This is a genomic window from Clostridium sp., assembly GCF_018372875.1.
In the GTDB taxonomy this organism is placed as follows: domain Bacteria; phylum Bacillota; class Clostridia; order Clostridiales; family Clostridiaceae; genus Clostridium.
In genome coordinates, this window is the sequence record NZ_JAHAIF010000003.1 from 1 (window position 1) to 57,671 (window position 57,671).

Consider the following 57,671-nt stretch of genomic DNA (forward strand, 5'->3'; position numbering starts at 1 on the left):
AATATTTTATCATAAATCCTAAACTCGTAGAGTTTGGGATTTATTTTTTTTACAAAAAAAGAGCTACGCACTAATTATTTAGTGCGACAGCCCCTTTTTGACGAAATCCTATTAATAGAGTGTAAATAGGAAGTAAAGAATAGAAATAATTACCAATAAATGTAAAAATATTTATTTATTTTAGATAAAAGTATTTACGAAGATGCAAATATGGTGTATAATTTACAAATAGTGGAAGATATAATTATAATATTTAAAAACAAAGAAGAATATTATATACTAAAGTAATATTAATAAACCGTGTATACTAAGATTAAAAAAATTTATAATTTAGGTAATACATCCTATAGTTAAAAAGGAATTTTTTAAGGAATGTCGAATTTATATTATAATAATGCAATTATGAAGTCTTAGTGAAAACTTTCTTTTTAAAAAAGAATTAATAAATAAATGGCGAATTAATAATTACATTGGTAAAAAACTGGATAAAAGGGGAGAAAAGCATGGAAGATTCAAAAATATCAGTATTAATCGCTGACGATAACAAAGAATTCTGCAGCATACTTAATGATTATTTATTAAACCAAAAGGATATAGTGGTAACAGGTATAGCGAAAGATGGTAGGGAAGCATTGGAGTTAATTCAACAAAAGAAACCTGATTTAGTAGTTTTAGATATTATAATGCCACATCTTGATGGATTAGGAGTTTTAGAAAAATTAAATGGAATGGATTTAGATAAAATGCCAAGAGTAATTGTATTATCTGCAGTTGGACAAGATAAGATTACTCAACAAGCAATAACTTTAGGTGCTGATTATTATGTAGTAAAACCATTTGATATGGATATATTTACAAAGAGAATAAGAGAGATGTTTAATACACAAGATGTTGAAACTAAGAGAAGATCTGTTTCAACTCAAGTTGTTGAAAGAGAAGCTGCTGCAACTAGCAGAGGACCTATTGATCTTGAAACTGAAATTACAAGCATAATTCATGAAATAGGTGTACCAGCACACATTAAAGGATATATGTATTTAAGAGAAGCAATCACTATGGTTGTTAACGATATGGAATTATTATCAGCTGTTACTAAGGAATTATACCCATCAATAGCTAAGAAGTATAACACAACTGCTTCAAGAGTTGAAAGAGCTATAAGACATGCTATCGAAGTAGCTTGGGGTAGAGGACAAGTTGATGCTATAAATAAGTTATTTGGTTACACTGTTCATAATGAAAAGGGAAAACCTACTAATTCAGAATTTATAGCAATTATAGCTGATAAATTAAGATTAAAGAATAAAGTATCTTAATTGCAGTAATAGAGCCAAATTTGAAAAATCCTAAGCCAACCAACATCAATAATGGAGGTATGAAAATGGAGTTTTCAAACCAATAAATATACAACATATATCACTTCTAATTCATAGGTTGGCAATTTATGATTAGGAGTGATTTTTTGTGCCAAAAATTATTAAAACAAAAACTATTAATAGTATAATTGTAGAATATTTAGAGTATTGCAGTTATAAAAATTTAAGATTAAAAACTATAAAATCTTATCATCAAACTTTGATGCTTTTTGCAAAATACCTTGAAGAAGAACTAGAAATAACAGATATAAAAAAGGTCAATAAAAAAGTAGTAGAGGATTATCTAGCCTTTACCAAAGATAGAGGAAAGTATAGTTTTGCATCTAGCGAAGCTGGAATAGAAAAAGCAAATATAGATAAAAGACATGATGTAGGTAAAGAAATATCAGATGTTACTATTAATAGCTATCTAAGAAATATTAAAGCTTTCTTTACATATGCAGAAGAAAACAATTTAGTTAAAAAGACTAATATTCATTCAATAAAATCATTGAAGATAAATAGAAGACCAAAAGAACAATTGACAGATGAAGAATATAAAAAGTTAATTAAAGTATTAGACTTATCAAAGTTTCATGAATTTAGAGATTTCACGATTATCAATTTAATTTTTGATACTGGAATGAGATTAGGGGAAACTTTACAACTAAAACTTGAAAATATAGATTTGTTTAGATGTACAATATTTCTTGATGGAGATATAACAAAGGGAAGAAAAGATAGAGTAGTTTTCTTTAGTTATGAAATGCAGAAACTATTACAAAGATGGATTAAGTTTAAAGATGTAATACAAGAAAGTGATTTATTATTTCCGACTCAAAGAACCAATAGAAAGATTGAACAAGGAAATTTTGAAAGAAATTTTAGAGGTTATCTATCTAGAGCAAAAATAGATAAAAATATAACTCCACATGGATTGAGAAATAACTTTAGTAGAAGATTTTTGCTTAATGGAGGTTCTATTTTCGTTTTATCTAAGATATTAGGTCATAGTAGTGTTTCGGTTACGGAAAAGGCATATTTGGATTTACAAGATGAGGATTTAAGAAAAAAATATATGAACTATTCTCCACTAGAAACTATGAAAAGATAGATATAATAGTTAAGGTAACTTAATGACAACCTAAAAGATAATTGATACAAAGATAAGTTAAAACCAGTTATATCAATAGATATAGCTGGTTTTTATATTAAAGTGCATTGAAAATACTTAGAAGTTCCACTTTTGGGAAATTTGAAAGTCCTATTTTTAGGACTAGATATAATTATTTCATATAATTACTTTTTTTCTTTATTTATATTATTAGCTAATAGAGAAACTAAAGTTTCTATTTGCTAAGTATAAAAAATAGAGTAAGTTATTTTAAAACCTACTCTTTAGTATTCATATATTTTTCTTTAATCAGTAATGCAATTTCATTAGATACAGTTCTCATATTTTCATTAGCTACTTTTTGAATAGCTTCCACAACTTCATTCTCTAATGTTATTACAACTCTTTTTTTACCTTCAGGTATTCGTGCAGTATTACCTTTTTTCTTAGTATTTTCACTCATATATAAACCTCCTAAGGTATTGATTTTATTAACTTTAATGAAATTTATTATAACATTGATTTATGAAAAATGCAATAAGATTGCAAATTGATGTTGCATCAGAAGTAAATCTGTGTTATACTTAGTTCATAAAATAAATCGAAAGGAGGTAAACACAATGGTAAAAGATATTTTTAAATCGCTTAATTCAATTCATAGAGATTCTAACTTAACACTTGAAGAAAAATATTTACTTACAATTCTAATCAAATACCACAATGTAACTTATGGTTATAGTTATCCTACATATGAAGTTCTACTATCAGAGTGTTCTACCTCTAGGAGAAGTAAAATTTCTAAAATGATTAAAGGATTAAAAGAAAAAGGATATATCGAAGTGGTTAAGGTTAAAGGTAATAAGAGCCATTACTACATCAAAAAACATTTATTCTTTATTGAAAAAATTGATTCTGATAAAAAAGAAAATTCAACTGATGAAGATAATTTAGAAATTCCAGTTGAAGAAAAATTTAAAACTAAAGACAATGCTATAAAGCCAATTATAGTAAGTGATTGTAAAGAATCAGGAGTGCAAATTACTATAGATGATGTTGAAGAAGTCAAAGTAAAACAACATCCTAATAATTCAAAGATAGCTAAAGCTTTTGAAAAATCAAAGACTTTTAAATTGTCGAAATGGTTATTAGATAGAGTAGCTTATATAGATGAAACAATAGTTGATATTGTTTTAGAAGAGAAGCCAAAAACTGCTAAGTTATTTTTAATCAAATGTATAGAAAAAACATTATTAGCTGGATTGGAATTAGCACCAATAATAAAGAATACTTTAAATTTTTACTCAAAGAATGATATAGATTACGCTAGTGCAATGGCTACTCAATATAGTAGTAAATTTTATATGATTTATGCAGAGAAGCAATTAGGATTAATTTAAAATAAAAAAAGAAAGAGCATATCAATAAATATACCCAATCCCTAAGCAAGATAAGTATATCAAAAGATAAGCTCCAAGTAAATAAGGAGTTGAAAAGATGAGCATATATATTTTAACCGAATATATTGAGGAATGTAAAATAAAAGGAATAGAACCAACATGGCAAGGACTTCACAAGTGGAAAAAGGAAATGTGGAGAGATTAAGATTTTAAAATAATTCAAATGTATAAAAATATGATTGATAAGTAATTAAAATCTAAAAATATAACAAGGTGATATTATATGATTAGTGAGAAGAATGAATTAGTAAGTATTCAAAATGAATTGGAACAACTTACAAGGCTAGTATCTGAAAATATTAGAAAATTATTAGATGAAAGAGAGAAAGAAGAAATTTTAAATATATTTGAAAACATATTGGACTTAGAGCAACAAATCTTAGTATTAAGAACAAAAAAGGAGTAGTAATCATGAATTTAGAAGAATTTTTAGGGAAGAGATTAACAAAGGAACAAATGGAAGGATTAAATGCCAACAGTAAAATTGAGAGAATAGAAAAAGACAAAGAAGATAATAAGCTGACAATAACATTACCAAATGAGCTTGTTGGCATGATTAATAGTGATGATAGAGGAAAGAAGATATTAAAAAACAATATTGTTAAATTGGTTAGAGAGTTAAAGAAAGGGTTAGAGTTTCAAAAGGATATAGCAAGTATAGATACAATAAGCTACATATAGCAGTTTAGAAGTTGGATTTATTCCAGCTTCTTTTTTATAAATAAAAGATTAGTTTTATAAAATGAAATGTTTGTGGTAAAATATAGTATATATAGTTATAAAGGGGAAATGGGGGATTGTATGGTACAAGAACAAGAATTAATAAAACTAATAGAAGATGAAGGGTTGAATCTTTTTGAGGTGAGACAAAACCCAAAAATAAATGATGATTCTATAGTTATGAAAGAAGTAAATGATTTGATAAAGTTTTGTAAAATAAACGGTATCAAAAATTTATTTTTTAATTACGTCTTTCTTGATAAAGAAGAATTTATAATTAGTGATGAAGCTCAAGAAGAAATAGAAAAAGATGTTTATAAGTTAATCAAGAATGAAATAAAAGAGCACAACAAGAGAGTTGAAACTATAGATTTTACAAGACCAGTAATACTAAATATATCTACCTTTTTTGAAAAAAATTTAGTTTGTGTCTTAGAGAATGATTATTGGCACGAAGAAATTAACCTTTTAGATGCAGAAGATACAATAGAGTATTTACAAGAAAATTATGAGGATATCTTGGAGCAAAAGGAAATTGAACGTCAAGAAAAGTTGGAGTTATTGAAAAGTGAATTGAAAGAATATATACTAAAAGATAAAACATTTTCAATATGTTCAAACAAAAGCTTAAGGAGAAATTACGCTGAAACTCTAATAAAAAATAGAAATATGAAAAAATACGTAGAACCATTTGTAAATGAATATAGTGGACAAGTTGCAATCACATCTTTAGTGATGTTTGTTGAAGTTGTTTGGGCAGAGTTTAGGAATAGAAGAAAATGAGGTGCTTATAATGAAATGTGCAAATAGTAAATGTGAAAAAATAAGCTATTGTGAAAAGGTACATAATATGAATGGTATTAAGTTTGGAGAAGATGAAACTATAATAATCCCTAATCAATTCTATTTTGAATTAAATTTTAGTAATAGACTTGCAAAAAGAGGAATAAAATCAGATGGATTTGAATTTGGTTGTATAAAGTTAGAAGAGGGAGAAAATGAAAGTGGATTACTTTATGTCGATAATGAATTAATAACTAGTTTTCAATTGGGGGAGTTGATAGATAACTGTAATAACGCTCTTAGAGAAATGGTAGCCAGTGGTGAAGTTAAAATAAGATAAAAGATTTGGGGAGTGATGCTTACAGTATAAATCTTCTTTCTGTATAGGAATATAAAAATTGTTTTAAGAGAAGCTCCGTTAGTGGAGCTTTTTTTATGTAATAAAAGATGAAAATTATTGAGTTATAGAAAATCATGGGAAAGTATGTTGATGTAATAGTATAAGATTAAGAGATAAATAGGGCGTTATGGAGGAATAGGATATGGAAGTTAAATTACCATCAAAAGAAGATATGCAAAAGGGATTAGAATTAGTAATGGATTATGTGATATCTACAGACCATATTGCTATAGAATCATATGTTGATAAATTACGTGAGCAAAATAAGGGGATTAGTTGTGATGAATTAGCAAAAAAAATATTACATAGAAAATCTATTAAAAATGGACTTGTTGGAGCAATTACAGGTGTAGGTGGATTAATAACGTTACCAGTATCGGTTCCAGTAGATTTAGTTTCTTCGTGGAGAATTCAAGCTTCAATGGCTTTTTCTATTGCTTATGTCTATGGACATACAAAGGATACAACAGATTTGAAAACTGATTTATATATTATTCTAGCAGGGGATTCAGCTAAAGAGGCACTGAAAAGGATTGGTATTGAAGTATCAAAAAGTGTTACTAAAAAAGCCATTCAAAAGTATATCACTAGAGATGTCATGATAAAAATATGGAAAGTTGTTGGTCAGAAAATTATAACTAAAGCTGGGGAGAAATCATTAACAAGTTTTATGAAAATGGTGCCATTAGTAGGTGCTCCAGTTGGTTTTGCCTTTGATTGGTTTGCAACGCAAACTGTAGGTAGGTTTGCGTTGTCATACTATAAAGGATAATTAAAATTACAGTAAAATAATATAGTTTTATTTATGAAGGATATTGAGGGGAATAGCTATGCCAAAGTATGAAGGATTTTTTGAATTAAGTGAATCACAATTAATTGATGCATTTTGTGAGATTTTTTATCATGAATTAGAGTCTTGGTTTTCAGCAGATATTGCTTGTTGTGAGGATTGTTATAATAATTTTATTAATAAGTGGCCTGCTACATATTCAAGAAACGAAGATTTTCAGAAGGTATGTATAGATATAAAATCTTTCTATGAAGGGTCAATGCTTAAAGATTTTTTTTATGAAGAAGAATATTTACGTTTAATTAAGAATATAGAGTGTCCACGTTGCAAAAATCCAATATGGAATTCTTTTTGGCCATATAACTTTTCTTTTGATTTGCCGGATGGATTTGAAATGGAATTAGAAGAAATAGATAAATTAGCAAGTGAAACGCCATTTTTACTTTTATCTCATCCATTAGCACGAGATGTTTATAGTGAGATAAAGAAGATTTCTGAAAAAGTAGAGTCTGTTCATATTAAAGAGAAGTATTATCGGGGTAGAGTATTAGAACGAGAGAAAGAGTATCACGAAAATGATTTAAAGTGTGCTCCTAAGCATTTGGTTAAAGAAGGTAGATATAATCATGCTGGTAATCCAGTTATATATTTAGCAGATAGTCCACTTACTAGTTTTTATGAAATGAGAAAACCAAGTCAAGGGATAGCTCTTGCAGAAGTAAATATTACTAGTCCACTAAAAGTTTTGGATTTAATTGAGTTAGAGGATGATTGGGGTAGTGTATTGAATATTATTTCGTGGTCATCACTACTTAGTTCGCCAAAAGAAGGGGAGGGATGGTATAAACCACAATATACTTTTACTAGGTTTGTTGCAGATTGTGCTAAACAATTAGGATTTGATGCAATTAAATATCCAAGTATTAGACATGGAAAGCATCATAACATAGTAATTTTAAATGGTATGAATAATTCTAACAAGATAAAAATAGCTAGCATTACTGAGTTCAACAATAATGATAATAAAATTGATTTATAGGTTAGAATATTATTAAAATAAAATATCAATTAGATTCAAAAGAAGTTTCAGTTAATGGAGCTTCTTTTTTTATTAAAATTCAATTTTCATTTTAGTGTAATAAAAATCATTTATAATGGTAAAATATAATTATAAGAAATAGAGTTTTCTCTAGCCTTATAAAAAAAATCTATATTAGGTATTTACTTAATCAATACTTATTGATTCGCTATAGATTTTTTTGACTAAGGAGTGTATCAAATGAATAGAAAATATTATGTGTATGAATGGTTTAATGTATTAACTGGAGAAGTATTTTATGTTGGAAAAGGTATTAGGAATAGGTATTGCCAATTAAGTGGTAGAAATCAATACTTTATGGACTATTTGAATACACATGAATGCAAAAGTAGAATAGTATATGAAAATCTAACTGAGCAAGAAGCATATGAAAAAGAGAAAGAACTAATTAAATACTATAGAGAAAATAGTAGTTTTAGATTGACTAATGTGACTGATGGAGGAGATGGCAATCCTTTTAAATCAGGAGAATTAAATCCTAAGTATGGAAAAGGCGAAGAAATAAGAGGTGAAAAGAATCCCTTTTATGGACAAAAACATACTAAAAGGGTAAAGGAAATACTAAGTCAAAAAGCAAGATTAAGAGTTGGAGAATTAAATCCGTTTTTTGGGAAAGAGCACAATGAAAAAACTAAAAAACTGATTTCAGATAAAGCCAAAATTAGATTAAGTATCAAACAAAATAATGGTATGTATGGAAGAAGTCATTCGGAGGAAGTTAAAAGAAAATTGAGTGAATACAACAAAGGAAAGACTATACCATTAGAGGTAAGAAAGAAAATTAGTAACACAATAAAAGAGAAATATAAACATACTCAACACTTCAATTTAGGAAGAAAGCATAGTGATGAAACTAGGATATTATATAGCTTGACACGAAAAGGAGAAGATAATCCTAATTGGGGAAATGGTGATAAAATAAAGGGAGAAAAGAATCCCATGTATGGTAAAAAACACTCAGAAGAAACTAGAAAAAAGATGAGTGAAAGGGCAAAAAATAAAAGATTTAATTGTATGTGCAAGAAGTGTAAAAGAAACTTTAAGGGAAGAGCTTGGAATAGTTCAACTTGTGATAATTGCAAATAAAATATTAATATGATAAAAAACTAGATGGTAATATAACCTTCTAGTTTTTTATTCTATAAAAGATGAATTTTAGTTATTGTTAGAATTAAATTGTAAAATATGTTAGTATTACATTATTAACCAAGAGATAAATTAGAATTTGAAAGGTAAAGTTAAAATGTCAAATAAAGCTTTTGATTTTGAAAAAGAAGTGAATAAGTGCTATAAAAATGCTATTGTAGATACAAAAAAATTATCTGAAATAGCTAAAACTAAAAGAAAATATACGTTTTGTGCAATTTATGCTTTATATGAAAATAACCAATTAAAGAAAATTGGAAAAGCTATTTATGGTGGAATACATCATAGAATGGTACAATATTATAATGGAAAAAGTGGCTCTAAATTTATAACAGTTTTAAATAGAGATGATATTGTTGTGAAATATTTTACCTTGAAAGATAAAAGTGAATTATGGTACGCAGAAAGAAGACTTCAAGTAATAGCACATGATAGTGGAGAAAAAATGGAGTGGGAAAATACATCAAGGAACTGATAACTTTCAGTTTTACGATTAGATGAAATTGAATTTTTATATTAGGATAATAAAAAAGGAAAATGTAAATTTATTAGTTAGGGGGGAAAGTTAATGTCAGGTTGGAGTCATTATAAAAGGGTAAAATGTGAAGGATGTGGAGAAGAGTATGATATTTATGTTATGAAGATTCCTATGCGAGATAGGGATTCAGAGAAATGTGAAAAGTGTGGAAATACTTTGATATCGTGGAATGAAGCCAAAATGTATGATGTTAGACCAGTAAAAAAGATAAAATAAAAAATCAAATAGTAAAAAAGAGTTACTTAGTTTTATAGTAACTCTTTTTTTAGAATTAAAGTTTAGTTATGTGAATTCCTTTGTTAGCACATAATAGTTCAAATTCAGTGGTATGACTATAGTCGACATTTATAAATAGTCCACCCTTATCATTTGATGTAGCACTAGGTTTAAAAATTAAACCCTTTTTTGCTAATTCTGTTGTAAATTTAGGCATTATATCATAATCTGAATCGCTAATTTTGTATGTTTGCATAGTTACCTCCCAAATAGATTTTGTATCTTTATGATAATATATCGTAAGTTTACTATAAGTAGGATAAAATGTAAAATTGTTTTTGCTTTAAGTATTGGAAAAATTTAAAATTAATAATAAAATTATATTTTTATTTAAGTTGATGAATTTATTTCATCAACTTTTTTACGTTTTGAATGACTATTAACGGATTAATATCATGAAAATATTTTTAACTCCCCGAATTATTGGTGTTTTTTCACAATATATAGTGAAGGGGTAAATATAACTACGGTCAAAAGCCTAAAAAATTTACAATATAAAGTGAGAAGGTATTTTCACAAATATTTTTTTACCCACTATGTATATACAAGTATAAACAATAAAAAAGAAAAAGGAGAAGATTTATTATGAACAAAAATTCAGTAATTACTCTAAGAATTGATGATGCTATAAAGCAAAAATTCAAAGAGCAATGTGAAGCTAATGGACAAAACATGAGCAAAGTCATTGAGCTAATGATTAAAAAAGCTATTCAAGAAAATAGTAAGTAAATTATAAAAATCAAAAGAAAAATTAAGAAAGAAAGAGGTATTTATTATGAAAAAGAAATTAAGATTTGAAATTATGGAGTATTCACTTGCAAGAAATGAGGGTACACAAACAATAATGGTAGATGAATGTCCTTTCTATCATGTATTATCAGCAACAAAGAAAGTAAAATTAATTGATGAAATGCAATTTGGATTTATTGTAAAAGTTACTGATTTATCAATGGAAAGAAAGTACAATATCTTTATCAATGGAGTTGAATATCAATTCTATAAAGCTACACCAGCTCAAATGAAAAAGAATGAAGGATATTACATTATGAAGAGTTTTGCAGATGAAATAAAAAAAGTAGAAGAGATAATGTCAGTTGGTTTAATGAATCCAGCAAATAATTTATTACTACAAAAACCAATATCAATAAATAAAGACATCATTGCTAGATGGGCACTGTGGTTTACTGGAACATATAGAACTGATATAAACTACCTTGAAGATTTGATAGTTGTAAAAGATATTGATTATTCAGTTTTCAAAAATATAAAGATATTTGAAAATAGTAAACTAGTAGATAAAGATAACTTCAAAATAGATGTTACTGCTTTTGATGGTGCTGGAATAGCTGGAAATGGATTCTTTGAGAAGATTAGAAAAAGCTTAGGATTATCTTATGCACCAGCATGGATAACTTTTAGAGGAAGTCTTGCTAGTAAGGGATTATTAACAAATGTAAATATACTTCAGTATCTAGAAGATTATCATCCTGAAGCTAAAGATAAAAATGGTAACTTTGTTATACTAGATAAATGGGGAACGACTAGGATAGTTACTCATAATAGTATAATCATTAATGAATCTTGTATGAAGTGGCACAAATGGGTAAAGTCTTTAGAAGAATATAAAGAGTTAAGAAAACAATATGGCTATTCAGAAGTTTGTGATGTTGTTTATGTAGCAAAGTTTGCTAAAGAAAAATCTAAAGAAATAGCAACTACAAGCTACCAAATGATTAATATGACTTCAATTACTGCTGATGAATATGCAGAACTAGCTGAACCAACTAGAAACTTCTTAGAAAAGGTTGCTAGATTTGAGAAAGAAGCAGTTTTAGAGTTTTTAAAGGTAATAATAGATACAGATAAGCAACCACAATCAGATATTGAAGATGATGATATAGAAGTAGAAGAGTTAGCTGACTTAAGGGGTATCAACAAAGCAGATAAAATACAAAAGTTATTAACTGCAAACTTTGACCATTTTATAAATGTAGCACCAGTTAAAAAATCTCTAGTAGATATGTTGAAAAAGAAAAGAGATTTCATTGCTTCAGGGAAGGTATTTATAAAAGATTCCTCTTTTAAAATAGTAGCACCTGACCAATTACTATTCTTAGATTATTGTGTAGCTCAAACAAAAGCCAAGAATCAATTAAAAAGTTTAAATGAAGTTAAAGGTGGACTAGCTCCAAGTCAATTCTACTGTAAAGGTGAAGTTGGTAAAAGAGCATTAATACGTTATCCATTAGCACATCCACAAGAACTATCAAATGAAACATTAGTTGAAACTCCTATGTATGATAAATATTGTAATTTAAACAATGAGGTATTAGTTTATAATCAAAGAGGTATAGAATCTCTTAGAAAGAGCGGACAAGATTTCGATGGCGACCTAAATTTGGTAACTAGTAATGAGATTATAATGAATGGAATTATTCCACCAAAAGATAACAGATTATTTATTAATACTGATGATGGTAAACAAGGAGAATATTTCTTATTGAATGATGAAAACTTAACATATTGCAATTTAAAAGTTTCAGGAGATTTAATAGGAAACTTAGCAATGACTTCAAGTACAATAGGGGATATATGTCAAACACTAGAATTTTCAGTTTATAACAAAGCTTTAAGTAGAGCTGAAATAATAAAAGAAAAGTTTGGTGTAGATAGTTATTATGCTCTTACTGAAAAGCAAAAAGCTGAACTTAATAGTTATTTAAATACTGTAGCTAGATTAGATTATGCTCCAGTAGAAGTTCAAAAAAAACATATAATTGATAAGTTTTATAGATATGAAGCTAAGTTATGCGAGGGAGTAAGGCTACAGATGGCATCAATAGATTCTCCTAAACTAATGCTTGAAATACCTAAAGAAGAAATGAAAGCATTTACTGATGGATTTGAGAATAGACCTATGTTCTTTAGAGAGCTTCCTGATAAAGATAGTTATACTTATGCAAATACTAGAAATGAATTATCAACTATCAGCAGATATATGATAAGAGAAGCTAATAATCTTAAAGGTTTCTTTGAAAAAAAAATAGGAAAAGCTTACTCAGAAGATAGTCCAACTACAATGGCTAATATATTTGCTAATGCTAAGTTCAAAGTAGACTCTCAAAAGGTTATGTTCTTAAGTAATGAGATAGTCAAGAGCTATGACCAATTCATTAGAGATTTTAATGAATTGAGAAGAAAAGAAGAAGTTGAAATTGATGATGAAGGTAATAAAGAGTGGGTATCAGTTTATGATGATAATGATAAAAAGCAGATGATGGATGAGATAAATCTGAAGCAAAGAAAATTTGTAGATTCAGTTTATAGATTTCATACAGTAGAAGAAGTATGTGTAGCACTTAATTACTTTTTATCATTAGCAGAAAGAAAAAGCTCAAGCAAATACTCAAGATTTATAATTGACTATCACTGGAATGCTTTAAATCATATGTTAAAAGCTAATGATACAATAGAAGTTCTAGTTGAGGATGAAAATGGAGTTGTTAACCTATTTAAACCTCATAAAGTAGTTAAAAGAAAAGTAGATGCAGAAATATTTTTCAATAATGAAATATCAGAGCAAGAGCTACAAAGACTAAATAGAGAAATCAAAGAAAAGGATACTCAAATTAGATTTAGATTTTATGAAGGGGTCAACTATATTCCTGATGTAGTTACAATTAAGCAAACTGCTACTGGAGTATTTGCAATGGATAATGATTTTGCTTTAGGAACTCTATTTGAAGAATATATAAGACCTGAATATCTAGGAAGAACAATAGTTGTTGGTGATAAGATAATAGGGAAAAGAAGTGGAACTATAAAAATTAAAGGAATAGAAGTTTAAAAAATATTTAAGCTGGTGCTAAAAAAGTACCAGCTTTTTTTACGTTTTGAATCATTAAAAACGGATAATATCTCAACAAGGTAATTAACCAATATTTTTTTAATAATAAAGTACACACAAAGGAGAAGAGTATGAAGCTAGAAAGAATTGATTTAAGAGTATCAAAAGAAGAAAAAGATTTTTATAAGAGAGAAGCAGATAAAAGAGGGATAAAACTTTCAGAGCTAATTAGACAAGCTTTAGAGAATGAAATCAATAAAGAAAACAATAAGTAGAAATAAAAACAAAGGAGAAATTATATTATGTTAAAGAATGGACAAGTGTTTAAAAATTACAAAGGATTATGTGAGTTTATTGGGTGGAAAGTTGCTACTGGAAACACTAAGATAGCTCAATTTAAAGAACTAGATACAATATGCAAATGGCATAAAGAAGGTAATAAGATTATTATTGATGAAGTTTATGAAAATCAATTAATAAAGAAAGATGGCAGAAGTGATAATAATGTTTATTCTAGCTTAGTTGAAGCATTAATAATACATTCAATTAACAATTCAGAAGACCATACTTTATATTTTTCATTAGGAAATATAAGTGAAACAGTTGGAATGGTTAATGAAAACTTTAAAGAGCTTAAAGTTAGTAGTGTAGAAATGTCAGTAGATTATTTATTAGCAAGAAGTTTCAAAAGAAGTACAAAAGCTGAAGCAAAAAGAATAATAGACCGTTGTTTAAAATCAATGAAAAGTAAAAGAATCATTGATTATGATTTTGGTAAAATAATAGTTGGTGAAGATAATACTTTAAGAAAACCTACAATAGAAGAGAAAAAAATAATATTAGATATTGAAGAAAGTGTTATGACTTCATTAGGTTGTTCAAATTTTCTTCAAATAGAAAATAGAAATTTAATTCCAGTATTTAATTCAAAGGTAGCAGAATTAATAAAAGATAAAGGAATAGAAAATTTTAAGAGTTCATTTAGTGGGTATGAAATAGTCAGTAGTGATAGGTTAATTAAGAAAGCTATAGATGAATTTGAGAAAAGTGAAAAGATGAAAAGTTTAAATGATTTATTTTTTAATAAAATGAAATTAACTTTTTTATCAAAGCATAATTCAGCAGTAAAGAAAATTGAAGATAATTTAGAGTTTGGAGAAGGAATATATTTAGGGGAAGCCGAACCTAATTTTTTATCTAATATAGATATGTTAATGGAAAGATATATAAAGATTGTCTTGTAAAAAGTTGTACATTTAGGTACTCATATATTATATAAATTGTTAATATTATATGAGTAGTCATATGTACAACTTTTTAGAATCACTATTACTAACCAGCGAAACTTTGGAGCTTTAAACTTGAACGAGCATAGCGAGAGAAAGTTTATAAGTGAAAAGTGAGCTGAGAGGTTGAAAACGCAGTTTTCAAGCTCCAATAATGAAAGATAGAGTTTAAAATAAAGTGGGTAGATATCTATAAATGGATATCTACCCACTATTTTTTTGTCCTTTTTACCATTCAAACAGAAGCAATAGGAAGATGTCGCGCTTCGCACTTTGGCTACAAGGGAGAACACCTTCAATTAATAGCTTCAATAGTCAAATATTTGAAGTAGTGCCGAGCCGAGCTCGGCAACCGTTGTGAGAGGTGAATATCTCTAATTTTAAAGCTTTTAATTTCATGATTAAATTTAGAGGGATTAAGATTAATCCCTCAATCTTTCTTTATATTTGTTTTCAGTCTTGTATTATAACAATTCTTGACAGAAATTCTTTATTTGCCATAAAAATAACTCCAATTATAAGGCTGAAAAGAGATATAAAATATCTATCTTGTGATGGTGCAAGGTTAATCATTGGAACGGAAACACCGAGCTGGTAGAGATACTGGCTCTTTTTCATTTTACAAAAGATAAAGGAAAGGTGACAGAAACAATGATGGATAAAAAGATAATAGAAGAGTTCTTTAATGAAATTTTTTATATACATATAGTTGGTGCTGATGATGTTTATGCAGATATAAACTGTACAATCAGAACTAACAATAAGAAAGTTAAGGGATTAGCTAAGTTAATCGGTAGAAAATTAGTAGGAAATGATTCTATAGTCCAATTTGAAGATGTGGTTCAGGTTGTGGCCTCTATCATTTTAGAAATGATGATTTACTTAAAAGAAAAGAATTTCATGACAGAAGAAGAGTTTATAAGATTATTTTTACATTGTAGTGAAAAGTGTGAAACAAAAACAGATATCGAAAGTGCAAGATTATACAAACTATTAGAAAAGAAATGTAAACAGTGGAAGTATAAAACTGATAAGGTAGAAGATAGAGCTATTTGTGCTAATGTAAATGGAATAAATATTGATATTAAAAACTTCAATGAATTTAATACGATAGAATTTAAAGGTAGAGAAGCTACAATTCTAGATGTAATTGAAGCAGTAGCATTTGATGAAAATGAGTTATTTATTGAAGAAAATTCTAAATTACAAATAGAAAAATGGATAGAAGATAACAAGGTTTCATTAACTGATAATGAAAAGAAGTATCTTAATAATCCATTGGATATATCTTGTGCTACTAGTAGACCAAGGTATCGAAAAAGAATTGAAGATAAATTAAGAAAGAAGGCTATTGAACAATTTGGTACGAGAAATAGTAAAATTATTGAATTGCTATTAGAGAAGCAATCTATCGAACAAATCTTAGATTCTGATGATGTTCAAGGAGCTATAGTAAATTCTATAGATTACATATCTAGTTTCAGTTCTTATTATGATTTACCTCAAGAAGTTAGAGGTGATATAGTTAAGGCTTTTAATTTTCCTACTCATAAGGCTCAGAATAAAAGTTTAATTTTAGTATGTGAGATATTACATGATAGATTAGAAAAGCTAACAGAAACTCTTGGTGATTATAAAATTGATACTCCTGAAAAGGAAGAAGTTATCAAGAAGAAAGCCACAAAATTTATTATGAAGGATATACCAAACATAAACTTAGATGAAAATGAAGAGTTTCCAAAGAGTGTGAATGGGTGTAAACCAGCAAATTATCAAAAATTTTGTAATTTACATAAGAAAGTATTTACCGAAGGATTAAAGCTTGATGTAAAATATTACAATTGGCTTTATTTTGCTAACTATTTAAAGAAAAGTGAAGTAGCTGACACTAGATACTATGTCTACTTAACTAAAGATGGAGAAGTATATTTTATACCTGATGAATTTAATAGAATACTACAAGATGCTAAACCTCAATTTGTGACTTGTTCGCAAAAGTATAAAGGTAACGTTAAATTTGAAGGAAAGAATTACTCAGGGGGTCTAACTGAAGATTATGATAAAGCATATCAAGATTTGATTAGAATTAAAAATGATTTACTTCAGGAAGTTATTATACCTAGATATGGGCATTTAGTTTCTAATGAATGTTTGTTATTTTTGAAATCTTTTAAATTTGAATTAAGATAGCATTAGCTATTTTTAATATATACTATAGTGCAACTAGTAAACGAAAGGAGAAATCCTCAGTTGCACCTAGTCTATTTTTTCTTTTGTTTAAAGTGTTAATTTCAGAACTCCTTTAAAATTAAATATTGTTTAGTTTGCTAATTGCAAAGTATCAGTTAGAGCATCTGATTTATCAAAAGCTCAATTTTAATTTTGTAAGGAGAATTATTTATGGAGAACAATAAAGAAATATTAGAAAGAGCAAAAAGACTTAGAAATATCAGAGGTTGTATTATAGCAGAAGTAGAAAAGGGTAGAAGAGTTGAAATTAATCCTGAGGTTATAACAGATTTCATTGATTACTTAAATAAGAATACACCTAAGAACTTAGGGGTAGCAGATATATCTAAATTTCTACTTAGTAATCAACTTTTAAATTTATTAGCTATAGATGGATATGAGGTAAAGTTAAAGTAATGGCTTATGAAACTAAAACTAATTACTGTTGTAAAAACCTAGAGAACTATAACAATAGAAGAAAAAGAAAAGTTGTTCAAATTTTAGATGGACAAGTGGTTAAGGTTTTCGAATCCTTGGCAAGTGTTGCTGATGATGGATTTGATTATTCTAATGTCGCTAAGTGTTGCAGAGAATTAAGAGCTACTGCTGGTGGATATCAGTGGAAATATATAGATTAAAGAGAGAATGTCGAGAGGATATGCTCTTTTTTTATATTCAAATACTACTATTTTAAGCTAAGATATGCTTTATCCTCAGCAATCTTAGATTAAATTTGATAGGGTTAGGCTTCCAGTTAATGCTGGAATCTTAGCTTAAGATAGTAGAACGAGAAAATACTATCAAATTTAATTATTTTAAATGGAGGACAATATGAACAATTTAATCAATGTAACAAATTATAATGTAGCAACTATTGATAGTAGAGAAGTTGCAGAAATGTTAGGCAAGGAACATTCCACTTTATTAAAAGACATTCAAGGGAGTGGAAAAAACTTAGGTTTAATACCAATTTTACTAAAGGGGAATTTCCACGTCAGTGATTACTTCATGGAAAGTAGTTACAAAGATGCAAGTGGAAAAACAAATAAATGTTACTTAGTTACTAAAATGGGTTGTGAAATGTTAGGTAATAAGCAACAAGGTGAAAAAGGTATATTATTTACTGCAAAATATGTAGAGAGATTCAATAAGATGGAACAAGCTCTAAGAAATCAAGTGCCACAATTATCAGAAAAGCAACAATGTATATTAGCTATATATGATGGGGGACAAGGTGCAATACAAGGAGCAAAGAGATTATCTGAAATAGAAATAGCTGAAGCAGTAGCACCATTAGAAGCTAAGTTAGAGGAACAAGCACCAAGAGTAGCATTTGCTAATAGGGTTAGTGCTTCAGAAGAATCAATAACTTTAGAAGAGTTTGCTAAAGTGATAAGTGATAACAAGTTTAAGATAAGTAAGATTAGATTAATGGAGTTATTGCTTAAGAGAGGTTACTTAAATAAAAGTAAAGGTAAATCAGAAAAATTACCATCTCAATATGCTATTGATAGAGATATGCTAGAACTTATAGAAATACCATATCAAGATGCTTATGGAAGAAATAGACTAAGCAAAAAGACAATGGTTACTTCAAAAGGTCAAGAGCATATATTTAAAAAGATTGATAGATGGATAAAAGAAGAAGAGTTAGAGCTTGAGGAAAGAAGAAAAGTTATAGAACTAGCTCAGCAAGATATGCACAATGAAATTTTAATTGTTAGAGGTATTTAAAGTATCAGTATTTATATATTGATGCTTTTTTTATATTACTGGTAATCACATAGAATGGATTATCACTTAAAGGATAAAAGTTATTTCCTTATCTATTATTCAAAGTTTTATAAGGCTAGATTCATTCTAGTCTTATATTGCTAAGTAGAAAAAGGAGAGAAAAGAAAACATGAAACAATATTTTAAAAATAATCCATTAACAGAAAAAGAAGTATTAATGATTAAGAGTATAGTAGCAATGCTTGTTTTAAATATGTACGTTTAATTTAAGATAGCTATTTAAATTGATGATGGGTATAGAAAACAAGGAGTAGTGATTTTTTATGCTTAGAGTTTGTAAGATATGCAACAAGATTCATCATCATGATTACAAATGTAGGAAGAAAGTTGCAAATACAAATACCACAGAATTACAGAGAAAAGAGAATAAGTTCTACACAAGTTATGAATGGATTAAACTTTCTAATCAGAAAAAGAAAGATGTTCTTTATCAATGTGAGGTGTGTAAATTATTTAGAGTAGTACCTAACTATTCAAATGAGGTGCATCACTTAACAGAGGTAAGAGAGGAGTGGAGCAAGAGGTTAGAGTGGGATAATCTATTGGCAGTGTGTAGTAGTTGTCATCATTCTTTGATTCATAAAAATAAATTAAAATCATTTGAAGAAATTAAAAAATTTATTGAAGAAAATAAAGAAAATTTAATTTGATATAGGGATATATCCCCCCTTAGGTTTGGTTGCAGTAGAAATAGTAGTAAAGCTAAAGGTAATGCCCCCAATAACTTAGACATTTTCAATTTATGAGATTTTTTATAGAACGTGCGATTATCAGGACAAGTTACCAATAATCGGTCAACGTTCTTTTTTATTGCTTAAGAATAGGAAAGGATGTTGATAACAAATGACAAATGAAATTTGGAGAGATGTAGTTGGATTTGAGGGCTTGTATAGAATTAGTAGTTTGGGAAGAGTTATGAATAAAAGAGATAAAATCTTAAAAACTTTTGCTCAAGGTGAGTATGATGGTGTTCATCTAATGAAAAGTGGAAAAAGATATAATAAAAAAATACATAGATTAGTAGCTGAAGCTTTTCTAGACAATCCTGAAGGCAAAAGAGAAGTAGACCATATTAATACTATTAAAAATGATAATAGAGTTGAGAATCTTAGATGGGTTACACCTAAGGAAAATATGAATAATTCATTAACTAGAAAGAATTTAAGTGTTGGAATAGGTAAAAAAGTTATTTGTTTAAATAATAATAAGATTTTTAAATCTATGACAGAAGCTAGTAAATATTACAACACTTCTATCACAAGTATCTCTCAATGTTGTAACAATAAAGCAAAATATGCTGGAGAGTTACATGGAGAAAGATTAAGATGGAGTTTTGCAAGTTAAAAACTAAAGATTGGAGGTAAAGTATGGCTAAAAAATCAAAACCAGTATCAGTTGCAACTCTTGGATTATCAAATGAAGAAATTGAAGCTAGACGAGAAGCTGAGAACAAGTTAAAAGGTTCTGATAACTTAGTATATCAAGCTCCAAGTGATTTAGTTCAAGCTGAGAAGGAAGTTTATTTATTTTTAGTAAATGAGCTTAGAGATACTGGAATATTAAATAATCTCGATATTGAAATGTTAAAGCTATGTGCTAATGCAGTAGTAAACATTAGGGAAGCGAGAAAGAATATCAGGAAGTATGGACAAGTTATTACTAGAGCTAATGGTGATTTGGTTAAGAACCCTTGTATCACAATTCTGAAAGACTTTGAAGGTATATTTGCTAGATGTTGTAGGGAACTAGCACTTAGTCCAAGTAGTAGAGCTAACTTAGCTAGATTAACTGCAGAATCACAAGCTAATAATGAAGATGAGCTACTTAAAATATTAAGTGAGTAGGTGATATTAATGACTTTAGAAGAATTTAAATTATCACCAGCTTATCTTTATGCCTTGTGGGTTTGTGAACCTGAAAATAGATGTGTTAATAAGTACATTAGGATTCTATGTGCTAATTTCATCTATGAAATAAATAATCAAGATAAGATTGAATATATCTTCGATTTGAAAATGGCTGCGAAAATAATGAAGCTAATGATGTTGATTAGGTTCGCTACGGGAGCAGTTGCTGGAAAGACTTTATATGAAAGTTGTGTAGGCTACCAATATTTCTTGGTGCTTAATATATTCTGCTGGAAAGAGAAATCTAATTTCAATAAGAGAAGATATGAAGTTTGCTTATTATGGATAGCTAGAAAGAACAGTAAATCAGTAAATTCAGGTTTGTTTATGATATTGCTGATGTTGTTAGAACCACAATATTCAGAGTTTTATCTATGTGCAAATACTAGAGAACAAGCAAAGATTGTATTTAATGAAACATCTAAGCTTATTAATAGTTCACCAGCTATAAAGAAGCATTTTAATATTAAAAGAGATGTGATTGAGTGTAAGCTTAACAATAATACTCTTAAGGCTTTATCCAGTGATTATAATACAACAGATGGTTTAAGAGTTTCAGGAGCTTGTATTGATGAATGTGGAGCTTCTAAGGATGGTATGCTAATAGAATCTATGGCTTCAGGAATGTTAAGTGTAGAAAATAGATTATTAATCTTAATTTCAACTTCTTATCCCAATACTACGAATCCATTTCTAGAGTGGACTTCATATGCTCAGAGGGTATTGGATGGGGTTACAGAAGATAAGAAACTATTTGCTATGTTATATAGTCTAGATGAACAAGACTTAAAATCTGCAGAAGAGAATTGTCTAACAGTTGAGCAAATAATGAAAGCTAATCCATTACAAGCTACATTAGATTCAGGAAGAGAATATCTTGAATCAGAATATAAGAAAGCACTAGATATTGGTGGAGCTAAGTTAACTTCATTTAAAACCAAGCATTTAAATATTTGGTTAAGTGGTTCAATAGGTGAAGAATATATAAATCTTCAAGACCTACAGAAGTGCAAGATAGAAAAAGATAGTTTTAACTTCTATGGAAAGAAAGTATTTTGTGGGTTTGATATGGCTCGTACTGGAGATAATACAAGCTTTAGTATCATCTGCTATGAAGATGGAGAAGTATATTCAAAGAATTTTGCTTTTTATCCAGCAGATAAGACCGAGCAAAAGACTAGAGAAGAAAAAGTAAATTACTATGAAATGGATGCTAAAGAGTATTCAGTTCCAGTTGGAGATATCTTTGTTGATATCAAAGAGATATTTGAATTTATCTTAAAGATAAAAGAAGAGTATCAATTAGATATTGAGCTTTTTGGATATGACCAAAGAGATATGACAGGATTAGCTCAGATGTTAGACAATGCTGGAATACCTACAGTAGCAATCCCTCAGCATAGTAAATATCTTGGACAACCTATTAAAATGCTAGAGCAGTATATTCTACAAGGTAGATTCTTCTATGAAGAGAATGACCTTCTAGAAATCAACTTTAGCAATTGTAAATGTACTTATGATACTAATAATATTAAGTATATTAATAAAAAGAAATCAAAATCTACAAAGATAGATATGGTATTTTCTTTATTGAATGCACTGTATCTATTAAATAATAAGTTGATAAATGAACTTGAAGATGAATTTTGTTTTCAAGTCTTTTAGCATATAAAAATTTAAGAAAGGAGGAAGTATTTTTTATTATGGGAATTTTCAATTTTAGTTTTAATAAAAGAGAAGCTTCAAATAGTGACTTGGTAATTGATAAAACTGAGAAAGAGTTAAGAGATGTGCTTCTTGGTAATAGTGTAAAACCTGAGATAGTAGTTACTAGAGATAATGTGATGCAAATACCTACATTAGCTTCAGGAGTTAATATGATTTCAAGGTTGATAGCTAGTTTACCAATTAAAATGTATGAAATAGTTGATGGAGAAGTAAATGAAATTACTGATGATAATAGATTAAAACTATTAAATCTTCAAGCAGAGAAAACTATGTCAGCTTATCATATGAAGGAATCGCTTATAAAAGATTACTTATTAGATGGTAATGGATTTGTCTATATAAAAAAGAAACCAAATAGAAATGTAATTGAATCTTTACATTATGTAGATAGAAGTCAAATAGGTTTTCTTTCAAATCTTAATCCTATAGAAAAGGATATAAAGATAACAGTTGGAACTTGTGGAAGTTATGAAGTTTATGACTTTATAAATCTTTGTCAAAATTCTAAAGATGGAATACAAGGAAAAGGTTTAATAGCCAATAACTCAGAGTTATTATCTACAATGCTAACTAGTATGAAAAGAGAAAAGAGTATTAGTTACTCAGGTGGAGTAAATCGTGGAGTTCTTAAATCTCCAAAGCCACTATCAGAGGAAGCTATGAGAGCATTAAAGAGTGCTTGGGAAGAACTTTATTCCGATAACAATAATGCTATGATTTTAGCAAATGGTATGGATTTTGTTACTGTATCTCAAAGTTCTAAAGATATGGAACTTTATAATAATAAGAGAGCGAACAGTGAGCTTATTACAGAGATATTAAATATACCAAAATCTATAATGGATGGCACTGCTTCAGATGAAGTATTTAATAACTTTGTTAAGACAACTATTAATCCTATTTTATCCCAATTAGAGATTGCTTTAAACAATAGTTTATTGTTTGAATCTGAAAAGGGAAAGATTTTCTTTGATATAGATACAGATGAACTATTGAAATCCGACCTTGAGAAAAGAATGAAGAGTTATGAAATTGCATTAAGTAATGGAATTCTTTCTATTGATGAAGTTAGAAAGAAAGAAAACTTAAAGCGAATACCTAATATTGGTGGATTAGTGAAATTATCATTAGCTGATACTCTTTATAATCCTGATACTAATACAGTATTCAATATCAATAGTTCTACCGAGACAAATTTAGATGAAACTGAAGAAACTCCTATTAAAGATACTCCTACTGAAGAAGGAGGACAAGCTATTGAAAATTGAGATTAGAGAAAATGGCTTAAATCTAGAAGGTTACATTAATGTAAGTGAAAGACCTTCAAAACCTTTAAGGGATTCAGAAGGGCAATTTATAGAAGTTGTTCGTGAAGGTGTTATGGGGAGAGCTATTCAAAGAAGAAACATAAAACTTCTATTTAATCATGATTGGAATAGAGAACTAGGAGATACAAACTCTAATTTACAACTACAAGAAGATTCAATTGGATTAAGATTTAGAGCTTTTATAACTGATTCTGAGGTTATAGAAAAGGCTAAAAGAGGATTACTTAAAGGGTGTAGTTTTGGATTTAGAGCTTTAAAACAAACAAAAGAAAATGTCAACGGTGTATGTAAAAGATACCTAGAAGATATTGAGCTATTTGAAGTTTCTATTTTAGATAGAGAAGCAGCTTATAGTGGATGTTTAGCTGAAATTAGAAGCTTAGAAGATGAAGATTTAGAGGTAAGAGAAATACCTTTAGAGATTCAAGAAACTACTGAAGAAGAAATAGTTGAAGAAAATGTAGAAGATACAGAAGTAACAACTGAAGATGAAGTAGAAGAAGAAATTGTTGAGCAAAACTTAGGTTTAATTGAAAACTATAGTTTATGGTTATGGTTACAAAAGAATAAGAAATAGAAAGCACTTAGTTAATAAAGAACTAGGTGCTTTTTTGATGCAAAAAATTAAAAAAAACATAGGAGGAAAGCTTGTTTTATGAAGCACTTAATTGAAAAAAGAAATTCAGCTTTAGCAAGAATTGAAGAAATTTTAGCTCTAGTTGAAGAAGAAAAAAGACCTTTAACTGATGAAGAAAAAGCAGAACTAGAAGCTTTAAAAGCAGAAGTTGAAGAGATAAATTCACAAGAAAAAATGGTTGAAGAAGCTAGAGCTTTAGAACCAGTAAAAGAAACTCAAGAAGAAATAAATAAAAGTGAGGTAACAGAAGTTATGGAAAAGAGAGAATTACAATTACAAGAAGAAAGAGCATTTGAAAATGCAATAAGAAATGGAGAAATCAGAAACCTACAAGCTGGAGATAATGGCTCATTAATTCCTGAAACTGTATCAGAAAGAATAGTAGCAAAAGTTAAAGAAATATCTCCATTATTAGCTGAATGTCAAATGGTAAATGTTAAAGGTAACTACAGAGTTATCAAAGAAACATCAGCTACAGAAGCTAACTATGTAGAAGAAGGTTCAGCATTTACTGGAGCAGATACAACTTTCGAAGCAGTAGTATTAAAGAGCTATGTAATAGGAGCTTTAGTTAAAGTATCAAACTCTTTAATCAACAACACTGAATTAGACATAATTGGTTATGTTGTAGATAGACTTGCAAGAGCTATAGCTGAGAAGTTAGAAAAAGAAATCTTAGTTGGAACAGTTGGTAAAATAGCTGGTATCAGCACTACTAATAACATTGTAAATTGTGCTGGTGATGATATTGCTATAGATGACCTTATAGACTTACAAAATGCAGTATATGCTAGACCTGAAGAAACTATGTTTATAGTATCAAGAGAAACATTTGGTAAAATCAGAAAGATGAAGGATGCAGTTGGACAACCATATCTATGTGCAGATGCTTCAAGAGGGTTTGCTAATACTTTATTTGGTGCAAGAGTAGTAGTATCAGATATGTTAACTGGTGAAGCTCTAGGTTACTTAGTAGACCCAAAAGCAGTTGTAGTTAAATTTGCTAAAGAAGTAGAAGTAAAAGTATTAAATGAAAAGTTTGCAGATGTATATGCTACTGGGGTAATTGGTTATGTTGAAGCTGATGCTACTATAGAAAATGACCAAAAGTGTGCAGTATTAAAAGCTAAAGCTTCTATGAGAAGAAAATAGTATTGAAATATGAGAAGGAAGTTTAGGTACTTCCTTCTTTAGGTTAAAAAGGAGGTAGTTTAGGTTATGAATGATACTAAGGCTACTATTGAAAAGTTTGAGATTGACTTAAACGAACTCAAAGAATTTTTAAATATCTATGATAATTCTGATGATACTTTACTAAACTCATTAGTGTTTGCTGGAAAGCAGTATATAAAAGATTATACTGGATTAACTGAAGAAGAAATGGTTGAAAAGAAAGAAAGCTTAAAAATTGCTTTATTCTTAATAGTAAGTGATTTATATGATAATAGAGGACAACAATCACTACAAAATAAACGAAACACTATGCTTACAAGTATATTAGATATGTATTGTAAGAACTATCTTCATTAGGAGGTACTTGATATGTTTTCAATGAGTGCTGGAGAGTTCAGGCATAAGATAACAATATTAAGACCTACTATTGGTAAAGATGAAGACAATATACCAGCAGAGAAGTTGGAAGAGTTATTTATAACTAAAGCTAAGGTTACAAATGTAAGAGGTAGTGAGCTTAGAGTTGGTGATGGCAATGTCTATAAACAAGAAAAGAGAGTTCATTTTAGAGTAGTAAGAAATAAGCCTATAAAGCAAAATGATGTTGTATTGTTCAATGGTCAAAAGTTTAATATTACTTATGTAAACAATATTGAAGAAATGAATAGATACTATGAAATCAAAATGGAGCTTGTTGAATAATGAGTTTAGAGTTTGATGGATGGGAAGATATTCAAAAGACAATAGATTCATTAGGTGATGTAGGAAAGAAAATTAATACTACTGCATTTAAGAACTCACTTAAAGAAGGATTGAAGATAGTACAAGATAAAGCACCTAAGGCAAAAGATGGTTCTACAAATGGAGCTGAAAAGCTTAGAGTTGGTAAAATTAAGAGATATAAATCAGGTTCTATATGGGGTGGAATTGGTATTGATAAGACCAATTGGGAAGCGACAAAACACTTATATTTTCATCATTATGGATATGAACATTATAAGAATGGCAAAAGAATCACTCCACATACTGGCTGGATGGATGAAGCAACCAAAGCAAGTGAAGAAGTTGTATTAGGTAGTTTAGAAAAGAATGTCTTAGAAGAATTAGATAAGATATTGAAATAAGGTGATACTTATGGAAGAAAAATTAATAAGAGCTTTAGAAGTTACTGGATTGCCAGTGTATGCACTAGAGCGACCTGAAACAATAAAGAATTGTATAGTTTATAAGTATTCAGAAGCAAATGAGTCATACTCAGATGATGAAGCAGATGTAGAAAAATATACAATCTATGTAAATCTATATTGTGAATCAGGGTTAAATAAATATAAAAATTTAATAAAACAATCAATGAAAAGTGAAGGTTTTGGATTAGAGTACATAGCTCCAGCTCATAAGAGTAAAGAGTTAGCTACTATTCAACAAGCCTTCACTTTTTATTATGTACAAAAAAATATATAAAGCGAGGTAAAAAATTATGGCTAATAGAGTAGTTGGATTAAAAAATATCCATATTGCAAAACTAGGTTCTAATGGTCAATATGAAGCACCAATAAAACTAGTTGGAGCTAAGTCAGTTAAGACTACAAACGAAAGTTCAGAAGTAGCTTTTTATAGCGATGATGTTTTAGATGTATATCAAAATGCTTTAAGTGCAATGTCAATAGAAGTTGAAATGGCTTACTTAACACCTGAGATAGAATCACTTTTAACTGGTAAAGAAATAACTTCAAATGGAGCAATGGTAACTGGAACTTCAGATACACAAGCTACAGTTTCATTTTTATATGAGATGTCTACACTAGAGAAACCAATAAGAAGATGTTTATATGAGGTAATTTTAACTAAATCAGAAAGTGAAGCAACTACTAAAACAGATTCAGTAGAAGAAAAGACAATTAAATTAGTAGGTAAGGCAAAGCCAAGAGCAATTGATGGAAAGTTTGATATAGTAATGGATGCTAATCATATTCCTGATGGAACTGATACACAATTCAAAGAAGCATTTGACAAATTCTTCACTGGTGTATTACTACCTAATGGAACTTTTTCACCAGCTCCAGTGGTATTAAAAAGTAAATAAATAAACATTAAAAGAATCACTCTTATTGGGTGGTTCTTTATTTTAAATTTGAATAGTTAGATTAAAGGAGATAAAAATATGGCAAGTTTTAACTTAAATAAGGTTGTTTTAGAATTAGAAATAGGTGAGGAAGATTATATAGCAACAGTAGATATAAAGACAGTTGCTCACTATAAAAAAGAAAATAAATCTTCATTCTTACAAGATATTCAAAAAGTAGGAGAAATGGATGAAGAAGTTATTATAAAGCTATTAGGTTCTATTGTTAGAAAGAGTGAAAAGAGTAATCCAGTAGGAGCTAAATTCTTTGAGCAATATAATCCACTAGCAGTAATTGAAATGTTTACTCCAGTATTAGTTGAGGTGCTAGGATTAAATATGCCTGAAGCAACAAATGAAACTGAAAAAAAGTAGATAATTCTAGCAAAGATGATATTGATTTAGATTATTTATATTATATTGCAACAACAATGTTGGGATGGACAGAAGAGCAATTTTATAGTTCTAGTCTAAAACATATTATGAAGCAGATTAATATTCATATGAAAGTTAATAATACTGATGCTAGAGATAGAGTTGAAAATAAAGAAACAAACAGTAATAAAAGGGCAGAAAATAGCCAAGTGTTTACTGTTTTAGATTAAATATAAAGAGAGGGAAAAAGGTTTCTTGATTGAAGCTTTTTTCCCTTATTTTTTTATTTTAAGAAAGGAGATAGAGATATTATGGCAGAACGTACTTTGCAAGTCAGAATTGGAGTTAATGCTGGTTCGGCAGAAAGTCAATTAAAGGCTCTAAATGTTAATATCAAAAATACAAAAAGTGAGTTTGATAAAGCTGGAGCTGGTATAAAGGACTTTGAAAAGACTACTGATGGAGCAAAAGCTAAGATTAGTGCTTTAGGTGACCAATTAAAGGCTCAAGCTCAAAAAGTAGAAATACTTAAGAAGCAAATAAAAGAAGCAGAAGAAGTATTAAAAACAAGTAACCAAGCTTATGAAAATCAAAAGCAAAAAGTAGCTGATTTAAACTCAAAATTAGAACAAGCTAAAAAGACTTATGGTGAAAATTCTAAGGAAGTAAAGGCTTTATCAAAAGAGCTTAAAGAAGCTGAAAAAAGTTTACAATCCAAAGAAAAAGCAGTTATATCAGCAGATAATAAATTAGTTAACTTGGGTACTCAACTTAACAATACTGAATCTGATATGAGAAAGCTTAAATCAGAAATTGAAGATACAGAACAATCATTAAAAACTATGAGCTTTGATAAAGTTGGAGAGAAACTTTCAAATGTAGGAAGTCAACTTACTTCAGTAGGAGATAAACTTAAAGGTTTTGGTACTAAGTTAATGATTGGAGTAACTGCACCATTATTAGGTGTAGCAAGTGCTGGTGTAGAATCTTTTTCTAATATAGGAGAAAGTTTAAATGTACTTGAATCAATCTATGGTGAAGCTACAAAGAAATTAGTAGGTTATAATGAAGAACTAGTTAATTCTCATGGTTTAAGTGAGGAAGCTTATTATAAATCAATGAGTTCATTTGGAGCAATGCTTCAAGGAAATACTAAAATTTCAAAAGAAGAATTATCAAAACTAACCGATACATTAGTTAAAAGAAGTTCGGATTTAACTTCATTCTTCAATGCCAATCAAGACAAGGTTCAAGAAGATATTCAAAGTATTTTAAAAGGAAACTATGCAGTTGCAGATAACTATGGTGTTCTGATGAATGTTGGAATATTAGAAGATTATGCTAGTAGCATAGGTAAGGTTTGGAAGGAACTTGACCAAGAAGAGAAGTCTTTAATGGGGGTTCAATATTTCTTAGAGAAAACTAATATTGCTTCAGGAGATTTTGAAAAAACTAATGATGGATGGGCAAATAGTATAAGAAGATTACAAGCAACACTTAAAAACTTATCTAAAATATTTGGTGAAGTATTACTACCTATTTTAGAACCATTACTATCTAAATTTACTGACTTTGTAACTAAGTTAGGAAAGATGGATGAAAAGACAAAGAAAACAGTTGTTATGTTTTCAGTAATTGCTATGATAATACCACCTATCATTGTGGTACTAGGAATATTAATTTCTTCAATAGGTTCTATTGTGGGAGCTTTTGGAGCATTATCAACTGCTATTGCAACTGCTGGAGGATTAGGAGCTTTCTTTACTGCTTCAATATTGCCAGTTATAGGAGTTATCTTAGGAGTTATAGGAGCAATAGTATTATTAGTAGAAGCAGTAAAGTCTAATTTTGAAGGGATTAAAGAAGCATTAGGAAATTTAAAAACTTCTTTTGATGAAAATTTAGCACCTATGAAAGATGCCTTTATGGGTGTATGGCAAAGTATGCAAGAAGCTTATACTAATATTATTCAACCACTATTTATGGCTCTAGGTGAGTTCATACAAGTTGTTATACAGTTCATAGCTGATATAATGCCTGGAATTTCAACTGCATTTCAAATTGTATGTGATGTATTAAAAACTATTTGGGAGTCAGTAGGAGCACCAGTTTTCGAATTTATTGTTGAAGTTGTGGGAATGGTTGTTGAGTGGTTTAAGCAATATGCACCACAAATTGCAGAAGTATTCAATTCAGTAATGGATTCAATGAAAAGATTTTGGGATAATGTTGGTAAACCATTATGGGATATTATTAAAGTGATTATTGAAGGTGTAATTAATGCTCTAAGACCTATAATATCTTCACTATTAAAAACTTGTGGTACTGTTTTTGAAGGTATTAAAAGTGTGTGGGATAATGTCTTAAAACCAGTATGGGATGCAATTGTAGAAGTTGTTGGATGGGTACTGGAGAAAGTAAAACCACATATGGATACTTTTAAGAGTTGTATTGAGGGAGCTATGAATTTTGTGCTTAAACCTATTCAATGGGTAATTGATAAGTTTGAAACTTTATTTGGATGGATTGGTAAAGTAGGAGGTAAGGTTGGTGGATTCTTAAGTAAGTTTAATCCATTTAAAAGTAAGAGTTTAGACCTAGGAGTTAGCATAGATACTTCAGGGGTTCAAGAATTTAATAATATGGCTTTAAGTGGTCAATATTATAATTCTAGAACTCCAAGAGCTGGTGAAGTTAATGATTTTATTAGTAGAAAAAGTAATAAAGTAGAAGATGATTCAACAAAAGAATTATTAGCTTCTATGAATACTCAAAATAGAATTTTAACCAAGATGTTGGAAGCTTTAGTAGCAGAGAGAACTACAGTTGTAGATAATACTATTAATTTAGATGGTAGAGCCATAGCAAAGGGAACTGCAAGATTTATGGAAAAAGAAATTAGTAATCTAAACAAGAGAACTAATAGGTTAAGTGGATTAGCTTATTAATCATTGAGGGATATATGACTAAAATGTTATATATCCCTTATTTTTTACCATATTATGTTATAATTGGATTAGTAATTTTTTAGGGGTGATACAATGAAAGAGAAGTGGTTATACGATATGACTGATGCAGAAAATGCAATGAAGTCATTAAGTAAATTCTTAAACATAGGAAAAAGAGAATTATTCAGATTTATGTTTACAAGAGCTAATGAAGATATTATAGATTATGATAAATTTTATGAAGAACTTATTGAGGAATTTGATATAGATATAGACAAGCTATCTATTGATAATATTGAGATTAAATCTATTCATGTAACTACTGGAAGTGACAATGGATATTCGATAAAAGAAAAAGGATTATTGAATCTTCAAGAAGCATTGACACAAGATACACCATTAAGAAATTTTTTACTTAAAAGAGATATAAGAATTGATGTTGAAAATAAATTGCTCTACTTTAGAGATAAGAAATTACTTATAGTAGATGATACAAGTGGTCACAAAGATAATAAAAATTATGTTTATAATAAGTTGTATAAGGATTGTGAAGTTAATGGATTTGCTTGTGATGAAGCACCATTAGAATATGGAGGGGATGTAGCTAATAGACCTGAGTTTTTTTATAATCTTGGTATAATGTTAAGATATAGAACTCTTGAAGAAGAGTGGAAGATGGAGAATAGACAATGTTATATAGTTGAATATAAATATCCACATGAAAAGTTAGCATGGTTCACACTAATTTTAAATAATGAAGATGAAGATGAAATAGAAGAAGATAGGGAATGTTATGTTAAAGCATGGCTCATAAGACAATCTATGACAGTATTAGTATATGATATCAAGAGATGGGGAAAGCCTGAGATAATATCTTATTTAAAACTAAGTGAAAATATACCAAGTCATGACATTATAAATGTTATAGATGCAACTGAAGAACGAGATAGCTTAAGATAGTCAATGACTATCTTTTTTTGTGCAATTATATAAATTTTTAAACTTGAATAACTTAAAAAAGTATAAATACTAAAGCAAAGAATTTCTAGAAATTTAAAAATCAACAGAGAGCCTTTAAAGCAAGTGTTTACCTAGTATTCACCTAATTAAAACTTGGATTTCATTGATGATTTGCTTTACACATAGAAGATGTTTATACGGATAATATCAAAAAGAAAGTTTTTAGGAGGAACTAGGTTTATGAATATTAAAAATAAACATGGATTAGCTAAAAAGACTAAGTTATATGGAAGATGGGTTATGATGAAGCAACGTTGCTATAATCCAAATAATAAAGATTATTATAATTATGGTGATAGGGGTATAAAAGTATGTGATGAATGGAGAAATAGCTATTTGAACTTTCATAACTGGGCATATGATAATGGGTATAATGATATTCTAAGTATTGATAGAATTGATGTAAATGGTAACTATTCACCTCAGAATTGCAGATGGGTAGATAATAACATACAAGCAAACAACAAGTCTTGTACTATTTATATAGATTATGAAGGTAAGCGTGTTACATTGACTGAATTGAGTGATATTACTGGTATAAAAAGAGAAACATTAGAAATGAGATACATTAGAGGAGATAGAGGAAAAAGACTTTATAGACCAGTTAGAAAAAGAGCAAGTTAAATATTATAAGTATTGACAAAATGTAAATAAAAGTATACTATTACACCAATAAATATTTTTTGTCTAAACCTATCAATTTAGAAGAAAATACATGTTGTAATATTTTAACAAATGGCTTGAATACTATCTTTGAATAGTGTTGACTTATACAAGAAAACCTACCAATTCGGAATTTATAGCAATTATAGCTGATAAATTAAGATTAAAGAATAAAGTATCTTAATTGCGCTATGACAAGTTTTAAAGTGAAATAATCTTTATAATTTAGTAGCAATAAATATAAATTTATATGATTAATAAAGACATCAACTAATCAGTTGTTAAAAACTGATTAGAAGGTGTCTTTTTTAACTAAAAATTTTAAGAAAATCCTAAGATATTGCTAAGATTAATATAAGTTTCCATAAATTAATAATAAGAACTTATTGATAAATTTAAATAGTACTTAATTTGTTGGAGGTTTATATGAAAAAAATTAAATATATAATATTAATTACGCTAGCAATAATAATTATTATGATAGCTTATACAGCTATAAAAAGACCTGATATTAAATATGGAATTATGACTTTATTTGATAAAAGACAAAGTATTACACTAGAAGAACTTGATATTGTAACACAGAAGGTAGATATATCAGATATAGAGGAAGGAAAATATAATAATATAAAGTATACCAACAATATGTGGCTTGTAAATAATGATAATAAGCTAGATTATAACAATAATTTGAATTTGGTAGAATTTAGAGATACAGATCTTTTTGTAAATAGAGAAGTGGTAGAGCCATTAGAATCCTTATTTAAGGCTTCAAAAGAGTATACGGAAGACAAGCTTTTAATTATGTCTACGTATAGAGATAAAAGCGAACAAGAAGATTTATATAAGGAGGATAGTTCTCTTGCAGCAAAGGTTGGTTATAGTGAGCATGAGACAGGACTGGCTTTAGATTTATATGTACATACATTAGCACAGAAGAACTTTATAAAGTCACAAGTAGGTAAGTGGGTTAATAGTAATGCTTACAAATATGGTTTTATAATAAGGTATCCTTTTTTAGAAAAGAGTAAGACAGGCTTTAATTATGAACCATGGCACATAAGGTATGTTGGGGTGCCTCATTCTAATATTATTTATAATAATAGATTAACCCTAGAAGAATATTACCATCTTTATGAAAAAGATAAATTCTATAAATGTGATGAATATATAATTTCATATCAATCTTCTCATAATAATTTTTTAGACATTCCAAAAGATTACAAAATCATAGAGATATCTAAGGATAATAAAGGAGGGTACATAATAACTTCAAAAATAAAATAAAAATTTAGAATAAATATATCACATATTATGTGAATTATACATAATATAAACTATAATTAAATTTTGTTTTTGGAGGATATCAGAATGTACAAAGAAGATTATGAATATAACAATAAATGTGAAGAAAAGTGTGAAGTTAATGTAAAAGAGGGTACTACAAAGTGCTATGATAAAGAATATGAAGTATGTGGCAAAAAGGAAGCTATTGTTAACAAGCATTACCATAACAATCACTTTACTAGATTCAATGATATTATGGTAACTGATTGTCACTTTGTTAAAAATTATGTTGAAGATTGTAACAGAGTTCATCATAAGGTAGAGACAATAGATTTAGGAACTAAGTATTTAGGATGTTCTACTATTGAAGAAAAGAAATGTGAATGGAAAGAACCTAAGTGTCATGAGTCAAAGTGTGAAGAATGGAAGAAGGAACCTAAGAAAGAATGTAAAAAAGAATCTAAGAAATATATAGATGTATCTGAATGGGAAAAGAAAGATGAAGATTGTGGTTATAACTACTGGTGTGATTGCAAAGAAGAGAAGAACGATAAGGATTATGACTGTTGGAACTAAACAGAAGGATTATTTTGTAGAGGAGGATATTTCTCCTCTTCTATGAAAATTAAATAACTATAGGTATATAGCTCAATTTAATTCTTTGAATTAATTTGAGCTAAATTTATATGAGAAAGGAAATTTATATGAAATATGAAGAATTAAAGAAAGAGGATGTAAAAGAGGATTGCTATATAGATATTCAAGGGGAAAAGAAAAATATAAAGATTAATCATTATCACAATAGATACTATGTAAATAATAATGATATTTTTATTACTGATTATGTAGATGAATGTGGAAAAGTAAAGTATAGGGATATAAAGGTTAAAAAGAATGGTTGCACACTTTATAAAGAAGAGTATTTAGGAAGTAAAATAGTATCTGAATAATAATTCAAGGAAAGAGGCCTAGAATAAAATCTAAGCCTCTTTTTTACAAAATATCACATTTTAGTGTAAGAATAGTGAATCTTTCCTAAATAATAAGAAGTATTTGTTAATAAAAGTTTAAAAAACTATTTCTAATTCAAGAAATTTATAGTAAAATATACGTGAAAACTATACATATTGGCAAATTTAGGGAAATCTAAAGACGCAAAGCTAAAGGAGCTAAGGTTTAATGACTATGCTAGCCAGTTGCTAAAGAATCATATTCTTTAATTTCATAATAATAAGTATTTAACAAAATATGAAATTATATAGCAACTATCCTTTAGAGGGTAGTTTTTTTTATTCTTTAGGAAATTATATATATTATTAAATTGTGGATAACTTCAACAATTTAGCGATATATTAGTTCATTTCTTCCTAAAGAATAAAAAACAAAATTATATGCGCCTGGTCTTTTGCTCACATACGTTTCCAAAAGCCAGAATGCGCTGAAAAAAATCGACGACTCGGCAGGCTCGTCTTGACGATTTTTTTATTTTAAATTATAACGATTGGAGGAAAATTTAGTGAAAAGAAAGGCTTTAGCTATTTTAATTGCTACTGTAATGGCAACTGAAATTATATCAACTCAAGCAGTATCTGTTTATGCCACAACAAAAAGTAGTAATGTAAGCATAAATAGCAGTTTACAAGGTACATTAGAAGTAAGATTAAAGTTTGATGTACCACTAAAACTTAGAAAAACAGAAGATACTAAATTAAATTTAAGCTTAAAATTAGGAGATCAAGAGGTACTTAAGGTTCCTGTTGGAAATAATGCTGAAGAACAGTATGTTGGAAATATATGTTATAAAACATCAGCATTAGATTATTATTTAGAGGAAGCTAATGATAGTGATGTGTATTATTACGATGCTGTTATTAACAATCTTCCAAAGGGTACATATACTTTAGAAATTAATGGAGAAGGTTTTGCTCCTTTAGTATTAAAAGAAAAAGTTGAAATAAAGGATTATTCAAAGAGAATTTATATAGGAAATGATAGAGAGGTTTCTTTAGTAGTAGACGTAGATGGTGATAATGTTACTACAGAGAAAGATTATAAATCCCTTTTAGAGAATATAGGGACAAGCAACTTATTATATGATTTAAACAGAGATGGTGTAGTTGATATTGCAGATCTAGCCATTGTTCATGAAGCTATGAATAATAATGAAGAGAAGAAGGAAAGTATATACGATACTTCTGCAATAATTGATCCATCAGAGGTTGTAATCCTTGAAGAGGAAAAGGTTGGTGTAATTCATGGTGAAATAAAGGATCTTTTTGAGGATTCTGAGGAAGGAATTACAATTGAACTAAGCGAAACTCCAGAAGTAGATGAAGATGGTGAAAAAGTATTTGGAAGATTCTCAATTGAAGTTCCTAAAATAAAGGCAGAAGAAGTAGTTGTTGATGTTAAAGGAATTACAGAAGGTACTATTTTAGTTGAAACTGAAGATGGTAGAGTTATTAAGCAAAAGATAAATAATAATGCAAGACTTGCTAGATCAACTGAGAATCCAGTATCAGATAAAGTAGTAATTAATTTAGAAAAACAAGTTGCAGTTAAAAAGATTACTATTAAGGTTAATGCTACAGATCCAACTAATACTAATCTTGCTCAAATAGGTAAGGTTGAATTCTTGAATGATGTATATCAAGAAGTTCCAAAGGCAGAAAGTACAGCTCCTACAATTTTAGAAGTAGAAACTGATGATGAAACAGTTAAGTTAAAATGGTTAGAACAAGTAAATATTGATGGATATGAAGTTTCTTATAAAACTAATACTGGTAAAGATACATCAGAAAAGTTAACTAAAGTTGGAGGGAATTCAATAGAATTATCAGAACTTGAAAACTTTGAAGAGTATGAAATAAAGGTAAGAAGTTATAGTGGTGAAACATGGAAGGGTGAATGGTCAAAAACAGTTAAAGCAACTCCAGCACCTAAAAAAGCACCAGATGCTCCAGAAAATATAAATATTGTTGGTGAATACAGACAACTTAATATATCTTGGAAAAAGATGAAGGGGGCAGAGGGATATAATCTGTTCTATAGAGCAAAGGGAGAAGAGAACTTTAATAAGGTTTCTAATATAACTGGCGTTTCTACTATATTAACTGGACTTGAAGATAATGTTACTTATGAGGTTTATTTAACTTCATATAATAGCTTTGGTGAAAGTGGTAAATCAAAAATGTACACAGGAACTACCCTTTCTTTAATAGCTCCAGAAATACCAAACTATAAGCTTTTAAATACAGTTAATGAAATAGGAGAGGTTACTAATCACATTGTAGATGTAACATATCCTAGAGGTGGAATAGATGGTAATCCTGTAACAGATAAAAATAAGTTTGCAATAGTAGATGGAGACTTTACATCTGCATGGTTACATAATGACTGGGATACTTCAATATATAGTAAATCAGCTCCAATAGTTGAATTTGATAATACATATGCAATGGATACTATAATGTTTTCTCCAAGATTTGATAAGCATACTAGAGAATTTTACAATTATGTAGTTAGATATTGGGATGAAGAAGGAAATGTTCATCAAATAGAAAATGAAGATATAAGAGCAACTAAAAAGGTTAGTAATGGAAAACCATATTATGTAGTGAAATTACCAGAAGCTATTAAGGCAAAGAAGGTTCAATTAAACTTAAGCGTATATGGTGGAGGAATACTAACAGTTTCAGAAATGAAATTCTATCATTATGATTCTATTGAGGATGATGTAAGAAACTTATTTAAGGATGATTTATTAATAGAATTAAATGATAATGTAACACAAGATAAAGTGAATGAACTAAGAGAAAGAGCTAATACTAGTGATGTAGTAAGTGGTGAGTATCATCCAAATCAATCTATTATACTAGATGAGCTTAAACTTGCAGAAGATATACTTAATGATGAAAACATAAGTAAAAATACATTTACAGTAAATCAAAATATAAGCAATAGTGGTAATAATTTAGGACTTTCAAATGATTATCAGGCTTTAGGATACACAGCAAAAGCTGGGGAAGAAATTGTTGTTTATGTTGGAACAGAAGGAAATGTATTACCTGAACTTGCATTTACTCAACATTATGGAGAAAGTGGAAAGTTTATTAATACAGTAAAGCTTAAAAAGGGTAAGAATGTACTACAAGTGCCTGCAATACATAATTTAGATGTAGAAAAGGGTGGAAGTATATATGTAAGATATCCAAATGGAAATCCTTCTAATAAAGAAATAAAAATAAGAATAAGTGGAGCTAAGGAAATTCCTCACTTAAATGTTTATGGAGACATAAATGATAGCAGTAAAGAAGGGGAAGTTAAGGAAAGTATCAGAGAATATATAAGAAGTTTAAAGGATCATGTTGATACTATGAAGGATGAGTATCCAAAGTTCTTTGCAAATAAGTCAGAGAATAAGTACAAATATGATGAAAAGACAAGCATCCTAAATACTACTGATATAGAAACAACTAAGGCTACTTTAAATTTACCTGCTTCAGCTATTTTAAATGGTATAACATCAGGTCTTAAAACAGAAGATGAACAAGTTGATAGATTATATGATAGCCTTCAAGCTCTAGAACAAATAATGGAGTTAATGTATGCTCAAAGAGGTGTAAGTGCAAATCCTGATTTCAATAATGATGGAAAGTTAGATGCATCAGAAAACAAGCATTTACAACCAAGAAGTAGAGTTAATATAAAATATCAAAGAATGTTTGCAGGAGCATTCATGTATGCATCAGGTCACCACGTTGGAATTGAATATGATTCAGCAAGTGGATTAGTTAATGGAAAGCCATATACATTTAATGAAGATGGAACTGTTAAAGAGTCAGGAGCATTATTTGGATGGGGAATTGCCCATGAAATTGGACACGTAACTGAAATGAATGGCTTAGGTAGAGCAGAGGTAACAAATAATGTTATTGCATTGCTTGCACAAACATTAGATGATAAGGCACCTTCAAGATTAGAAAGTTCAGATAAGTACACAGAAATATATGAGAAGGTAACATCTGAAACAATAGGTTTACCTGGAAATGTATTTACACAACTAGGAATGTTCTGGCAGTTACATTTAGCATATGATGAAAATCCAACATCAGTAATGCTTATAACTGATAGAGATAGTAATCCAACTAATGATTCTTTCTATGCAAGATTGTCTAAAAGAGCTAGAGAAGCTTCTGCAGAGGACTCTAAGTTATCTTATGAACAAAAGATTGTAAGATATGCATCAGATGTAGTTCAAAAAGACTTAACTGATTTCTTTAAGTCATGGGGAATAATTCCTTCAGAAGAAAATATAGCTTACATGGATGAAAATGGATATGAAAAAGAAGGTAGAAAGATTCAATATCTTAATGACAATGGAAGAAGACAAATCCTTGCGGGAGTTAAGTCAATGTCAAAGGATACAACTGTAGAGGCATCCTTATCATATGATGATAGCACTAAGTCAAAGAGTGTAGAATTAACACTTGGAACTAATAAAGACTCAGATAAAATATTAGGATATGAAATTTATAGAAATGGAAAAGTTATAGGCTTTACTACTGATTCTAACTTTACTGATTATGTTTCAGCTAATAATAGAGTATTTACATATGAAGTAGTAGCTTATGATTATCATTTAAATAAAACAGAAAAATTAACTCTTGATCCAATAAAGGTATCACATGATGGAAGTTTAACTAAAAACTTATGGGAAGTTGAAACTAATACGTCATCAAGTGAAGATGTTAATGACGAAAATAACACAACAGGACCAGTAGATAACCCAGCTATAAATAAGATTAAAGATAATAGTAATGATACAATATTTAAGGGTGATAGAACTAATAATCAAGATCCATATGTAATTGTGAATTTAAATGAAGTTCAAAATATTGTTGGATTAAGATATACAGCTGGTATTGAAGATGGAGCGTTATCAAATAATACAATTTCAAATTATCAAATATTTGTAAGTAAAGACAAAGAAAATTGGACTTTAGCTAACAGTGGTAAATTTGATTTAAGTGTAGATAAGAATTCAGAAACTGTATACTTTAATGAAGAAGGTTCTACAGGTGGTAAACAATTATGGTCACATGAAGCATCATACGTAAAAATTGTTGCTCCAAAGGCTAGTGGAATATCAATGGCAGAACTTGATATTATTGCACCTCCTGGAGATAATGTTGATTTAAAGGAATCTGGTGTAGGTACCCTTTCTGAAGACTTTATTTATGGAAAGAATGAAGGAGATATTATTCCAAAGGGATCAATTATATTTACAGGAGAATATAGAGGAAACCCAGCATTTAATGCAGTTCTTTTAAGAGATAAGAAAGATAATGTAATTGAAGGTGAACAAATTCTTCTTGCAGAAGTACCTGAAAATGGACACCTTGGAGAAATAAGTAGTGGAACATGGATATTCTACTTAACTCCAGATAAGCTAAATACATTGCCAAAGGAAATAAGAGCTGAATTATATAGAGTAAATGATGCTGAAACTCTAGAAGGTCAAAGATTAGTAAGTGATACTTTATATGTAAATATACCTGAGGTATTACCTGAAATAAAATTTGAAGGTGGAATAATTCCAGAAAACATGAGATAAATAAAGCTTTATATAGGAGGATACTATGAAAAACATAAAAAAGGTAGTTGGACTTTTTATGTTGGCTGCTATGATGATAGTTATGCCATATAAAACAATTTCTGCATTAGTGGAAACAAACATAAAAAGAGTAGAAGAAAAAGCAAATACTGTAGAGATATCCCTTGATAAAATAAATTATGAAGTTAAATCTTTTAGCCTTAGTTTAAAGATAGAAGGAGATGTAACTCTTGATACTTTAACATGGAGTGATACTTTAAATGATAAAAGTGTAGTTAAGAATTATAAGTATGATAGTGTAGAGAACGTAGTGGATATCTATGTTACTTCAAGCAAAAACTTAGTTGAATACAGTAATCTTAAAGTAGCATCTATTAAGGTTAAAGGGGAAATGGATACTAACTATAATATAAATGGTAAGGGTAAATTTAAATTTATCTATTCTGATAAAAATAAAGAAGGTGAAATGGATAATTTACCATCAAACAGTAATGAAGAGTTTAAATTCATTAAGAAAGTTGATGTACCAGATAATGATAATAACTCAGGACAAGATGGAGAAAAACCAGATAATGATAATAATTTAGGTCAAGATGGACAAAATCCGGATAATGACAATAATTCAGGTCAAAATGGAGAAAAACCAGATAATGATAATAATTTAGGCCAAGACGGACAAAATCCAGGTACTGATAATAATCTAGGACAAGATGAAGAAAATAAAGACAATGATTATAATCAGGATAATGAGAATAGCTCTACTGATAATAATGAAGAGTCTAATGAGTCTTTAGAAAATAATGATTCAAACAATAAGGAAGATGCATCATCTAATGAAGTAGAAACAAATGATAATTTATTAAAAAATATTTTTATTGTGTTAATAGTACTTTCAGGTGGAGTTATCTTAATATATAATTTCAAAAAGAGAAAAGCTTAATGTAAAAGGGTAGCCGTAGGAATTATGGCTACTCTTTATATTTAGAAAGCTGGATAGCTAACATATAATTAAGTATAATAGAAATAAGAAACTATATTAGAAAAGGAGAAGATAAAATGGATATTTCAGAAAAGATTTTAAAAGAAGAAGAAAGATATACAGGAAACTTTTTAAAAGTGGCTAATATAGATGTTGAGTTACCTGATGGAAACCTAGCTAGTAGAGATGTTATTAGACATCCAGGAGCATCTGCAATTTTACCTTTAACTGATAATGGGGAAATAATTCTAGTAAAACAGTTTAGAACAGCATTAAATAAAGTAATTATTGAAGTGCCAGCTGGAAAGCTAGAAAAAGGTGAAGAACCTATTGTATGTGCAAAAAGAGAACTAGAAGAAGAGACAGGATATAAAGCAAAGGAATTTAAATACTTAGGAAAGATATGTACAGTACCAGGCTTTTGTGATGAAATAATTCATTTATATCTTGCAACTGGAATATATGAAGGAGTTAAAGGTGGAGATGAAGATGAGTTTACAGAAATCATTAAGGTCTCAATTGAAGAAATGAAAGAAATGGTTAAAAAGGGAGAAATAATAGATACAAAATCAATTAATTGTTTATGTCAGTATATGCTTCAATGTGAATAGTAAACAGGTTAGTGTAAATTTAATTTTTACGCTAACCTGTTTTTGTATTCTTTAGGAAATTATAAAATTTTAATAAGTGTATTATTAAGAGTACCATAATTACTAAAATACTAATATTTATAAATTATTCTCTTGGTGATTCTACAAGAAAATATTGGGGCAAAAGCTTCCTTTAATAGTTATTATATTTACATATTTATGGTTAGGTCTTATGCATAAATTTACTTTTCTAATCATATTATAAGGTATATATACTTTAGGAGGAGTAAGAGATGAAGGGTGCTATGGAAAAAATTAATGAAACTTTTAGAGAAAACAAGATTTACTATTTATTAGTTCTATTGTTCTTTTGTGTAGGAATTGTAATAGGAGTTTATTTAGTAAAGTATATGAACGAAGGAGATAAAAATGATTTAGCAAGTTACTTTACTGTCTTTGTTAATGGTATAGGTGAAAGACCTGTAGATTATGGGGTATTATTGTTTGATATAGTTAAAAAGAACTTTATATTAATAATACCAATAATAGTTCTAGGTTTTACATTCTTTGGAACACCTATAATATTAATATTAGATTTAATAAAAGGATTCACCTTAGGATACACTTTTGGTTTTCTACTTACAACTTTTGAAGGAAGAGGAATTGGACTAGCTTTAGCTGCTACAATTCCACAAAATTTAATCTATATTCCATGTTATATTGCTTTAAGTGTATTTGCATTATCAATGTCTACAGAAAAATTAAGAGAAAAGTTTTCAAAGAAGTCTATTCCTGTAAATATTAATCTAAATGGTATAGGAAGTTATCTTATTGTTTTATTAGGATTATTTGTTTTAGGGGTTATTCTTGAAACTTATGTATGTCCAAGCATAGTTAAATTTGTGGTTACTAAATTCTATTTATAAAAAGAAAGAAACATAGGAAGATAAATGAAGGGAAAAAGATTAATTTGTCGAATATATAATATAAATAATGGTGTAGGAGAGAGCAATGATAGAAATTATAAATAATTATAAAGATTATTTGTTACAAAATGATAAAAGTGAGAACACTGTATATGCTTATGTAACTGATGTAAATCTTTATTCTAAGTACCTAGAAAATAAAGAAATGAATCTGTATACCTCAGATAATGTAGCAATAATGGGTTATATACAACATCTCTTAAACCAAGGTAAATCTGAGCGTTCTATTAATAGAATAGTTATAAGTTTGAGAAGCTTTTATGGCTATTTAAAAAGTAGGTCACTAGTTAATGATATTCCAAAGATAAGTTATAAGAGCAGTAGAACCACAAAGAAATTACCACAAATTTTAACTGTTGAGGAAGTAGATAAAATAATAAGGTCTGTTGATAAAGATGGCCCAAAGGGAATTAGAGATAATGCACTTTTAGAATTAATGTATGCAACAGGGATGAAGGTATCAGAATTGATATCTGTAAATGTTGAAGATGTAAATTTAGATTTATCATTTGTAAAATGTATAGATAATAAGCATTTTGAAAGGCTTATTCCTATAGGAAGAAGTGCTTGTAGGGCAATTGAAGAATATCTTGCAATAAGAGATCAAGTTGCAGATGCAGGAGTAACAAATCTTTTTGTAAATCTTAATGGCCAAAAGTTAACAAGACAAGGCATATGGAGAATAGTAAAAGAGTATTCCCATAGAGCAGGAATTGATAAGGATGTTAATCTTAATACATTTAGACATTCCTTTGCAGTGCACTTACTTCAAAATGGAGCTAATGTTAGGGCAGTGCAAAAGTTACTTGGAAATCAAGTGTTAACTTATATGGATACCTATTATGAAATAATAAATAGTGATAAAATTAATTTAATCTATCGTAATACTCATCCTAGAGCATAATAATTTTATAAAATTTACAAAAGATAAGTATAGAATAGAAAGGAGTTTTACTTATGAAAAGAGTAGTACTTATAGTTTTAGATAGTGTTGGAGTAGGAGAGATGCCTGATGCCCAAATGTATGGAGATAAAGGAAGTCATACTTTAGACCATACTTTTGAAGCTTGCAACGGACTTAATATACCAAACTTAAAGAAGTTAGGTCTTGGTAATATTGAGGGTGTTAAGGCGTTAGGAAAGGAAGAAAGTGTTATTGGTGCCTTTGGAAAGGGTAGTGAGAAATCAATTGGTAAAGATACAGTAACAGGACATTGGGAAATTGGAGGAGTAATTCTTGATAAGCCTCTAAATACTTATCCTGATGGTTTCTCAGATAAAATAATAAATGAGTTTAAGGAAAAAGCAAAGATAGATGGGATTTTAGGTAATAAGGTCGCCTCTGGAACTGCAATTATCGAAGAGCTAGGAGAAGAACATGTAAAGACAGGATATCCAATAATATATACCTCAGCTGATAGTGTATTCCAAATAGCTGCACATGAAGAGGTTATTGGGTTAGATAACCTTTATAAAATGTGTGAAATAGCAAGAGAAATGTTAGTTGGAGAAGATGTTGTTGGTAGAGTAATTGCTAGACCTTTTGTTGGAGAAGTTGGATCATTTAAAAGAACTTCAAACAGAAGAGATTACGCTTTAGATCCATTTGGTAAGACAGCTTTAGAATATATAAAAGAAAATGGGATGAGTGTAGCAGCTGTTGGAAAAATAGAAGATATATATAATGGAAAAGGCGTTACAGAGGCTGTTCACATAAAAAATAACATGGATGGAGTTGATAAGACTCTAGAATACATGGATAAGATTGATAATGGGTTAATATTCACAAATTTAGTGGATTTTGATATGCTTTATGGTCACAGAAATGATCCAAAAGGATATGGAAAAGCCATAGAGGATTTTGATGGCAGACTTAATGAAATATATTCAAAGCTAAGAGATGAAGATATTTTAATTATTACAGCTGACCATGGGTGTGACCCTACAACAGAAAGTACAGATCATTCTAGAGAGTACATACCAATACTTGTATATGGTAAAAAAGTTAAGGGTGGAACTGAATTAGGAATAAGAGATTCCTTCACTGATATAGGAAAAAGTATTTTGCATTACTTAGGAATAGATAATAACTTAGAAGGTAAATCCTTTATAAGTGAGATTATCTAGAGATAGGAGGACTGTGGCATATGAGAATGTACGATGTCATATTGAAAAAAAGAAGAGGAGAAGAACTATCTAAGGAAGAGATAGACTTTTTCATTCAAGGATTTACAAAGGGAGAAATACCTGATTATCAAGCATCAGCCTTGCTTATGTCAATTTTCTTTAATAGTATGAGTAAGAGAGAAACAGCAGACTTTACAATGTCTATGGTTCACTCTGGAGAAACTTTAAACCTAGATAAAATCCAAGGAATTAAAGTTGATAAGCATTCAACAGGCGGAGTTGGTGATACTACTACTATACTTTTAGCACCTATGGTAGCTTCATGTGGAGTGCCAGTTGCAAAAATGAGCGGTAGAGGACTTGGTCATACAGGTGGAACAATTGATAAACTTGAATCATTTAAAGGGTTTTCTGTAGAGCTTTCAGAAGAAAAGTTCATGGAAAATGTAAATGATATAGGAATAGCAGTAATTGGCCAAACAGCTAATTTAGCACCTGCTGATAAGAAACTATATGCTTTAAGAGATGTAACTGCTACAGTTGATAACATGCCTCTTATAGCATCAAGTATAATGAGCAAAAAAATAGCTTCAGGTGCAGATGGAATAGTTCTTGATGTTAAGGTTGGAGATGGAGCATTTATGAAAACTCCAGAGGATGCAAAGGCTTTAGCAGAAGAAATGGTTTCTATAGGTAAAAATGTAGGAAGAAATACAATAGCAGTAATTTCAGATATGGATCAACCATTAGGATATGCTATTGGTAATGCATTAGAAATAAAGGAAGCTATTGATACATTAAAAGGAAATGGTCCTAAAGACTTGCTTGAACTAGCATTAACTTTAGGAAGTAATATGCTTATTTTAGCTAATAAAGTTCAAAGCTTTGAAGAAGGAAAGCAACTTCTTTTAGAAAATATTAAAAATGGTAAAGCTTTAGAAAAGCTAAAGGAATTTGTTAAGGCACAAGGTGGAGATCCAGCTTGCGTTGATAATACAGATATTTTACCTAAGGCTAAATATATTATAGAAGTTAAAGCTAATAAGTCTGGAACAATTTCAAAAATTCATGCTGAAGAAATGGGCTTAACAGCAATGGAGTTAGGTGCAGGAAGAGCAACAAAGGAAAGTGTTATAGATTTAGCTGTAGGGATTGTTTTATGTAAGAAAAGAGGAGAAAAGGTATCTGAAGGAGACATCTTAGCTAGAATATATGCTAACGATGAAAATAAAGGACATAAAGCTGTTGAGAAGATACTTAGGGATATCCAAATTTCTGATGAATATGAAGAAAAGATTCCATTAATATATGATATAATACGTTAATAATAAATAGCTGTCTCATAGATGATTAAAATCACCTGTGTAGACAGTTTTTTTGTTTGAATTTATATAATTCGACAAAGTGTGATATTTTTTTATTACTTGGAAACAATATTCTTGAAGGGAGGAAGATAAATGAGTAAGAAAATAATTAAACAAATCTCTTTATCATTAATGATTATACTATCTATTTTATTATTACCTGCAGGAATATTAACAAGTGCTAAGGAAGAAGAGTCAAAAGGTGGAGGAGTAAATAGTATAGAAGCAAAATCATATTTACTTATGGAACCTATTTCAGGAAAAATTCTATATGAAAACAACATAGATGAAAAGTTTGCTCCAGCTTCTGTAACAAAAATAATGACTATGCTATTAACTATGGAGGCTGTAGATAGTGGCAAAATTAAATTAGATGATAAGGTAACATGTAGCGAAAATGCAAAGAAAATGGGCGGAAGCACAATGTTACTTGATACAGGAGAAGTTAGAACAGTAGAAGAGTTATTAAAAGGTGTAGCAATAGCATCTGGTAATGATGCTGCTGTAGCTTTAGCTGAATACTTAGGTGGCACTGAAGAAGATTTTGTAAACATGATGAACAAAAGATGCCAAGAATTAGGTATGAAAAATACTACATTTAAAAATTGTAATGGACTTCCATGTGAAGGGCATCTTTCAACAGCAAGAGATATAGCATTAATGTCTCGTGAATTATTAAAACATCCAACTATATTAAAATATTCAGGAACTTATATGGAAACAATCTCTGAAGGAAGAAAATCTCCAATTGAATTAGTTAACCATAATAAGCTTGTAAGATTTTTTGAAGGCTGTGATGGATTAAAAACTGGATTTACTAATGAAGCTAAGTATTGTATTTCAGCCACTGCAAAAAGAAGTGGAGTAAGAATGTTAGCTGTAATTATGGGAGCACCTACATATAAAATTAGAAATAGAGATGCAGGAATATTAATGAATTATGGATTCTCTAAATATGAAGGGAAGAAACTTGTATCTAAGGATGAAGATGTAGATAAGGTACAAATGGGTAAACAAACTGATAGATTCTTTATGGCTAAGGCTAAGGATGATTTAGAAGTTGTAGTACCAAAGGGAAATAGCGGTGAATTAGTTAAGAAGGTCGTTATGGACGAAACTAAGGATGAATATAAAGCAGGCGATATAGTAGGTAAATGTGAAGTATACCTTGGAGAAGAAAAGGTAGGAGAAGTTAAGATTTATTGTGATAGAGATGTTAAGAAGGGTGGAATCTTTGATTCTATCAAGTATAATATAAAGAATATATTTAATTAATTTAAAGGTGATAGAGGTGTACTTCTATCACCTTTTTAGCTTGTCTAATTAACTCAAAATTGGTATTATAATAAGGTATGACTAAATGTATGAAATAGAAGAGTAAGGTGGAATTTTAATGGAATTACCTAAGATTAAAGTGGCTGATTTTGAAGGGCCCTTTGACTTATTGCTGCATTTAATAAAAAAGAATAAAATGAATATCTATAATGTTGAGATATATAAGGTTACTAATCAATATCTAAGATATTTAGATGAGATGAAGGAAATGGATCTTGAGATAACTTCTGAATTTATAGTAGTTGCTGCAACTTTAATAGAGATAAAATCTAAGACTCTTCTTCCTAAGCATAAGGTTGAAGAGGAAGATGAAGAAGATATAGAAAAGAAGTTATTAGAAAAGCTTATTATCTATAAAAAGATTAAAGAAGCAACTGAGTTCTTTAAAGGAAAGTATACAAGTTCTGGTAGTATTTATACTAAGAAGCCAGAAGTAATAGAAGAGATTAAAGGACCAGTAGATAATGATGAATTATTAAGAAATGTAACCTTACTTGATTTATATAATATTTATAATAATCTTCTGGAAATATATTTGAATAAACAAAATAAAGGAAATGTAATACAGAAGAAAATATATGTTGATAAATATAAGATAGAAGATAAATTTGATTATCTTTTTGAAAAGTTAAAAGAAAAAAAGATTACAGAGTTTTCAGACCTTATGATGGAATGTGAATGTAAACTTGAATGTGTTGTTACCTTCTTAGCACTTTTAGAACTTATGAAACAAAGAATGGTGAAGGTATATCAAACAGGAAGCTTTGGAGAAATATTAATTGAAAGGAATGAAGAAGAGGTTGAATAAATTTGACATAGGACAATTCGAGTTTAAGGAAGTATCAAGAAAAGATACTCAAAAAGGAATAATTGAAGCAATGCTATTTGTAAGTGGAGAACCTCTATCATTAAGAGATATAGCAATTAACCTTGAAGCTACTCCTAAATATGTAGAAGAGTTATTAGAAGAAATGATTAAGGAATATGATGAAATATCAAGAGGAATAAAGCTTATATCTATAAATGGTGCTTATCAATTAGTTACTAAGGCAGAACATAGCGATTATATACAAAAATTATTAAAGAAGAATAAAAGACAGTCTCTTTCACAGGCTTCATTAGAAAGTCTTGCGATAGTTGCATATAAACAACCTATTACAAGAATAGATATTGATGAAATAAGAGGGGTTAAGTCTGATAGTGCCCTTCAAAAGCTTATAGAGAAGGACTTAATAAAAGAAGTTGGAAGATTAGAGGTTCCAGGTAGACCAATTCTTTATGGTACAACAGAAGAATTCTTAAGACAGTTTGGATTACATGACCTTAAAGAACTTCCATCGCTTGACCTGTATGCTGTAGAAGAAGAGGAAGAACTTGAAGAAGAGATTGTTTTAGATAGTGAAGAATAAATAATTAGGGATATTAGAATTATTAATTGTAATTCTAATATCCCTTTAATATTGAGAGGAGAATTATTGGTTATCTAAATGGATTGATTTATCTGTTGATTCAAAATCATCAGGATATAGGTCTACATCAGGTGTTGTGTTACTAGAAGATTGTTCATTGCAACCTCCAGAATTTTTAAATAAGTCTTTAACCATATCTATAATTTGTGGTACAGTATCAACAATCCTATCATATGTATTATCTTGTTCTACAGGCATTAATCTAACAGCATTATCTTTTACTACTAGGAAAGCTACAGGTTTAACTGATACTCCAGCACCTGAACCACCACCAAATGGGTAGTCACTGTTAGAGTTTACTTTCGTGTTAGCTTCTCCAAATTCAGAACCACCAGATGCAAATCCAAAGGATACTTTAGAAATTGGAATAATACAGCTACCATCTTTAGTTTCAACAACATCACCTATAACAGTATTTACATCAACCATATCTCTTAAGTTTTCCATAGTACTTTTCATTAAAGTTTCTACTGGATGTTCATTATTCATTGTCTTTTACCTCCTTTTTGGGTATTGACCCTTTTGCTATTAAAAATAACATATATATAATTTGAGCTAGTGATAAGAAAATTATACTTTTTATATCAAAATTTACTATAAAGTCATCTTTAAATTGAGGAGTAATAGGAAATTTAAATTTTTTCGATTTAAAAAGTACAGTTATTATTCTAAGTATTAAAGGCATTGTTGCAGAGATAGCTCCATATGATATGGCAGTTTTAGCCGCATCATTTAAGGAGTATGAAAGAGAGCCTTCAAGCCTTAGTGTTGGTTTAAATTTATTCCTATCTAAAGCCTTAAGTATTTTTTTAGGATCAAAAGATCTTGTGAAAAAGAAATTTGAATTCTTTTTCTTTTTAGTTTCATTTACTTTTTTTTCATTGATTTTCTTCTTATTATTTTCTACCCAATTTTCAGTATGATTTTTCAAAATTGTAAACTTATATAATTTAATATAATAATTTTCCTTACTGTAGCAAATATTAACTTTAATAGGAATAGGGAGCAATAAAATAAGAAGGATAATAATTAGAAAAATCTTCATAGTACTCCTCCAAACATATAACATTTATATTATTGCCTATTTAAACCAAAATAAACTTTTTATTTTTTTATGGTAATAGGTTTATTTTTTAGTTATTTAGACAAACTACACTTAGAAAAGAGAATTAGAGGGTGGTTTTGATGAAACTTTATGCGAGAAAATTATCAATATTATTAAGTACAGTATTATTAAGTTCTTTATTCATGCAAGTGAATGTATTTGCATCTCCAAAGGACAACTTTAGAGTAAGTGCAAGAAATGCAATTGCTATGGATAGAGAAAGCAAACAAATTCTATTCAATCAAAATGGATATGAATTAGTACCAATGGCAAGTACAACTAAAATATTAACTGCTTTAATTACCATAGAAAGAGGAAACTTAGATGAAAAGTTTACTGTAAGTAAAAATGCAGCTTCTATAAGAGGCTCTAAGGTTGGGTATAAAGCAGGAGAGGAAATTGCCATAAAAGAATTATTATTTGGATTAATGTATAGGTCAGGTAATGATGCGGCAATTACCTTAGCAGAAGGAATTGGTGGATCAGTTGAAGGCTTTGCAGAAATTATGAATCATTATGCAAAGAGCTTAGGTTTACTTGATTCCCATTTTGAATCTCCTCATGGCTTAGATTCAAGTGGCCACTATTCATCTGCATATGATTTAGCTGTTTTAACTGCAAAGGGTATGGAGTATGATATGTTTAGAGAAGTGGTTGGAACAAAGGAAATAAGAAAAGATACTTATGGCTTTTCAAGAGACTACAATAATATAAATAAAATCCTTTGGAAAATCCCGGGAGCTAATGGAGTTAAGACTGGATATACTGGTCAAGCTGGAAAGTGTCTTGTATCATCGGTTAACCATGATGGAAGAGATATAATTATAGTAGTTTTAAATTGTCCTGATAGATGGAATCAAACTGATAAGATTTATAAGCATATTGCTGAAAAGATGGCATTTCAAAGTGAGAATATGAAGGAGATGGTTATGACAGAATAGGATAAAGTTGGTTTGCTATTATTAGAGTTTTTTGATAATCTAAAAGTGAATAAAAATTAAAGGAGTAATGTTATGGATAAAAAGAAAATTTTAAGCACTGTTGATCATACTTTGTTATCTCAAACAGCTACATGGGAAGATATTAAGAGAATTTGTGATGAAGGGATGAAGTATGAAGTTGCTTCAATTTGTATTCCTCCATCTTATATAAGAGAAGCGAAAAATTATGTAGGAGATAAATTAGCTCTATGTACAGTAATAGGATTTCCTAATGGATATATGACAAAAGCTACAAAAATCTATGAAACAATGGATGCTATTGCAAATGGTGCTGATGAGATAGATATGGTTATTAACTTAGGCCATGTAAAAGATAAGAAGTATGACCTAATTGAGGAAGAAATAAGGGAAATTAAGAAGGCTTGTGGTTCTAAAATACTTAAGGTTATAATTGAAACTTGTTTCTTAACTGAAGAAGAAAAGATTAATATGTGTAAGGTTGTAACAAATGCAGGTGCGGACTTCATTAAAACTTCAACTGGATTTGGAACAGGTGGAGCAACTAGAGAGGACATAGAACTTTTTGTTAAGCATGTTGGTCCAAATGTAAAGATTAAAGCAGCTGGAGGAGTAAGAGACTTAGCTACTACAGAAGATTTTATTAACCTTGGTGTTTCAAGACTTGGAACAAGTTCAATTATAAAGATAATTAACAAAGAAGAAGTAACAGGATATTAATAATAAAGAGCTGTTTTAATTAACAGCTCTTTTACTCATGATTTTAACAAAGTTTTGTATTAAATATATTATCTAAATTAAGTTTAGTTACTTTATTGTTGATTTCTTTTATATTAAGTGTATATAGTCCTAATTCTTGCATTCTCTTAAAGTAGCCAGCACCTGCAAAAGTATATCTTACCTTTCTTCCATCTCTAGTTTTAGATTGTTCATTTTCATATGAAATTATATCTCCAATGGCAATTGAACTTGGAAGAATAAGAAGTGGCAATCCAAGGGCCAGTCTTACTGCATTGTGACCAGCTAGAGTTCCTGTGCATATAGCCTCGGTATGTCCAACGAAAAGACCACTTTTTTCTCCAGCGCAGAATAAATTATCCACTCCTTGAACCTTCATATCATTAGTTCTAGGAGCAACAGATAGATATCTCATTGAGTTACCTTTACTACCTGCATATGGATCTACATACTTAGCATGTTCTAGTCCAGGTATCTTTCTTAATTTTTCTAAAGGATAATAAGTTGTCATTAATTTTGCATGTCCTGTGTCTAGAAGTACTACATTTTCAGCAAATTCTTTCAAGGCGTATTGTTGGCAAACCTTTGTATCTAATTTACCGTAGTTAACATCTTCAGTAGGAACCTTTAAAACAATAACACCTTTTTCAGTTAATTCCTTATTAATTTCATCGGATAGACTTTCTTTTGCTAATTTACAAGAACCTGACATAGCACCTAAAGCGTCTTCGGCTCTTTCTCCTTGAATATCAGGAACACCACATCTTTCACTTATTGAAATTCTAGGTCCAAATGAAGGACATCTTAAAATACACATTGAGCATCCATTTCCATATCTTAAGCAGTTTCCCATAGGGCCTGTAGTTCCTGTTGTTTCAATAAAAATATCCCCATCCACAAAGCTATCATCAGCTAAGTATAAACCTTTTATCTTATGTCCATCAAATTCAACATCTCTAACCCTTTTCTCCATGTGAATTATTATTCCTAAAGATTTAATATGGTCTCTTACAGCACCTTCTATCCTGTTAACGTCATAAAGGCTTGCATGTTTATGTCCTGGAAAATCTATGCCTTTATGTCTTGAGTTTGCATCAGTAATATTAATTAAATCTCCACCACCTAAAGCAATTAGTTCTTCAGATGCAGTATATCTTCCATTGTTTCTCATTATGCCGCCAACATTTCCAAGTCCAAGCAATAAATCTGTTTTTTCATATATATGAACTTCTGCTCCAGCTTTTTTTGCACTAATAGCAGCTGCACATCCTGCCCAGCCACCGCCAATAATGATAATCTTCATATAAACCTTCTCCCCTCAAAAATATTTCTTGGATCTGATTGCAATTTACAGAACCTCTTAACTCTATGTCCTGAAAATCTAGCAGTACAAGCACCACAGATTCCTTCACCACAACACATTTTAAAATTATTACAGCATGAAAGTGTAATATCAGTTCTTTCAAGTTCATCTAAATATTCAATTACTGAATAAGTTAAAATATCTGCACCTGCTAAGTGAATATGACTTATATTCTTATCTTGGATAGATTGGGAAATAATAAATTTACCTTCATCTGATAATTTACCTTTGTTAAGTAAGCTAGTTTCCTTAGGAAAGATATTAAACTTATCTAAATATTTGCTTGCAAAAATATTCTTGAAAGGAGCCTTATCAATAAAAACGTCAACTTCATTATTTGAGGTTACAAGCTTTCTTATGACAGGCATCATTGGAGCCATTCCAATACCCCTTGCTAAAACTAAGCAACTTTGTTTTTTCTGTTTTGAGATATTATCAAAACCAAAAACTCCATTCCAATAAGGACCTCTAATTACTATTTCTTGTCCAACTTTTGTTTCTTTTATTTTCTTTGTTTTAATTCCTCTGACTTCAATTACAATTGTAATAATATCTGTTTCTACATCAGATTCCATAATGGATATTGGAACATCGAAGAAATTATTCTCATCTGTCCTAATAAAAATATAGCTACCAGGTTTAACTAGATATATTGCTAGTTTATGAGGTGCTATAAATTTAATCATAATTACTCCTTCATCTATTTCTTCTGCAAATGTCACTTCACAATTGTATGTTTTTCTTCCTTCTTTAGCCTTCATTCCATTATTAAAAAGTTCTTGATAAACACAGACACCTTTCCAATTTACACAATCACAAAAGCATTCGCCTTGAAGTTGTGAACACATAATACATTCTCCTGATTCTGCCAGATGACAAGGACAATATTCAGTGCCACAATCTATACAGTCCATTCTTTCTTTTATCATTAAGCACTCCTTTTATAAAGAAAATTACTTCTTATACTAAGGTATTTTCTGTGGAATATTTTGTTACACTGTTAATGTTTAATTCATAAAAGTAGAACAAAGTTAATTTTTTTAGTGAGTATATTTTTGTGGAGGAGAGGAGAAGGAGAGATATCTTGAAAGTATGTACTTTTCTCCAAAAGATATTACAGATAATTTTAAATATAATATAAATGAAGTTGTATTCGAATTATGGTTATATCTATATGTATTTGCTTTATAAGTAGTCTTATAAATACATAGAAAACCACCCGTTTTACGGGTGGCCTAATTATTTAACAAGTAGTTCATTTATACAAAGAGTGGAAGCAGCTAAAGCACCAGTATAATTATAATAATTCTTAATTATAACATTTTTATTGTTCTGTAATCCTAGTAAATTTAATTCTTTATCTAAGTATTCTTTTAATAAATTTGATAATAAAGGTTCTTTAAATAATTCTCCATGAATAATAATTTTATTTGAATCAATCATCATAGATAAATTATTAAGTGTAATTGCAAGATATTTAATTGCAGAATGAAGTATATGTATTATACCTTCATCACCTAATAGATAAGCTTTTAATATAGTATCTATTGTTATTTTATCCTTTTCACTAATCAATTGTTTTAGATAGGTACTTTCTGAGTTGTCAAAAATAATCTGAGCTTTCTTTATTATCCAAGCTTCACTTGCATAAGTTTGAAGACAGCCTCTCTTACCACATTCACATAGTTCTCCGTCAGGATGAACAACTATATGTCCGATTTCTCCAACAAGATAATTGTTTTTAGCATATAGTTCACCATTATACATGTATGAACAAAACATTCCTCTACCTACATGGAAAAATATAAAATTATCATCATTACCATTATTAAATAGTAATCTTTCTGCTAAAGTCATGCATTTAACGTTATTTTCAAAAAAGATTGGTAATTGAATATTATCTATTAAGGTTTTTATATTAAAGTTTTTCCAAAATGCATTATTAGTAATAATGGATTTATTTTCATCATGGAAGTGACCTGGAATTGCTATTCCAATCCCTTTTGGGTTATATTCGGTACAAGATTCTATGAATTCTTGTAATTTATTAATATAAAAATGTTCGCTTAAAGTGTTGTTTAAATCGTAGTGGCTTAATACAAATGATTTTTCTTTAATAATTTTACCTGTATTGTCTGTTAGACAGAAAGATATATATTTTTGAGATAATTCACTTCCTATGTAAAAACTATGATTAGGAGAAATGTCTAGTAGTATTTTTTTTCTCCCAGACTTACCTTGTTGGGGAATAGCTTCTCCAATTTCATGAATAAGCTTTTGGTTGATCATTTCCCCAGTAATTTCACTAACAGTTGCAGGAGTTATGTTAGTTTCTTTTGAAATATCTATTCTAGAGATAGGTCCTTTAGAATAAATTTTATCTAAAATTTTAAATCTTATGTTTTTTTGTGTTTTAGTAATTTTCATAATTGTCTTCCTTTCAATATTAATATTGCTATTAATATTAGTATATATTAATTATAATTTATAAACAACTATACCTATAAATTTAAAAATATTGTTGACAAATTATAACGTATAATATATTATTTAGGTAATAAATAATTATTTATTATTAATGCACTAAATGAAAATGTTTAAATATAATTAATAAATTATATTTTCTAATTAATTAAAAGAGGGAGAGGTTAATATGAAAAATTTTAGTGAATTTTTAGAAGAAAAGTTGATGCCTATAGCATCGAAATTAGGTTCAAACAAAGTACTTATCTCAATACGTGATGGTATTACATTAAGTATGCCTTTAATTATCATTGGTTCTTTATTTATGATTATAGCAAGTTTTCCAGTAAAGGCTTGGACTGATTGGTTAACGTCTATAGGTATTGATGCTTATTTATGGAAGGGTGTTGATAGTAGTTTTGGATTAATGGGGTTAGTTGCAAGTTTTGGTATTGCTAATAGCTTAGCACGTCAATATGATGTTGATGGTGTTTCGGCAGGAATTATATCTCTTTCTTCTTTTGTTGTTGTAACACCTTTTGTAAGTGGTGAAGCAGGAGCAGGAATCCCAGTAGGATTTATGGGAAGTAAAGGCTTATTTGTGGCTATGATTGTGGGTATTATTTCATCTTTAATTTTTAAGTGGTTCATAAAAAAGGATATACAAATAAAGTTACCAGATGCAGTTCCACCTGCAGTTGCAAGAAGTTTTAGTGCCTTAATTCCAGGTGCGGTTATTATAACATTATGGTTAGTTGTTCTTGGAGTTATGGATAAAGCTAGTATTGGAAATATACATGATTTACTTTTAAAGGTTTTAGGAGGTCCATTAGGATTACTTGGTAACAACATTTTTGGAACAATTATCGCAATATTCTTAAATAGTTTATTCTGGATGGTTGGTATTCATGGTGGTAATATTGTAAATAGTATTCTTAAGCCAATTTGGCTTATGAATTCAGATGCAAACCGTCTAATATTCCAAGCTGATGCTACTGCAAAATTACCTAATATTATTACAGAACCATTTATGGATAACTTTGTATATATCGGTGGTGGGGGAGCTACTTTAGGTTTAGTAATAGTTATTGCTATTGTAGCAAGACGTAAGAGAGCTAGCCAAATTAGTAAGATGATGGCACCATTAACATTAACACCTGGTATCTTTAATATTAATGAGCCAGCTATGTTTGGATTACCAATAGTAATGAATTTCTCTTTATTAATACCATTTATTTTAGCACCAATAGCTAATGCAGTAATTTCATATACAGCAATGGCTTCAGGATTAGTTGCTACTACCACAGGTATTGCTGTTTCGTGGACAATGCCACCAATTATTAGTGGATTCCTTACAACTGGAGGACATATAAGCGGTTCTATTTTACAAATAGTATTAATACTTGTTGATATAGCAATTTATTGGTTCTTCTACCAAGGTGTTGAAAAGAAGAATTTAGAGTTAGAAGCAGCTGAAATAAATTAAGTTAAAATAAATGCAGTTGATTTAGATAAAGTTTTGGAGGAATAGTTATGGGTAAAAGATTAATTAGTG

60 protein-coding genes and 1 riboswitch (1 of these 61 running past the window's edge) are annotated in these 57,671 nt (G+C 29.1%); of the genes, 53 read left to right on the forward strand and 7 right to left on the reverse strand.

Annotated elements, in window-relative coordinates:
* Positions 1-503: 503 nt before the first annotated feature.
* Together spo0A and KIB46_RS01720 are read left to right on the forward strand one after the other, a co-directional pair.
* The gene (gene spo0A, locus KIB46_RS01715; protein ID WP_156561236.1) at positions 504-1,316 is read left to right on the forward strand and encodes a sporulation transcription factor Spo0A; all 813 of its coding nucleotides are present in this window, start codon (positions 504-506) and stop codon (positions 1,314-1,316) included.
* A gap of 148 nt (positions 1,317-1,464) precedes the next feature.
* Positions 1,465-2,469, forward strand: a complete 1,005-nt coding sequence (locus KIB46_RS01720) for a tyrosine-type recombinase/integrase (RefSeq protein WP_291670345.1) — start codon at positions 1,465-1,467, stop codon at positions 2,467-2,469.
* Between the two features lie 277 nt (positions 2,470-2,746).
* Here KIB46_RS01720 and KIB46_RS01725 read toward each other — a convergent pair whose 3' ends face one another.
* Positions 2,747-2,932: a hypothetical protein gene (locus KIB46_RS01725; RefSeq protein WP_291670347.1), complete on the reverse strand. Its 186-nt coding sequence runs from the start codon at positions 2,930-2,932 to the stop codon at positions 2,747-2,749.
* 157 nt (positions 2,933-3,089) lie between these two features.
* Here KIB46_RS01725 and KIB46_RS01730 point away from each other — a divergent pair, with 157 nt between their 5' ends.
* From KIB46_RS01730 to KIB46_RS01775, 10 genes are all read left to right on the forward strand, one after another.
* On the forward strand, positions 3,090-3,866 hold the full coding sequence (locus KIB46_RS01730; RefSeq protein WP_291670349.1) for a helix-turn-helix domain-containing protein: 777 nt from the start codon (positions 3,090-3,092) through the stop codon (positions 3,864-3,866).
* A 283-nt stretch (positions 3,867-4,149) separates the two neighbouring features.
* Complete coding sequence (locus KIB46_RS01735) at positions 4,150-4,332, forward strand: hypothetical protein (protein WP_291670351.1); 183 nt, start codon at positions 4,150-4,152, stop codon at positions 4,330-4,332.
* Positions 4,333-4,337: 5 nt separating this feature from the next.
* Entirely contained in the window at positions 4,338-4,607 is a 270-nt protein-coding gene (locus tag KIB46_RS01740) for a hypothetical protein (protein ID WP_291670353.1), read from the forward strand.
* A 120-nt stretch (positions 4,608-4,727) separates the two neighbouring features.
* A complete protein-coding gene (locus tag KIB46_RS01745) occupies positions 4,728-5,429 on the forward strand; it encodes a hypothetical protein (protein ID WP_291670355.1) in 702 nt (233 codons plus the stop codon).
* 10 nt (positions 5,430-5,439) lie between these two features.
* Positions 5,440-5,769 (forward strand): hypothetical protein, encoded by a 330-nt coding sequence (locus tag KIB46_RS01750; protein ID WP_291670357.1) that lies wholly within the window; start codon positions 5,440-5,442, stop codon positions 5,767-5,769.
* A 202-nt stretch (positions 5,770-5,971) separates the two neighbouring features.
* The gene (locus tag KIB46_RS01755; RefSeq protein ID WP_291670359.1) at positions 5,972-6,601 is read left to right on the forward strand and encodes an EcsC family protein; all 630 of its coding nucleotides are present in this window, start codon (positions 5,972-5,974) and stop codon (positions 6,599-6,601) included.
* Between the two features lie 58 nt (positions 6,602-6,659).
* Positions 6,660-7,658, forward strand: coding sequence for an RES family NAD+ phosphorylase (locus KIB46_RS01760; RefSeq protein ID WP_291670361.1), 999 nt, complete (start codon positions 6,660-6,662; stop codon positions 7,656-7,658).
* A 240-nt stretch (positions 7,659-7,898) separates the two neighbouring features.
* Positions 7,899-8,804, forward strand: coding sequence for an NUMOD3 domain-containing DNA-binding protein (locus tag KIB46_RS01765; RefSeq protein ID WP_291670363.1), 906 nt, complete (start codon positions 7,899-7,901; stop codon positions 8,802-8,804).
* A 157-nt stretch (positions 8,805-8,961) separates the two neighbouring features.
* Positions 8,962-9,339 carry a hypothetical protein gene (locus tag KIB46_RS01770; RefSeq protein WP_291670364.1) on the forward strand — a complete coding sequence of 126 codons (378 nt, stop codon included), beginning with the start codon at positions 8,962-8,964 and terminating at the stop codon, positions 9,337-9,339.
* 93 nt (positions 9,340-9,432) lie between these two features.
* Positions 9,433-9,618 (forward strand): hypothetical protein, encoded by a 186-nt coding sequence (locus tag KIB46_RS01775; RefSeq protein WP_291670366.1) that lies wholly within the window; start codon positions 9,433-9,435, stop codon positions 9,616-9,618.
* 55 nt (positions 9,619-9,673) lie between these two features.
* Here KIB46_RS01775 and KIB46_RS01780 read toward each other — a convergent pair whose 3' ends face one another.
* Entirely contained in the window at positions 9,674-9,874 is a 201-nt protein-coding gene (locus KIB46_RS01780; RefSeq protein WP_291670368.1) for a hypothetical protein, read from the reverse strand.
* Positions 9,875-10,263: 389 nt separating this feature from the next.
* Here KIB46_RS01780 and KIB46_RS01785 point away from each other — a divergent pair, with 389 nt between their 5' ends.
* The 37 genes from KIB46_RS01785 to scpB all read left to right on the forward strand — a co-directional run bounded on the left by KIB46_RS01785 (position 10,264) and on the right by scpB (position 49,428).
* The gene (locus tag KIB46_RS01785; protein ID WP_291670369.1) at positions 10,264-10,407 is read left to right on the forward strand and encodes a type II toxin-antitoxin system RelB/DinJ family antitoxin; all 144 of its coding nucleotides are present in this window, start codon (positions 10,264-10,266) and stop codon (positions 10,405-10,407) included.
* A 46-nt stretch (positions 10,408-10,453) separates the two neighbouring features.
* Positions 10,454-13,525, forward strand: a complete 3,072-nt coding sequence (locus tag KIB46_RS01790) for a hypothetical protein (RefSeq protein ID WP_291670371.1) — start codon at positions 10,454-10,456, stop codon at positions 13,523-13,525.
* Between the two features lie 131 nt (positions 13,526-13,656).
* Positions 13,657-13,800 (forward strand): DUF6290 family protein, encoded by a 144-nt coding sequence (locus tag KIB46_RS01795; protein ID WP_291670372.1) that lies wholly within the window; start codon positions 13,657-13,659, stop codon positions 13,798-13,800.
* A gap of 27 nt (positions 13,801-13,827) precedes the next feature.
* The gene (locus tag KIB46_RS01800; protein ID WP_291670374.1) at positions 13,828-14,769 is read left to right on the forward strand and encodes a hypothetical protein; all 942 of its coding nucleotides are present in this window, start codon (positions 13,828-13,830) and stop codon (positions 14,767-14,769) included.
* A 693-nt stretch (positions 14,770-15,462) separates the two neighbouring features.
* Entirely contained in the window at positions 15,463-17,001 is a 1,539-nt protein-coding gene (locus tag KIB46_RS01805; protein ID WP_291670376.1) for a hypothetical protein, read from the forward strand.
* A gap of 210 nt (positions 17,002-17,211) precedes the next feature.
* On the forward strand, positions 17,212-17,457 hold the full coding sequence (locus KIB46_RS01810) for a hypothetical protein (RefSeq protein ID WP_291670378.1): 246 nt from the start codon (positions 17,212-17,214) through the stop codon (positions 17,455-17,457).
* Complete coding sequence (locus KIB46_RS01815; protein ID WP_291670380.1) at positions 17,457-17,678, forward strand: hypothetical protein; 222 nt, start codon at positions 17,457-17,459, stop codon at positions 17,676-17,678. The genes KIB46_RS01810 and KIB46_RS01815 overlap by 1 nt, the downstream gene beginning before the upstream one ends.
* A gap of 193 nt (positions 17,679-17,871) precedes the next feature.
* Complete coding sequence (locus KIB46_RS01820; protein ID WP_291670382.1) at positions 17,872-18,774, forward strand: phage regulatory protein/antirepressor Ant; 903 nt, start codon at positions 17,872-17,874, stop codon at positions 18,772-18,774.
* Positions 18,775-19,097: 323 nt separating this feature from the next.
* A complete protein-coding gene (locus KIB46_RS01825) occupies positions 19,098-19,484 on the forward strand; it encodes an HNH endonuclease (protein ID WP_291670384.1) in 387 nt (128 codons plus the stop codon).
* A gap of 193 nt (positions 19,485-19,677) precedes the next feature.
* Positions 19,678-20,178: an HNH endonuclease gene (locus tag KIB46_RS01830; protein ID WP_291670386.1), complete on the forward strand. Its 501-nt coding sequence runs from the start codon at positions 19,678-19,680 to the stop codon at positions 20,176-20,178.
* Positions 20,179-20,201: 23 nt separating this feature from the next.
* Complete coding sequence (locus tag KIB46_RS01835; RefSeq protein ID WP_291670388.1) at positions 20,202-20,678, forward strand: phage terminase small subunit P27 family; 477 nt, start codon at positions 20,202-20,204, stop codon at positions 20,676-20,678.
* A 9-nt stretch (positions 20,679-20,687) separates the two neighbouring features.
* A complete protein-coding gene (locus KIB46_RS01840) occupies positions 20,688-22,406 on the forward strand; it encodes a terminase TerL endonuclease subunit (RefSeq protein ID WP_291670390.1) in 1,719 nt (572 codons plus the stop codon).
* 38 nt (positions 22,407-22,444) lie between these two features.
* Positions 22,445-23,737: a phage portal protein gene (locus KIB46_RS01845; RefSeq protein WP_291670392.1), complete on the forward strand. Its 1,293-nt coding sequence runs from the start codon at positions 22,445-22,447 to the stop codon at positions 23,735-23,737.
* Positions 23,727-24,374 (forward strand): HK97 family phage prohead protease, encoded by a 648-nt coding sequence (locus KIB46_RS01850; protein ID WP_291670393.1) that lies wholly within the window; start codon positions 23,727-23,729, stop codon positions 24,372-24,374. Before KIB46_RS01845 ends, KIB46_RS01850 begins: the two co-directional genes overlap by 11 nt.
* A 78-nt stretch (positions 24,375-24,452) precedes the next feature.
* The gene (locus tag KIB46_RS01855; RefSeq protein ID WP_291670396.1) at positions 24,453-25,586 is read left to right on the forward strand and encodes a phage major capsid protein; all 1,134 of its coding nucleotides are present in this window, start codon (positions 24,453-24,455) and stop codon (positions 25,584-25,586) included.
* Between the two features lie 66 nt (positions 25,587-25,652).
* Positions 25,653-25,964 (forward strand): head-tail connector protein, encoded by a 312-nt coding sequence (locus KIB46_RS01860; RefSeq protein ID WP_291670398.1) that lies wholly within the window; start codon positions 25,653-25,655, stop codon positions 25,962-25,964.
* Positions 25,965-25,976: 12 nt separating this feature from the next.
* Positions 25,977-26,309: a phage head closure protein gene (locus tag KIB46_RS01865; protein ID WP_291670399.1), complete on the forward strand. Its 333-nt coding sequence runs from the start codon at positions 25,977-25,979 to the stop codon at positions 26,307-26,309.
* A complete protein-coding gene (locus tag KIB46_RS01870) occupies positions 26,309-26,731 on the forward strand; it encodes a hypothetical protein (protein ID WP_291670402.1) in 423 nt (140 codons plus the stop codon). Before KIB46_RS01865 ends, KIB46_RS01870 begins: the two co-directional genes overlap by 1 nt.
* A gap of 10 nt (positions 26,732-26,741) precedes the next feature.
* Complete coding sequence (locus KIB46_RS01875; protein ID WP_291670403.1) at positions 26,742-27,068, forward strand: hypothetical protein; 327 nt, start codon at positions 26,742-26,744, stop codon at positions 27,066-27,068.
* 16 nt (positions 27,069-27,084) lie between these two features.
* On the forward strand, positions 27,085-27,690 hold the full coding sequence (locus KIB46_RS01880) for a major tail protein (RefSeq protein WP_291670405.1): 606 nt from the start codon (positions 27,085-27,087) through the stop codon (positions 27,688-27,690).
* A gap of 78 nt (positions 27,691-27,768) precedes the next feature.
* Positions 27,769-28,104 (forward strand): hypothetical protein, encoded by a 336-nt coding sequence (locus KIB46_RS01885; protein ID WP_291670407.1) that lies wholly within the window; start codon positions 27,769-27,771, stop codon positions 28,102-28,104.
* Between the two features lie 311 nt (positions 28,105-28,415).
* Complete coding sequence (locus tag KIB46_RS01890) at positions 28,416-31,052, forward strand: hypothetical protein (RefSeq protein WP_291670409.1); 2,637 nt, start codon at positions 28,416-28,418, stop codon at positions 31,050-31,052.
* Positions 31,053-31,145: 93 nt separating this feature from the next.
* Entirely contained in the window at positions 31,146-32,012 is an 867-nt protein-coding gene (locus tag KIB46_RS01895; protein WP_291670410.1) for a hypothetical protein, read from the forward strand.
* A gap of 240 nt (positions 32,013-32,252) precedes the next feature.
* Positions 32,253-32,696 carry a hypothetical protein gene (locus tag KIB46_RS01900; protein ID WP_291670412.1) on the forward strand — a complete coding sequence of 148 codons (444 nt, stop codon included), beginning with the start codon at positions 32,253-32,255 and terminating at the stop codon, positions 32,694-32,696.
* A 465-nt stretch (positions 32,697-33,161) separates the two neighbouring features.
* Positions 33,162-34,022, forward strand: coding sequence for a M15 family metallopeptidase (locus KIB46_RS01905; protein WP_291670414.1), 861 nt, complete (start codon positions 33,162-33,164; stop codon positions 34,020-34,022).
* Positions 34,023-34,106: 84 nt separating this feature from the next.
* Positions 34,107-34,598, forward strand: a complete 492-nt coding sequence (locus KIB46_RS01910; protein ID WP_156561238.1) for a hypothetical protein — start codon at positions 34,107-34,109, stop codon at positions 34,596-34,598.
* Between the two features lie 128 nt (positions 34,599-34,726).
* A complete protein-coding gene (locus tag KIB46_RS01915) occupies positions 34,727-34,972 on the forward strand; it encodes a hypothetical protein (RefSeq protein ID WP_291670417.1) in 246 nt (81 codons plus the stop codon).
* Positions 34,973-35,141: 169 nt separating this feature from the next.
* A riboswitch (cyclic di-GMP riboswitch) is annotated at positions 35,142-35,226 on the forward strand.
* 312 nt (positions 35,227-35,538) lie between these two features.
* Positions 35,539-40,638: a M60 family metallopeptidase gene (locus KIB46_RS01920; protein ID WP_291670419.1), complete on the forward strand. Its 5,100-nt coding sequence runs from the start codon at positions 35,539-35,541 to the stop codon at positions 40,636-40,638.
* A gap of 25 nt (positions 40,639-40,663) precedes the next feature.
* A complete protein-coding gene (locus tag KIB46_RS01925) occupies positions 40,664-41,578 on the forward strand; it encodes a hypothetical protein (RefSeq protein WP_291670421.1) in 915 nt (304 codons plus the stop codon).
* A 116-nt stretch (positions 41,579-41,694) separates the two neighbouring features.
* A complete protein-coding gene (locus KIB46_RS01930; protein WP_291670423.1) occupies positions 41,695-42,228 on the forward strand; it encodes an NUDIX hydrolase in 534 nt (177 codons plus the stop codon).
* Between the two features lie 272 nt (positions 42,229-42,500).
* The gene (gene spoIIM / locus KIB46_RS01935; RefSeq protein ID WP_156561243.1) at positions 42,501-43,133 is read left to right on the forward strand and encodes a stage II sporulation protein M; all 633 of its coding nucleotides are present in this window, start codon (positions 42,501-42,503) and stop codon (positions 43,131-43,133) included.
* 85 nt (positions 43,134-43,218) lie between these two features.
* On the forward strand, positions 43,219-44,097 hold the full coding sequence (locus KIB46_RS01940) for a tyrosine-type recombinase/integrase (protein ID WP_156561244.1): 879 nt from the start codon (positions 43,219-43,221) through the stop codon (positions 44,095-44,097).
* 53 nt (positions 44,098-44,150) lie between these two features.
* Positions 44,151-45,320 (forward strand): phosphopentomutase, encoded by a 1,170-nt coding sequence (locus KIB46_RS01945; RefSeq protein WP_156561245.1) that lies wholly within the window; start codon positions 44,151-44,153, stop codon positions 45,318-45,320.
* 20 nt (positions 45,321-45,340) lie between these two features.
* A complete protein-coding gene (locus tag KIB46_RS01950) occupies positions 45,341-46,645 on the forward strand; it encodes a pyrimidine-nucleoside phosphorylase (RefSeq protein WP_291670429.1) in 1,305 nt (434 codons plus the stop codon).
* A 132-nt stretch (positions 46,646-46,777) separates the two neighbouring features.
* Positions 46,778-47,959 (forward strand): D-alanyl-D-alanine carboxypeptidase family protein, encoded by a 1,182-nt coding sequence (locus KIB46_RS01955; RefSeq protein ID WP_291670431.1) that lies wholly within the window; start codon positions 46,778-46,780, stop codon positions 47,957-47,959.
* Positions 47,960-48,077: 118 nt separating this feature from the next.
* Positions 48,078-48,827 (forward strand): segregation/condensation protein A, encoded by a 750-nt coding sequence (locus KIB46_RS01960; RefSeq protein ID WP_156561248.1) that lies wholly within the window; start codon positions 48,078-48,080, stop codon positions 48,825-48,827.
* Positions 48,808-49,428 (forward strand): SMC-Scp complex subunit ScpB, encoded by a 621-nt coding sequence (scpB, locus tag KIB46_RS01965; RefSeq protein WP_153246639.1) that lies wholly within the window; start codon positions 48,808-48,810, stop codon positions 49,426-49,428. Before KIB46_RS01960 ends, scpB begins: the two co-directional genes overlap by 20 nt.
* A gap of 63 nt (positions 49,429-49,491) precedes the next feature.
* On the opposite strand, the gene ytfJ is transcribed toward scpB, so the two are convergent.
* Positions 49,492-49,977: a GerW family sporulation protein gene (ytfJ, locus tag KIB46_RS01970; RefSeq protein ID WP_291670433.1), complete on the reverse strand. Its 486-nt coding sequence runs from the start codon at positions 49,975-49,977 to the stop codon at positions 49,492-49,494.
* Positions 49,970-50,533: a DUF2953 domain-containing protein gene (locus KIB46_RS01975; protein ID WP_291670435.1), complete on the reverse strand. Its 564-nt coding sequence runs from the start codon at positions 50,531-50,533 to the stop codon at positions 49,970-49,972. The genes ytfJ and KIB46_RS01975 overlap by 8 nt, the downstream gene beginning before the upstream one ends.
* Positions 50,534-50,673: 140 nt before the next feature.
* On the opposite strand from KIB46_RS01975, the gene KIB46_RS01980 reads away from it, so the two are divergent.
* Positions 50,674-51,534: a D-alanyl-D-alanine carboxypeptidase family protein gene (locus tag KIB46_RS01980; RefSeq protein WP_156561251.1), complete on the forward strand. Its 861-nt coding sequence runs from the start codon at positions 50,674-50,676 to the stop codon at positions 51,532-51,534.
* A 72-nt stretch (positions 51,535-51,606) separates the two neighbouring features.
* A complete protein-coding gene (gene deoC / locus KIB46_RS01985) occupies positions 51,607-52,272 on the forward strand; it encodes a deoxyribose-phosphate aldolase (RefSeq protein WP_156561252.1) in 666 nt (221 codons plus the stop codon).
* A 43-nt stretch (positions 52,273-52,315) separates the two neighbouring features.
* Here the strand turns inward: deoC and KIB46_RS01990 are convergent, their stop codons facing one another.
* The 3 genes from KIB46_RS01990 to KIB46_RS02000 form a co-directional block, all read right to left on the reverse strand.
* On the reverse strand, positions 52,316-53,593 hold the full coding sequence (locus KIB46_RS01990; protein WP_291670438.1) for an FAD-dependent oxidoreductase: 1,278 nt from the start codon (positions 53,591-53,593) through the stop codon (positions 52,316-52,318).
* On the reverse strand, positions 53,590-54,582 hold the full coding sequence (locus tag KIB46_RS01995) for a sulfide/dihydroorotate dehydrogenase-like FAD/NAD-binding protein (protein ID WP_291670440.1): 993 nt from the start codon (positions 54,580-54,582) through the stop codon (positions 53,590-53,592). The genes KIB46_RS01990 and KIB46_RS01995 overlap by 4 nt, the downstream gene beginning before the upstream one ends.
* Before the next feature lie 310 nt (positions 54,583-54,892).
* On the reverse strand, positions 54,893-56,080 hold the full coding sequence (locus tag KIB46_RS02000; RefSeq protein WP_291670443.1) for an ROK family transcriptional regulator: 1,188 nt from the start codon (positions 56,078-56,080) through the stop codon (positions 54,893-54,895).
* A 226-nt stretch (positions 56,081-56,306) separates the two neighbouring features.
* On the opposite strand from KIB46_RS02000, the gene KIB46_RS02005 reads away from it, so the two are divergent.
* Positions 56,307-57,602: a PTS sugar transporter subunit IIC gene (locus KIB46_RS02005; RefSeq protein ID WP_291670445.1), complete on the forward strand. Its 1,296-nt coding sequence runs from the start codon at positions 56,307-56,309 to the stop codon at positions 57,600-57,602.
* 47 nt (positions 57,603-57,649) lie between these two features.
* Positions 57,650-57,671, forward strand: partial view of a haloacid dehalogenase-like hydrolase gene (locus tag KIB46_RS02010; protein WP_291670446.1) — the 5' portion only. Its footprint extends 878 nt past the window's final position; only the first 22 of its 900 coding nucleotides appear in the window; the start codon lies at positions 57,650-57,652; its stop codon lies beyond the right edge, outside the window.

Coding starts and splice junctions, on each gene's coding strand:
- spo0A (WP_156561236.1), top strand. CDS start 504: ATGGAAGATTCAAAAATATCAGTATTAATCGCTGACGATAACAAAGAA.
- KIB46_RS01725 (WP_291670347.1), bottom strand. CDS start 2,932: ATGAGTGAAAATACTAAGAAAAAAGGTAATACTGCACGAATACCTGAA.
- KIB46_RS01730 (WP_291670349.1), top strand. CDS start 3,090: ATGGTAAAAGATATTTTTAAATCGCTTAATTCAATTCATAGAGATTCT.
- KIB46_RS01735 (WP_291670351.1), top strand. CDS start 4,150: ATGATTAGTGAGAAGAATGAATTAGTAAGTATTCAAAATGAATTGGAA.
- KIB46_RS01740 (WP_291670353.1), top strand. CDS start 4,338: ATGAATTTAGAAGAATTTTTAGGGAAGAGATTAACAAAGGAACAAATG.
- KIB46_RS01745 (WP_291670355.1), top strand. CDS start 4,728: ATGGTACAAGAACAAGAATTAATAAAACTAATAGAAGATGAAGGGTTG.
- KIB46_RS01750 (WP_291670357.1), top strand. CDS start 5,440: ATGAAATGTGCAAATAGTAAATGTGAAAAAATAAGCTATTGTGAAAAG.
- KIB46_RS01755 (WP_291670359.1), top strand. CDS start 5,972: ATGGAAGTTAAATTACCATCAAAAGAAGATATGCAAAAGGGATTAGAA.
- KIB46_RS01760 (WP_291670361.1), top strand. CDS start 6,660: ATGCCAAAGTATGAAGGATTTTTTGAATTAAGTGAATCACAATTAATT.
- KIB46_RS01765 (WP_291670363.1), top strand. CDS start 7,899: ATGAATAGAAAATATTATGTGTATGAATGGTTTAATGTATTAACTGGA.
- KIB46_RS01770 (WP_291670364.1), top strand. CDS start 8,962: ATGTCAAATAAAGCTTTTGATTTTGAAAAAGAAGTGAATAAGTGCTAT.
- KIB46_RS01775 (WP_291670366.1), top strand. CDS start 9,433: ATGTCAGGTTGGAGTCATTATAAAAGGGTAAAATGTGAAGGATGTGGA.
- KIB46_RS01780 (WP_291670368.1), bottom strand. CDS start 9,874: ATGCAAACATACAAAATTAGCGATTCAGATTATGATATAATGCCTAAA.
- KIB46_RS01785 (WP_291670369.1), top strand. CDS start 10,264: ATGAACAAAAATTCAGTAATTACTCTAAGAATTGATGATGCTATAAAG.
- KIB46_RS01790 (WP_291670371.1), top strand. CDS start 10,454: ATGAAAAAGAAATTAAGATTTGAAATTATGGAGTATTCACTTGCAAGA.
- KIB46_RS01795 (WP_291670372.1), top strand. CDS start 13,657: ATGAAGCTAGAAAGAATTGATTTAAGAGTATCAAAAGAAGAAAAAGAT.
- KIB46_RS01800 (WP_291670374.1), top strand. CDS start 13,828: ATGTTAAAGAATGGACAAGTGTTTAAAAATTACAAAGGATTATGTGAG.
- KIB46_RS01805 (WP_291670376.1), top strand. CDS start 15,463: ATGATGGATAAAAAGATAATAGAAGAGTTCTTTAATGAAATTTTTTAT.
- KIB46_RS01810 (WP_291670378.1), top strand. CDS start 17,212: ATGGAGAACAATAAAGAAATATTAGAAAGAGCAAAAAGACTTAGAAAT.
- KIB46_RS01815 (WP_291670380.1), top strand. CDS start 17,457: ATGGCTTATGAAACTAAAACTAATTACTGTTGTAAAAACCTAGAGAAC.
- KIB46_RS01820 (WP_291670382.1), top strand. CDS start 17,872: ATGAACAATTTAATCAATGTAACAAATTATAATGTAGCAACTATTGAT.
- KIB46_RS01825 (WP_291670384.1), top strand. CDS start 19,098: ATGCTTAGAGTTTGTAAGATATGCAACAAGATTCATCATCATGATTAC.
- KIB46_RS01830 (WP_291670386.1), top strand. CDS start 19,678: ATGACAAATGAAATTTGGAGAGATGTAGTTGGATTTGAGGGCTTGTAT.
- KIB46_RS01835 (WP_291670388.1), top strand. CDS start 20,202: ATGGCTAAAAAATCAAAACCAGTATCAGTTGCAACTCTTGGATTATCA.
- KIB46_RS01840 (WP_291670390.1), top strand. CDS start 20,688: ATGACTTTAGAAGAATTTAAATTATCACCAGCTTATCTTTATGCCTTG.
- KIB46_RS01845 (WP_291670392.1), top strand. CDS start 22,445: ATGGGAATTTTCAATTTTAGTTTTAATAAAAGAGAAGCTTCAAATAGT.
- KIB46_RS01855 (WP_291670396.1), top strand. CDS start 24,453: ATGAAGCACTTAATTGAAAAAAGAAATTCAGCTTTAGCAAGAATTGAA.
- KIB46_RS01860 (WP_291670398.1), top strand. CDS start 25,653: ATGAATGATACTAAGGCTACTATTGAAAAGTTTGAGATTGACTTAAAC.
- KIB46_RS01865 (WP_291670399.1), top strand. CDS start 25,977: ATGTTTTCAATGAGTGCTGGAGAGTTCAGGCATAAGATAACAATATTA.
- KIB46_RS01870 (WP_291670402.1), top strand. CDS start 26,309: ATGAGTTTAGAGTTTGATGGATGGGAAGATATTCAAAAGACAATAGAT.
- KIB46_RS01875 (WP_291670403.1), top strand. CDS start 26,742: ATGGAAGAAAAATTAATAAGAGCTTTAGAAGTTACTGGATTGCCAGTG.
- KIB46_RS01880 (WP_291670405.1), top strand. CDS start 27,085: ATGGCTAATAGAGTAGTTGGATTAAAAAATATCCATATTGCAAAACTA.
- KIB46_RS01885 (WP_291670407.1), top strand. CDS start 27,769: ATGGCAAGTTTTAACTTAAATAAGGTTGTTTTAGAATTAGAAATAGGT.
- KIB46_RS01890 (WP_291670409.1), top strand. CDS start 28,416: ATGGCAGAACGTACTTTGCAAGTCAGAATTGGAGTTAATGCTGGTTCG.
- KIB46_RS01895 (WP_291670410.1), top strand. CDS start 31,146: ATGAAAGAGAAGTGGTTATACGATATGACTGATGCAGAAAATGCAATG.
- KIB46_RS01900 (WP_291670412.1), top strand. CDS start 32,253: ATGAATATTAAAAATAAACATGGATTAGCTAAAAAGACTAAGTTATAT.
- KIB46_RS01905 (WP_291670414.1), top strand. CDS start 33,162: ATGAAAAAAATTAAATATATAATATTAATTACGCTAGCAATAATAATT.
- KIB46_RS01910 (WP_156561238.1), top strand. CDS start 34,107: ATGTACAAAGAAGATTATGAATATAACAATAAATGTGAAGAAAAGTGT.
- KIB46_RS01915 (WP_291670417.1), top strand. CDS start 34,727: ATGAAATATGAAGAATTAAAGAAAGAGGATGTAAAAGAGGATTGCTAT.
- KIB46_RS01925 (WP_291670421.1), top strand. CDS start 40,664: ATGAAAAACATAAAAAAGGTAGTTGGACTTTTTATGTTGGCTGCTATG.
- KIB46_RS01930 (WP_291670423.1), top strand. CDS start 41,695: ATGGATATTTCAGAAAAGATTTTAAAAGAAGAAGAAAGATATACAGGA.
- spoIIM (WP_156561243.1), top strand. CDS start 42,501: ATGAAGGGTGCTATGGAAAAAATTAATGAAACTTTTAGAGAAAACAAG.
- KIB46_RS01940 (WP_156561244.1), top strand. CDS start 43,219: ATGATAGAAATTATAAATAATTATAAAGATTATTTGTTACAAAATGAT.
- KIB46_RS01945 (WP_156561245.1), top strand. CDS start 44,151: ATGAAAAGAGTAGTACTTATAGTTTTAGATAGTGTTGGAGTAGGAGAG.
- KIB46_RS01950 (WP_291670429.1), top strand. CDS start 45,341: ATGAGAATGTACGATGTCATATTGAAAAAAAGAAGAGGAGAAGAACTA.
- KIB46_RS01955 (WP_291670431.1), top strand. CDS start 46,778: ATGAGTAAGAAAATAATTAAACAAATCTCTTTATCATTAATGATTATA.
- KIB46_RS01960 (WP_156561248.1), top strand. CDS start 48,078: ATGGAATTACCTAAGATTAAAGTGGCTGATTTTGAAGGGCCCTTTGAC.
- scpB (WP_153246639.1), top strand. CDS start 48,808: ATGAAGAAGAGGTTGAATAAATTTGACATAGGACAATTCGAGTTTAAG.
- ytfJ (WP_291670433.1), bottom strand. CDS start 49,977: ATGAATAATGAACATCCAGTAGAAACTTTAATGAAAAGTACTATGGAA.
- KIB46_RS01975 (WP_291670435.1), bottom strand. CDS start 50,533: ATGAAGATTTTTCTAATTATTATCCTTCTTATTTTATTGCTCCCTATT.
- KIB46_RS01980 (WP_156561251.1), top strand. CDS start 50,674: ATGAAACTTTATGCGAGAAAATTATCAATATTATTAAGTACAGTATTA.
- deoC (WP_156561252.1), top strand. CDS start 51,607: ATGGATAAAAAGAAAATTTTAAGCACTGTTGATCATACTTTGTTATCT.
- KIB46_RS01990 (WP_291670438.1), bottom strand. CDS start 53,593: ATGAAGATTATCATTATTGGCGGTGGCTGGGCAGGATGTGCAGCTGCT.
- KIB46_RS01995 (WP_291670440.1), bottom strand. CDS start 54,582: ATGATAAAAGAAAGAATGGACTGTATAGATTGTGGCACTGAATATTGT.
- KIB46_RS02000 (WP_291670443.1), bottom strand. CDS start 56,080: ATGAAAATTACTAAAACACAAAAAAACATAAGATTTAAAATTTTAGAT.
- KIB46_RS02005 (WP_291670445.1), top strand. CDS start 56,307: ATGAAAAATTTTAGTGAATTTTTAGAAGAAAAGTTGATGCCTATAGCA.